Source organism: Collinsella sp. TM05-37 (genome assembly GCF_003436455.1).
Classification (GTDB): domain Bacteria; phylum Actinomycetota; class Coriobacteriia; order Coriobacteriales; family Coriobacteriaceae; genus Collinsella.
In genome coordinates this window covers 1-55,690 of record NZ_QSPN01000013.1, presented here as the reverse complement: position 1 = coordinate 55,690, position 55,690 = coordinate 1, and the positions used below count along the sequence as shown (strand labels likewise).

Sequence of the window (55,690 nt, the reverse complement as noted above, 5' to 3'; positions counted from 1 at the left end):
GCGGCCCGCGCTGCATGAGCATGCCCTTCTGGCGCGAGGACCTCTAAGTCTTTCCGTTTCCGGTGCGGTCCCCCTACAACCGCACCGGTTTCGCCCGTCAAACGGGCAACACTAATACTTACGTAATTCATTTCTTCGAAAGGAAACGAACCATGGGCGTTAACCTCTCCGGCCGTAGCTTCCTCAAGCTCCTCGACCTCACCACCGAGGAGATCGAGTACCTGCTCAAGCTCTCCAAGAACTTCAAGGACATGAAGCGCGCTGGCGTTCCGCACCGTTATCTCGAGGGCAAGAACATCGTTCTGCTCTTCCAGAAGACCTCCACTCGTACCCGCTGCGCCTTCGAGGTTGGCGGCATGGATCTGGGCATGGGCGTCACCTACCTCGATCCGGGTTCGTCGCAGATGGGCAAGAAGGAGTCCATCGAGGACACCGCCCGCGTTCTCGGCCGCATGTATGACGGCATCGAGTTCCGTGGCTTCGCTCAGGACGACGTCGAGGAGCTCTCCGCTAAGGCTGGCGTTCCCGTCTGGAACGGCCTGACCACCGAGTGGCACCCCACCCAGATGCTCGCCGACATCCTGACCGTCCAGGAGAACTTCAACTACGACATCAAGGGCAAGACCCTCGTCTTCATGGGCGACTGCAAAAACAACGTCGCTCGCTCCCTCATGGTCGTCTGCTCCAAGCTCGGCATGAACTTCGTGGCCTGCGGCCCCGAGGAGTGCATGCCCGCTGACGACGTCATCGAGGCCTGCAAGCCTATCGCTGAGGCCAACGGCTGCACCATCAAGCTGACCACCGACGTCAAGGACGGCGTCACCGGTGCTGACGTTCTCTACACCGACGTGTGGGTCTCCATGGGCGAGCCCGACGAGGTCTGGGCCGAGCGCATCGCTCAGCTCACCCCGTATCGCGTTACCTCCGAGGTCATGGCTATGGCCAACCCGGGCGCCATCTTCCTGCACTGCCTGCCCAGCTTCCACGACACCAACACCACGATTGGCGCCGAGAAGTGCGAGCAGTTCGGCATCACCGAGCAGGAGGTCACCGACGAGGTCTTCGAGAGCCCCGCTTCCAAGGTCTTCGACGAGGCCGAGAACCGCATGCACACCATCAAGGCTGTCATGTACGCTACGCTCAAGTAAGAGCATCTAGCATCTCGCTCGGGGTGCATTGCTGCGCACCCCGAGCACTTTTGTCTGGTAAAAATCTCGCACTGAGCGACATGCACGGCACGGAAGAGCCGCTTCGGGCGAGATCAGTAAATGATTTATGAAGGGGGGATGAGAACTATGACTGAGACCGCTAAGAAAAAGCGCGGTATGCCTTCATCGTTCACCATTCTTCTTGCTCTGCTGGCAATCGTCGCGGTTGTTACCGTTATCGTCTCCGGTACGTCCGGTGGCGCGGTTACCGCTGCCCGCTTGAGCGATTTCTGCACCGCCCCGGTCAAGGGCTTCGCTGACGCTCTGCCCGTCTGCCTCTTCGTTATGATCCTCGGTGGCTTCCTCGGCATGATGACCGAGACCGGCGCCCTGGACAACGGCATTGCCGTTCTGGTGCAGAAGCTTAAGGGCAATGAGATTATGCTCATTCCCGTGCTGATGTTCATCTTCTCCCTCGGTGGTACCACCTATGGTATGTGCGAGGAGACCGTTCCCTTCTACGCCCTGCTCGCCGCCACCATGATGGCTGCTGGCTTCGACCCCATGGTCGGCGCTGCTACCGTCCTGCTCGGCGCTGGTTGCGGCTGCCTCGGCTCCACGGTTAACCCGTTTGCCGTCGGTGCTGCCGTTGACGCTCTGACTGGCGTTGGCATTGAGGTCAACCAGTCCATCATCATCGGCCTCGGTGCCGTCCTGTGGATTGTTACCACTGTTATGTCCATCCTCTTCGTCATGAGCTATGCCAAGAAGGTCAAGGCTGACAAGGGTTCCACCATCCTTTCGATGCAGGAGCTCAAGGACGCCGAAGAGGCTCACGGCAAGGCTGCTTCCGAGGTTCACAAGGAGGTCAAGCTCACCGGTCGTCAGAAGGGTGTTCTGATCGCCTTTGCCTTCACCTTCGTCGTCATGATCGTCGGCTTCATCCCGCTGGCCGACCTCAACGAGGGCGTCGCCAACTTCTTCGATGCTGGCGCTGTCTATGACGCCGACGGTAACGCCATCGTCCAGGGCTGGTCTGCCCTGATCACCGGCCTGCCCATTGGCCAGTGGTACTTCGACGAGGCTTCCACCTGGTTCTTCCTCATGGCTATCCTGATCGGTATCATCGGTGGCCTCTCCGAGAAGCAGATCGTCAACACCTTCATCACCGGCGCTGCCGACATGATGTCCGTTGTCCTCGTCATTGCCCTCGCCCGTGGTATCTCCGTCCTCATGGCTAGCACCGGCCTCGACGTCTACGTCCTCGACGCTGCCGCCAATGCTCTGGCTGGCCTGTCCGGCGTGATCTTCGCTCCCATGAGCTTCCTGGTCTACTTCGGCCTGTCCTTCCTGATCCCCTCGACCTCCGGTATGGCTACTGTCTCCATGCCCATCATGGGACCGCTGGCTGTTAAGCTCGGCTTCTCGCCCGAGGTCATGGTCATGATCTTCTCCGCCGCCATCGGTGTCGTGAACCTGTTCACCCCGACCTCTGGCGCCATCATGGGCGGTCTTGCCTTGGCCAAGATCGAGTGGACGACCTGGCTCAAGTTTGCGCTTAAGCTCATCGTCGCTCTCTCCGTCGTCTGCGCCGTCATCCTGACCGTCGCTTGCGTGATGCTCTAAGTACCCCTTGGGTACCCCACGGAAACCATGACGATCCTGTAAAGGATCACCTGGTCATCGTCTGTCCGGTGGGGTAACCCCACCGGTAGACTCCTACCTTTAGCCCCCTCCCGTTCCGTGCGCGGGAGGGGGCGCTCTTGTGTTCCGGCGTTTTGCCAAACGCCGGAACCCCTCGACGCTGCAAGCCCGCCAGAGCGGCAATCTGACGTTCAATCGTCGGGCATGGCCAAAAGGCCTATGCCCCCCTCTTTCACGTCACCTTGCTCGCTCTGGTGGGCTTTCGCTGACTTATGCTCAACCTGCGGCGCTGCCATTGTTGGCGCAGGGGGCGGCTTGCTCGCTCTGGTGCCTGTTCGCTGTCCGTTCTCTGCCCGCGACGTTTCTGCTGTTGGTGCAAAGGGGTCAGGTTACTTTGCGCCAAAAGGGGAAGTTGCGGTGGAATAGTTCCCGTTTGGCCGTCTTGAGGGGTTAAACAGGAGCTATTTCACCGCAACTTATCGATGGCGTGTTTGGTTGGTGCCTGTTGATGGCCTGGGCATCGGGGAGGGCAGGCTCCGTTATAATCGCGTAGGAACTTAATTTACGAAACGGGACGGGAGCCATACATGCGCCAGGGTTTCGACAACGCGAAGTATATCGAGCTGCAGGCTGCTCACATTAAGGAGCGCATCTCGCAGTTTGGTGGCAAGCTCTATTTGGAGTTTGGCGGTAAGCTGTTCGATGACTATCATGCGAGCCGAGTGCTGCCGGGTTTTGAACCGGACAGCAAGTTCCGCATGCTCAAGAGCATCGCCGACGATGTCGAGGTTATCATCGCGATCAACGCGAACCACATCGAGAAAAACAAGGCTCGTGGTGACCTTGGCATTACCTATGACGAGGATGTGCTGCGCCTGGTTGACCTGTTCCGCGGCAACGGCTTTGCCGTCGCGGCTGTGGTTATCACCCAGTACGCCGGCCAGCCTGCTGCCGATGTGTTCCGCAACCGCTTGAACGCGCTCGGTATTCCCGCCAAGCTGCACTATCCCATCGAGGGGTATCCGCACGATGTCGATCTGATCGTGTCCGACGATGGCTACGGCAAGAACGAGTTTGTCGAGACCACGCGTCCGCTCGTTGTCGTGACGGCACCCGGCCCCGGCTCGGGCAAGCTCGCCACTTGCCTCTCGCAGCTGTATCACGAGCATAAGCACGGTACCGCCGCCGGCTATGCCAAGTTTGAGACCTTCCCGGTCTGGAATCTTCCTCTGACGCATCCGGTCAATATTGCCTACGAGGCCGCCACGGCTGACCTCGACGACGCCAATATCATCGATTCGTTCCACCTTGAGGCCTACAACAAGACCACGGTCAACTACAACCGCGACGTCGAGGCCTTCCCGGTAGTCCGTGCCCTGATGGAAAAGATCCTGGGCAAGAGCCCCTACCAGAGCCCTACGGACATGGGCGTCAATATGGTCGGCTTTGCCATCACCGATGACGATGCCTGCCGCGACGCTTCCAAGATGGAGATCGTCCGCCGCTACTTTACCGCGGTCGAAAATGTGCGCCGTACCGGCGTGGGCGATGAGCAAGTTGACCGTCTCAAGATTATTATGAAGAAAGCCGGCATCGATAAGAACTACTCACCGGCGCGCTCGGCGGCCCTCACCAGGGAGCAGCTGACGGGTGGTCCCGTGGGTGCCATGGTCATGCCCGATGGCTCCGTGGTGACCGGTAAGACCTCCACGCGCCTGGGCGCCGCAAGTTCGCTCATTATGAACGCCCTCAAGCATGTCTCGGGCGTCGACCTTGAGCTCGAGGTCATTAGCGATGAGGCGATCGAGCCCATCAGCAAGCTCAAGACGCATTTCCTGGGAAGTAAAAACCCGCGCCTCCACACCGACGAGACGCTTATGGCGCTGTCGATCACCTCGGCCACGAGTGAGACGGCCGCTCGCGTCCTTTTGGGCCTGGAGCAGTTGCGCGGTTGCGATGCCTTCTTTAGCGTGATCATCTCGCCGACGGACGAGACGGTACTGCGCAAACTGGGTATCAACGTGTGCTGCGAGCCCAAGTTTGAGCGCCGCGGTTTCTTCCATCGCTAAGTTTGAAGCACCGCGGTAATTGCATTGCATTTTGGCCGTATCGGGTTAGCGCCCGGTACGGCTTTTTGATCAATAAAGCGCCTATTTCGGCGAAAAATAGCCGTTTACCTGCCTAGAAACAATTTGAGCGGTATACAATAACCATAACTGTTTCATCCTTAGCGGGATGCCGCATGATGGATATTACCTGACATCGTGAGGTGTGTCGGTCGCGCACGGCGCGTTAGATGCTCGTGCTCGGTTTGAGGAGGCTGCTATGGCGGGCAAGGGTCGTGCGAGTGTCAACGATATGAAGCGTGTCGAGGTGCAGGTGCTGATGGAGATCGCTCAGCAATCCGAAGACAACGGCGGATTTTATGGCTTTTCGCGCAAGACGCTTGCCGAGCGTGTGGGGGTGTCTCCGTATCGCGCCCGCGCGGCAATTGAGCGCTTGGAATCCGAAGACATCATTGAGGTCGTCTCGCGCTACAGCGACGACGGCGGCCAGCTCGCAAATGGTATTTGTCTCACGGAGCGTGGCGAGTGGTATCTAGAGGGCGTCCGTGCCGGTATGCTCGTGCAGGACTTAATCAAGGACGAACTCGCCGATCGATAACAGCATGCATTCATAGCGGAAACGACGCCGCCTGGGCAACCGGGCGGCGTTTTGTTTCGAGATGGAGAAATGCGATTGCACGTAAGAAAAATTGCGTGCGGCGCGCGTCGCGAGTATTACAATGAAGACCCGTAAGATGTGTATGGACAACTTCTACGGGAAGCGCAGGTAACTCAATATGACTAAGCATGTGTTCGTGACCGGCGGCGTGGTTTCGTCTCTGGGCAAGGGTATTACCGCGGCCTCGCTGGGCCGTCTGCTCAAGTCGCGCGGCTACAAGGTAACGATGCAAAAGGCTGACCCGTATCTGAACGTCGACCCCGGCACCATGAGCCCGTTCCAGCATGGCGAGGTCTTTGTGACCGAGGACGGCTACGAGTCCGATCTGGACCTGGGCCACTACGAACGCTTTATTGACGAGAACCTGACCCGTGATTCCAACTTTACGACTGGTGCCATCTATAAGAGCCTGATCGCCCGTGAACGTCGCGGTGACTTTTTGGGCGGCACCGTGCAGGTGATTCCGCACGTCACGAACGCCATTAAGGATAAGTTCCGTCGTATTGAGGAGCAGACCGGCTCCGATGTGGTCATCACTGAGTTGGGCGGCACCATCGGCGACATTGAGTCGCAGCCGTTTGTCGAGGCCATTCGCCAGTACCGCAAGGAGGCCGGCCCCGAGAACGTCTGCTACATCCACGTGTCGCTCGTTCCCTATATCGCCGCCGCCCACGAGGTCAAGACCAAGCCGACGCAACACTCCGTCAAGGAGCTCCGCAGCTTTGGTATCCAGCCCGATATTATCGTTCTGCGTTCCGACCACCATATCGACGATGCCATCCGCGGCAAGATCGCAAGCTTCTGCGACGTCGACACCGACTGTGTCTTTACCAACGAGGACTGCGCGAGCATCTACGATGTTCCGCAGCTACTCGCCGAGCAGGACTTTGACCTGCGCATTTGCGAGCGTCTGGGTCTCGATCCGCGTGAGCGCGACATGAGTGAGTGGAACGAGTTCCTGCGCAAACAGAATCACGCCAACCATCACGCCGACAAGGTGAAGATCGCCGTCGTGGGTAAGTACACGCAGCTGCCCGATGCGTACCTGTCGGTTATCGAGGCCCTGCACCATGCGGGCGTCTTCTACGATCGCCATGTGGACGTCCAGCTAGTCGACGGCGAGAGCCTCGACGAGCAGAATGTCTCCGAGGTTCTGGGCGACGCCTCGGGCATCCTGGTCCCCGGCGGCTTTGGCAAGCGCGCCCTGGAGGGCAAGATCCTCGCGGCCGAGTTTGCCCGTGAGCACAAGATTCCGTATCTGGGCATTTGCCTGGGTATGCAGGTCGCCGTGTGCGAGTTCGCCCGCAATGTCGTTGGCCTTGCTGGTGCCAGCTCCTCCGAGTTTGATCCGGACGGTCCGTATAGCGTCATCGATCTGATGAGCTCGCAGGAGGACGTGACCGAGAAGGGCGGCACCATGCGCCTGGGCGCCTATCCGTGCAAGCTCGCCGCCGATACTCTTGCTCGTGAGGCATATGGCGAGGAACTCGTCTACGAGCGTCACCGTCACCGCTTTGAGTTCAACAACGCCTTCCGCGACCAGCTCGAGGACGCCGGTTTGGTTATCTCGGGTTTGTCGCCCGACGAGCGCCTGGTCGAGATGGTCGAGCTGCCGCGCGACGTTCATCCGTGGTATGTGGCAACCCAGGCTCACCCCGAGTTCAAGAGCCGCCCGACCAACCCGCAGCCGCTGTTCCGCGAGTTCGTGCGCGCTTCGATCGGCCAGCACGAGGGTGTCGACCGTCTGCAGGTGACGCCCATGAACCTCGCTACGGACTAAGGGTGCCGGCGAATAAGGAACATACCGAAGCTACTCCCTCGTCGCTCGCCGTGGCGGCGGGGGAGTATCTCGATTACCTCGCGGTCGAGCGGGGCTTGGCGCGCAACACGATTGTGGCCTATCGTCGTGACCTGACGACGTACTGCGCCTATCTGGAGCGGGCGGGTATTGTGTCTTTTGAAGAGGTGACCCGTCAGGTCGTGGAGGGCTTTGTTGCCGATCGCCGCGGCGGAGGCTATTCCGACGCCTCGGTGGAGCGCGCGCTTGCTGCCGTGAAGGGCCTGCATGCCTTTTTGGTGCGCGATGGGGCCGTGGCCCAAAACCCGACGGCGGCGTTGCGCCTGCCTAAAAAGGCTGAGCGTTTGCCGGAGTATCTATCGGTGGAGGATGTCTCGGCGCTGCTCGATCAAGACTTTCCCGAGGGCGAGATGGGACTGCGCGACCATGCCATCTTGGAAGTGCTCTACGGATGCGGTTTGCGTGTGAGTGAGCTGGTTGGGCTCGATGTGGGCGATATCCATATTGACGATGGCTTTGTACTCGTTCGCGGTAAGGGCTCAAAGGAACGCCTGTCCCCACTGGTGGGAAGCGCGGCGCGAGCTCTGACGCTCTATGTAACTGAGGGACGTTCTCGCTTGGCGGCCCATGCCCGCGGAACCGAGACCTCGGCGGTCTTTTTAAATAAGAACGGACGTCGCCTGTCGCGCCAGGCCGTGCATGCGATATGCGAGCGGTATGGGCGTCAGGTGGGGCTGGTGGGGCTCCATCCCCATACCTTGCGCCACTCCTTTGCCACCCACATGCTCGCGGGCGGTGCCGACCTGCGTGTGCTGCAGGAGATTTTGGGCCATGCCGATATTTCGACCACCCAGGTCTACACGCATGTCGACCGAACGCAACTGACCGAGGTCTATCTGGCGGCGCATCCGCTAGCACATCGCTAGCACCTCGCTGACCTGCATATTTATAAATACTAAAGGGGACGGGCCCCAGATTGCCGAGACGCACTTTTGCGCGCATGGGCAATCTGGGGCTCGTCCCATTTTTCGCTAGACACCGACGCGGCGGTGGGCCGTGTGTACCGTGGGTGGGGGAGTTTGGGGGCGATGTGAACGGCGTGTAAAGGGACGTAAAAATCGCCTCAAGGTCAACTTGAAGGTTGAGGTTCGCGGGCGTGGTTCTACAGGTGGCATCCCGCCTTTGCTGCAAACACAACATATTGTGTTTTCGAACATATGCTCGGGGGTGTTTTACAACATATTGGGGGTGGAATAGTGGGGAGGGGTGGGGGAAGGGGTGGGAAAAGGTGTTGAAAAATGGGGCGGTTCCCCATATTATTGATGACGTCGACAGGCGGGGTGGTTCCCCGCGTACGTGCCATCTGAGTAACCGAGGGGAGGGCGCACATGGGAATGACTGGTGCATACGAGCGCAATCTCGATGCAAAAGGTCGTCTGTCCCTGCCTGCACCCCTTCGCGAGGAGCTTGGAGAGCACGTTCGCGTGTTCAAAGCCCTGGATGTCGATGCTCTGTACGTGTTCTCTGCCGAGGCCTTCGATAAGTGGGTCGAAGGACTCTTCGCGGGTCGTGAGGGCCACGAGGGTTTTAACCCGCGTGACATTAACGACCAGAAGCTCATGAGGGCGATCAACAAGCGCACCACGTCGATGGATGTGGACAGCGCCGGTCGTATCGGTCTTTCCGAGTCTCTCCGCAAGCAGGCGAACCTCGACCGCGAGGTCACGGTTGTGGGCAACTACGACCACCTTGAGGTTTGGGATCGCGCCGCGGCCGATGAGGACGATGACGATGAGGCCCTGCTGGACCTCTTCTTCTCGTAAGGGCAAGGCACGGGTAACGGATGGAGCGTGGGATCTTGACACAAGAATATCGGCATGAACCTGTCATGCTCGGCGAAGTGCTTGAGTCGCTGCGGCTAAAGAGCGGCTCCGTTGTCTGCGATTGCACCCTTGGCGGTGCCGGCCATTCGGTAAAGATGGCCGCGCAGGTGGGGGAGACGGGCCTTTTGCTCGGCGTCGACCAGGACGACATGGCCCTCGAGGCCGCTGGCGCCCGTCTGGACCGCGAGGTTCCCGGCGTTCCGCACCAGCTGCTGAAGGGCAACTTCGGCGACTTGGACGAGCTGCTTTGCTCGGCCGAGGTGCCCGGGGTCGATGGCTTCCTGTTCGATTTGGGCGTTTCGTCGCCGCAACTCGATATCCCTGGCAGGGGCTTTTCGTATAACGAGGACGCCCCATTGGACATGCGGATGGATCCGGGTAATAACACCTTAAACGCAGCTGAGGTCATCAACACCTATAACGAACACGACCTCGCCCGGATTCTACGCGTCTACGGCGAAGAGAAGTTCGCCTCGCAGATCGCGCGCGAGATCGTGCGCCGCCGCGAGCAAGAACCGATCGAAACCACCGGCCAATTTGTCGAGATCATCAAGGCGGGTATCCCGGCTGCCGCTCGTCGGCATGGCGGACACCCGGCCAAGAAAAGTTTCCAGGCCATTCGCATCGAGGTCAATCACGAGCTCGATGTGCTCGAACGAGGGCTTGATGCCGCCACCAGGTGGCTCAACCCGGGCGGACGTATCTGCGTCATCTCGTATCACTCGCTCGAGGACCGTATCGTAAAGAACCACTTTAAGGAGATGAGCCAAGGGTGCACGTGTCCGCCGGAGATTCCGGTGTGCGTGTGCGGCAACGTGCCGATACTCAAGGTCATCACCCGCAAACCCTTGGTTGCCCAGCCTGATGAGGTTGAGCGCAACCCTCGGGCGAGATCAGCCAAAATCCGCGTGGCGCAGCGTCTGTAGGCACGACCGCGCGATATTGGACCTCCCGCTCGCACCATAAACGAAGCTTAAACACACTACCAACGTACTCGGGATGGGAGGCGGCATATCATGGGCTACAACACTTCAAGCGCAGCACTCGCCTATGATATGAACGCCATGCCCGCCTATCGTGAGACGCCGCAGGCCCCCGTTGCTCCCCGTGAGCAGCGCACGCCGCGCTTTGATGTCTACACGGGCGCGGGCCGTCAGGCAAACCAGGCGGTAAGCCCGGTTTTCATGAGCGTTCTTAAAACGTTTTGCATCATTGCGGCCATCTTCATGACGATTGGCGTCGCCCGCGTGGCGCTCGCCGGCGTTACGGCCCAGGTGCTCAACAGCAACGCCGAGCTTACCAACACGCTCGAAAAGGCGACCGATGAGAGCTCCGACCTGGAGGTCATGCATTCGGTCTATGGCGCCGACACGCGCATTCGCGACCTTGCGGGCGCTTACGGCATGGTGGAGCCCAGCGAGAGCGTTACACTTGACTTTTCGCAGGATGCAGCCGCGGGCGCCAACGCGACCGCGACCGCTCAGTAGCAAGACGGTAGCTGAGTATGACAAATGACTATCGCCGCGGTTCCGATGGGGGCCGCGGTTCTGGACGTCCCTCGTCGCGGGGGCGTTCTGGTTATCAAGGAACGGGTCGGCAATCTTACAACGCCGGGCAGTCCCGTGGCAACGACCCGGCGTCGCGACTTTGCGGCTCGGGCGGCCCCCAAGTGCATAACACCAGGTCGCGCAAGAGTTCGTCGACCGAATGGCTCACAGGCACGCCTCTGCCTCGCCGCAAAGCCGTCATGGGCTTCATTGGGCTTGGCTTGGGCTTGGGCGTCTTTCGCCTTGCCGACTATCAAATTGTCGAAGCCGATAAACTGCGCGAGCGTGCCGATGCGCGCCGACTGCTTGCGCAGACCCTCTATGCCAAACGCGGTACCATCTACGACCGCAACGGTAACGTGCTGGCGTCGTCGGTCGAATGTCGCAACATCGCCGTGAACCCGCAGCTTGTCGAGGACGTTGACAAGACGGTGTCGGCGCTGGTCAAGGCAACTGGAATCGATAAAAAGACCTGCCGCAAGCTCGTTGAGTCCGATGGAACCTGGGTGTATATCAAGCGCCAGGTGGACGAAGACGACGCTGCGGCGCTGGAGAAGAAGAACCTGCCCGGCGTGCTTTTTGAGCAGGCCATGAAGCGCGTATATCCATACGGCAATCTGGCATCGCAGGTGCTGGGTGTAGTGAATGTAGACAACGACGGCTTGACGGGTCTCGAAAAGCAATACAACAAGCTTCTGACCGGCACGAACGGTTCTCTCGTACGCGAGCGCGCGAGGGACGGCAGCTATATCGCGGGCGGTGCCTATAAAAAGGTGGCTGCGGTCGACGGCGTTGATATCGTGACGACGCTCGACGTCAATATCCAGCGTGCGGCCGAGGATGCCCTGGCAGAGGCTGTCGAGAAGACAAAGGCCAAGAACGGCTCGGCGCTGGTCACCGATCCTACGACAGGCGAGATCTTGGCAGCCTGCTCGTATCCGACCTACGACCAGACCAATTTGGAAAACGCCAAGACCGAGGATATGAACCTGCGCCTGGTCACCGACGCCTACGAGCCCGGCTCGGTCTTTAAGACGCTCGTGGCGGGCGCCGGCTTCGACTTGGGTGTCGTGCGGTCGAGTACGTCGTTTGAGGTGCCGGCGAGCATCAAGGTGGGCGACGATACCGTCACCGATGCCGACAAGCGCGACTATGCCATGACCATGGATGTGCGCGAGATGATGCGCCGTTCGTCCAACGTAGGCTTTGTCCTGGTGGGGCGCAAGATCGGTGCCGACGACTTTGCCGCCTATGTGGACAAGTGGGGCATCGGTCACAGCTCTGGTGTCGATTTTCCGGGCGAGAGCCTGGGCATCGTCAAGGAGCGTGACCAGTATGACGGCGCCACGCTGGGCTCGATGAGCTTTGGACAGGCGCTGTCTGTCTCGCCGATTGAGATCGCACGTGCCGTGGGCGGCATCGCCAACGGCGGCGTGATGATGACCCCGCACTTCTATAAGTCCAGCAAAGGTGACGAGAAGGACTGGGGCGAAGGCGAGCGCGCGATTTCGGAGGATGCCGCATCCCAGGTGACATCGTGCATGCAGACGGTCGTGTCGGAGGGAACGGGCGTTGGCGGCGCGGTTGACGGCTATGACGTGGCGGGTAAGACCGGTACGGCCGAACGTGCCGACGAGAACGGCGGCTACCTCAAGGAGAACTACATGTCGTCCTTTATGGGCTTTGCACCGGCACAATCGCCCAAGGTGCTGTGCTATATCACGCTCGACGGAACGCCGAGCGGCTCAGATGCCGCTGCGGTTCCGTTCCAGTTCATTATGGCCAACGCGCTCGACGTGCTGGGTATCCCGCACACGAAGTAGGGGGTTACAATCTTTGGGGCGTGGTTTGTTGTCCCATATGAGGGGTGTTCACATGCCCTGCACCACGCATACGCGGCGCTGGGATACAATACGCCGATAGCATTATTAGGTTTACAGGGGAGCTGCAATGATAGAGATCGCCGTCAACAACCTCGCGGCCGCAACAGGGGCCCGAACCGTGACGGGAGAAGCCGATCGGGTATGCCGCGGGTGCGTTATCGACTCGCGCCAGGTCGAGGAAGGGACGATTTTCGTCGCCTTTCCCGGTGAAAACGTCGACGGCAATGATTTTGCTTCCCGTGCCGTCCAGTCGGGTGCCGGCGCCGTCGTGATGACGCGTGAGCCCGAGGCCGAGCTGGTCTCGCTGGCGCAGGACAAGGGCTGTGCCATCTTGCTGACCGATGATCCCGAGGAGTTTCTGCTGCGTTTGGCGCATGCGTATCGCCTGGAGCTTGGCTGCCTGGTCGTTGGCATTACCGGTTCCATCGGCAAGACGACGACCAAGGACGTGCTCGCCGCTGTGCTCGCCAAGCGCTATCGTGTCTGGGCCACCAAGGGCAATTTCAATAACCTGATCGGCATGCCGCTCACGGTGCTTTCCGCTCCGGCCGATACCGAGGTCCTGGTGCTCGAGATGGGCATGAACCATTTCCACGAGATCGAGCGCCTGTCTCAGTCTGCCAATCCCAACCTTGCCATCGTGAGCAAGATCGGCACCTCTCATATCGGCATTTTGGGCAGCCGCGAGAACATCGCCCGCGCTAAGGCCGAGATCGTTCAGGGCATGTGCGCCGCTGGCGACTATTTGCCGCTGCTGGTTTTGGGCGGTGAGGACGACTTTACGCCGTTCATTCGCGACACGTTCGCCCAACCTGCTGGTATCGACGTGATGCTGGCCGGCGTCTCGGACGATGATGAGGTCCGTGCCCGCGACGTTCGCGTTGATGACGAAGGCCGTCCGGTCTTTACGCTCGATTTTGGCCAGGGTGAGACGATCGATACCATGCTTGCCATCCCCGGCGTGCAGTCCGTTCCTAATGCCGTTAAGGCCGCCGCGGTTGCCTATCGCCTGGGCGTGACGCCCGAGCAGATCGATGCTGCCTTTAGGGGTCTTACGATCACCGGGCACCGCCAGGAGATCAAGCGCGCCAAGAGTGGTGCACGCATCATCGACGATTCCTATAACGCCAGCGCCGAATCGATGGCAGCCGGTCTCGATCTGCTGTGCTCGCTTTCGTGCACGGGGTCTCGCATGGCGATCCTGGGCGAGATGGGCGAGATGGGCGATGAGGCTCCTCGCATGCATGAGCTCGTGGGCGCCTATGCCGCCGCCAAGAAGCTCGACATGCTGGCGTGCGTGGGCGGTGAGCTGGCCCAGCTTATGGCCGATGCCGCACGCATGATGGGCATGGACGAGGACCGCATCCAGGTGTTCTCCGATTATCAGCAGGTGCTCGACCGCATGGGCGGCGCGCTTGAAAAACATGATGTTGTGCTGGTCAAGGGTTCCCGCTTTGTTGAGCTCGACCGCTTTGTGGAAGGTGTGTGCTAGCCCATGTTCGGCAATCCCTCGTATCCAACGTATCAGGCTTTTTTGGGGCTTGGCATCGCCGCCGCCATTGCGCTGCTGCTCATGCCGTGGTGGATCAAGCTGCTCAAGGTCGAGGGTATCGGCCAGCAGGTTCGTGCCGACGGCCCCAAGCGTCATTTGGTTAAGCAGGGAACGCCCACCATGGGTGGCGTTGTCATCCTCGTCGCGATCTCGCTGACCTGCCTGCTGATGGGCAAGCTCACCACCGAGCTCGTGCTCGTGCTGCTCGCCACGCTGGCGACCGGCGTGCTGGGTCTGATCGACGACCTGACCTCCGTTACGCATGGGCGCTCGCTCGGTCTGACGCCTCATGCCAAAATGATCGGCCTTACCATCATCTGCGTTACCTTTACGGTACTTGCCGTCAACTGGTGCGGCGTCGCCCCCGAGATTCGTTTTCCCGGTGGGTTGACGATCGACCTTGGCGTGCTTTCGACCACCATCTGCGGCCTTTCGTTCCCGTGGCTCTACATTGTCTTTTGCTGGCTGATGATCGCCGGTCTTTCTAATGCCGTGAACCTGACCGATGGCCTTGACGGTCTTGCTGGCGGCACCTCCATGATCGCCATGCTCGCCATGGCTGCGATGGCGTTTTTGCACGGAGACGTGAACCTGTCCATCTTCTGCACCGCGTGTGCCGGTGCCTGCTTGGGCTTTCTGTGGTTCAACTGCTATCCGGCGAGCATCTTTATGGGCGATACCGGCTCGCTTGCCCTGGGCGCCGCGTTTGCCTGCACGTCCATCATGACCAACACCGAGGTCGTCTCCCTCATCATCGGCGGCCTGTTTATCGTTGAGACCCTTTCGGTCATGATTCAGGTTGTCTACTTCCACTTTACGCACAAGCGCGTCTTCCTTATGGCGCCCATCCATCATCATTTCGAAAAGAAGGGCTGGGCCGAGACCAAGGTCGTCATCCGTTTTTGGATTATCGCTGCGGCCTTTGGTGCCGTTGGCCTTGCCTTGTTCTTCCAGTTGGGATAGTGGTCTTTCATGCCTCTTGCTGATGTCTTTAGCCTGCTCGTTTTGGGTCAGGGCAAATCCGGTCTCGATGTCGCCCGCTGGGCGCTGGCACATCCCGAGCGCGTAAGTGCCGTTACCGTGTATGGCGGCGGCACCTCTGAGCCCAATGACGCCACGCGTGCGCTCGAGGCTGCTGGTGCGTCGTTTGTCTATGGGACCGAACAGGTCGAGGGCGCCTATGACGTATGCGTGACGTGCCCGGGCATCTCGGAGTTCTCGGGCTTCTTTAAGGCCGGGCGCGAGCATGCCGCCCAGATTATGGGTGAGCCCGAGTTTGCCTATCGCCTGTCGCCCGATAACTGGATCGCCATCACGGGCACCAACGGCAAAACGACCACCACGTCGCTGACTGATTATCTGCTCAAGGCTGCCGGCGAGGCCAGTGTAGCTGTCGGCAACATCGGCGAGCCGCCGGTCAACGAGATTGACGGCCGAGCCCACAACGAGTGGTTTGTGGCTGAGCTCTCGAGCTATCAGATTGCTACGACCACCGAGCTCCACCCTCGCGTGGCGGTGCTGCTCAACATCACTCCCGACCACCTGGGCTGGCACAAGAGCCATAAGAACTATGCGCTTGCCAAGATCAAACTGTTTGACAATATGGTCGATGACGATCTGGTGGTTGTCGACGTTGAGGATGCCGGCATCCATGAGTTCGATGAGTACATCTATACGCCGGGTCGCCGCATCTGCAAGGTCGCTTTTGACGAGCCCGAGGGTGCAGACGCCGCCTTTGTGCGCGACGGCAAGATGGTCGTCCGCCTGAAGGGCGTCGAGACTCAGCTTGTCGCCACGTCCGAGCTCAAGATCTCGGGCCATCACAATGTTATCAATGCCCTGTGCGCTGCCACGGCTGTCCTGGCCGTCGGTGCCAATCCCGAGGGCATTTGCCGCGGTCTGGCCTCGTTCCAGCCGCTCGAGCACCGCGTGGAGCCGTGCGGCGAGATTGACGGAGTGCGCTACGTCAACGATTCCAAGGCGACCAACACCGACGCGGTCGAGAAGGCGCTGACGGCATTTCCCGATGACAACGTGATCTTGCTGCTCGGCGGCCACGATAAGGGCACGCCGCTCACGGACTTCGCGCGCGTCGTTATGGATAACGTGCGCTCGGTCGTCTGCTTTGGCGATGCGCGCGAGCGCTTTACCGCCGCTATGGACGAGGCCGATGTCGATGGCGATGTGGATATCGCCCAAGCGGATGACCTACGCGATGCCGTGGACGTTGCCCGTTCGCTGTCGAGCCGTGGCGACGTGATCTTACTTTCTCCTGCCTGCTCTTCGTTCGATGAGTTCTCGGGCTATGAGGAGCGCGGCCGCGTGTTTAAGGACTACGTGGCTCAGCTTGCCGCTGCAGCGAAATCGCAAATGGAATAGGGGTTGCCGGTGAGAGAGGAGAGCCCCCGACAAGGTATGAGGAGGCCCGACTCGGACCGTGCTTCCTCGCGGCGTAGCACACCGCGTTCCGGTCGCGGCGGGCAGTCGTTTAGCGAACGCTATATTGCCGGCGTTCCCGCCCGCATCATGCGCCCCCGTCTGATATTTATGGCCTGCCTGTTTACTTTGGTGTGCTTTGGTCTGCTGATGGTGTACTCGGCGTCTTCGGTCGAGGCGCTGCACGAGAATGGCTCGGCGACGTTTTTCCTGGGTCGACAGGCCGCGTTTGCCGTGGTTGGTGTTCTGGCGCTGATTGCCATCGTGCGCGTTTTGCCGGACAGCTGGTTTGGGGAGGATGTGCTTAGGATCTTCCTTATCGGCATGATAGGGCTACTGTTTCTGGTGTTCTTGGTGGGCAGCGGCAGCCGTGGCGCCACGCGCTGGCTCAACATCGCCGGTATTCAGTTCCAGCCTTCCGAGTTTTTAAAGCCATTTGCCATTGCGTATTCGGCCATCATGCTTGATCGCTTCTTTTCGCCCGGTGGCAACATCAACGAATTCCTTCGCAAGATGGGCATCTACCTGGGTATTTCGCTCTTTCTGATCTTTATCCAGCCCGATTTCGGTACTGTCCTGATCATCCTGTTGACCCTCATGTGCATGGCGTTGTTTGCGGGTCTCGACCCGAGATTTATCATCGGCGTGCTAATCTTCGGCATTCTCGTGATCGTGATTGCACTTGTCGCAGAGCCGTACCGTATGGTGCGTATTCAGGTTGCCTTGAACCCTTGGGCTGACGAGTATGGTGACGGCTATCAGGCCACGCTTGCCATCATGGCCTTTGCCTCGGGCGGTCTGTTCGGCCGTGGCATCGGCAACTCAACCATGAAGTACTCGTATCTGCCCGAGGCGCACAATGACTACATCCTGGCCATCATTGGCGAGGAAGTCGGTTTTGTCGGAACCGTGCTGTTCTTCTTGGTGTTTGCGATGCTGATCTACTCGGCGTTTCGCATTGCCGAGCAGGCGACCGATCGTCGGGGCGCGGTCATGGCGTCTGGCTCCGCGGTCATTCTCGCGGTGCAGTTTTTGATCAATGCGCTGGGCATCCTCAACGTGTTTCCCATGACGGGCAAACCGTTGCCGTTTATTAGCTACGGCGGTTCGTCGATTATTGTGTCGCTTATGCTTGCCGGTCTGATCCTGCGCGTTTCGTACGAGAGCGCCCGTCGCGATGAGTACGACCGTCGCCGCGAGAGCTTTGCCGTTATGGATGAGAGTACCGCCGGCGTGCCCCACGTACGCGGCGAGCGATCTTCGCGTAACGGCTTTACCGTTCTGGATGGCTCTGCGACCGAGCCGGCAGCTCGTCCACGTCCGCGGACGGCGCCGCAAGGTCGTCCGCAGCGCCCCAGCCCTCGCAGCGCGGGCGGCGGATATAATCGAATCGATTTGAACTCGGACCCGTCGGCGCGTTTGCGCACCGACGACCAGGGACCGCGTGTACGAAGGGACTACCATGACCGATAAGATGACCGTTGCTATTGCAGCCGGCGGCACGGCAGGACACATTAACCCCGCGCTCGCTTTGGCCGAGGAGCTGCATGACCGTGGCCACCACGTTGTGTTCGTGGGCCAGTCGCGCAAGCTCGAGGGTCGTCTGGTCCCCGAGGCTGGGTTTGATTTTGTGCCCATTACGGTCACGGGCTTCGACCGCTCCCGTCCCTGGACGGCGCTGACCTCGCTGTGGCGTGTCAACAAGGCCAAGCGTGCGCTCGCCAGCCATTTCTCAAAGGTCGGCAAGCCCGATGCTGCCATCGGTTTTGGTGCCTATGTCGAGGTTCCGCTGCTGGGGTGGTGCAAGGGCGCAGGCGTTCCGTATCTGCTACATGAGCAGAACTCTGTTCCGGGCCTGGCCAACAAGATGATGAACTCCCACGCCGCTCGCGTGTGCATCTCGGTGCCGGCAGCGCGCTCGGTCTTTGAGCGCGAAGGTGACCCTGACCACGTGCTCATGACCGGCAACCCCGTACGTCGCTCGGTGATCGAGGGCGATCGCGCTTGCGGCCGCAAGGCACTTGGCGTTCCCAAGGACGCTACGCTGCTGCTCGTCTTTGGCGGTTCACTTGGCGCCCAGCACCTCAACGAGCGCGCGGTTTCGCTCAAAAACGAGCTGCTTTCGCGCAAGAACCTCTATGTGTTGCATTCGACGGGTGCCGACGGCTTTGAGGAGACCGAGCGCGCTTTGGCGCTGACGCCCGAGGAGGCGAAGCGTTACCGCGTCCAGCCTTACATCGACAACATGGGCGATATGCTGGCTGCTGCCGATTTGGTGCTCTCGCGTTCGGGTGCATCGAGCGTGGCCGAGATCGCTGCGCTCGCCGTGCCCTCGATACTCGTGCCGTATCCGCATGCGACGGCCGACCACCAAACCACCAATGCCCGTTATCTGGTCGACGCCGGGGCCGGCGTGCTCTGTGCCGATGCCGATATCGACGGTTCTGCCTTTGCCGATGAGCTGCTGCACCTGGTCGATGACGCGGCAGAGCGCGACGTCATGCGTCAGGCGGCGCGTGGTCTGGCTCAGGATAGGGCCGCCGCTCTTCTGGCCGATGCGGTAGAGGGTTTGCGTTAGTTAGACGGGATATCGTCGGTCGCCCTCGCGCTGATGCGGTAGGTGCGGTACAGTTAACGGGTTACAGGCAGTGTTTACGCAAGGAGTACACGAGCACATGGCTGATTCCCAGACTGCAACCTCCGCGCCCGAGTTTAAGAGCGCCCACTTTATCGGTATCGGCGGCGCCGGCATGAGCGGCATCGCCCTCGTTCTGCACGAGCGCGGTTATGCCGTTACCGGCTCCGACCTTAAGACATCACGTTATATCCGCCAGCTTACACGCGCTGGTGTGAAGGTGCATGTGGGCCATGAGGCAGCCACGATCGACGAGGTCAAGCCCGACGTGGTTGTTGTCTCCACCGCTATTCCGGAGTCCAACCCTGAGCTCGTGCGCGCTCGCGAGCTGGGCATTCCCGTGTGGCCCCGTGCCAAGATGCTCTCTGCTTTGGGCCACGGCTACACTACCGTCGCTGTTGCCGGCACGCATGGCAAGACCACCACGTCTTCGATGTGCGCCACCATGCTCGACCGCATGGGTCTGGATCCGAGCTTCTTGATCGGCGGCATCGTCGAGGGCTATGACACGAACGGCAAGAACGGCTCGGGCGACTACTTTGTCGCCGAGGCCGACGAGTCCGACAGCTCCTTCCTGTTCCTGAACCCCAACGTAGTCATTGTGACCAACGTCGAGGCCGACCACCTCGATCACTACTCGGGTATCGAGGAGATCGAGGCAACTTTCGCCAAATTCATGAGCCTGGTGGGCGAGGACGGCACCGTCATCATCTGTGGTGAGGACCCGCATCTGGTCGAGCTCGCCAAGTCGACGGGCCGTCACGTGCTTTCCTACGGCTTTGCCGAGAGCAACGACATCGTCTGCGTGCACCCGGATGTCAAGGGCATCCAGAGTGACTTTATCGTTCGCTTTGAGGACGGCACTGAGCACGCTGTGGAGATCAAGAGCAACCCCGGTCGCCACAACATGCTCAACGCCACGGCGGTGCTCACCGTCGCCCATGTCCTGGGCCTTGACATCGACGCCGCCGCCAAGGCGCTCTCGAGCTTTGAGGGCGTCCGCCGTCGCTTTACCCACGTGGGCGATATCGATGGCATCACCGTGGTCGATGATTACGGCCATCACCCCACCGAGATCAAGGCGACGCTTGCTGCCGCTTCCTCGCTGGGCTACAAGCACGTCGATGTCGTGTTCCAGCCGCACCGCTATTCGCGCCTGCAGGCCCTGTGCGACGACTTTGCCGATGCATTTGCCAATGCCGATAAACTGCTGCTGATTGATGTGTTCTCGGCTGGCGAGATGCCCATTCCGGGTGTCACCTCTAAGATGCTTGCCGATACCGTGCGCGCCAAGCATCCTGGCAAGGAGGTCGTGTACTGCTCCAGCCGTCTTGAGCTCAATCAGGAGCTCGAGCAGATGGTGGGCGAGGGCGACCTGCTGCTCACCATGGGTGCCGGCGACGTTACGACCGTCGGTCCCGAGTTCATTGAGTATCTGACTGCCAAGAAAGACGCTTAAGTCTAATGGGTCTGTTTAACGCCGTCATGGCGCTCTCGGGCATGATCGACACGGATGTGATCGAGGACGAGCGCCTTGCGCGTCATACGAGCTATCGTATCGGCGGCAAGGCCGACCTCTTTGTGACGTGCCATAGCTATCATGCCCTCCGCCGCGCCGTGGCGGTGCTCGATCGCGAGCAGGTGCCGTGGGTCATCATCGGCAAGGGCTCCAATCTGCTGGTTGCCGATGGCGGTTATCGCGGTGCCGTCATTTCGCTCGGACGTGAGTTTCAGCGCACGGTTGTTGCCGATGACGGTTGTACGCTGACGGTCGGTGCGGGCGTGATGTTTGCGCGCCTGGTCAACGATGCCCTGTCGCGTAGCCTCTCGGGCCTTGAGTTTGCCGTTGGCATTCCTGGTTCGGTCGGCGGTGCGATATCCATGAATGCCGGCACACGGACCGAGTGGATTGGCTCGCTGGTTGAGGATGTCGTAACGTTTGACCCGGCATCCGGTATCAAGCATTATGCGGGGTCCGAGATCACTTGGGGCTACCGCGAATGTAGCCTTCCCCGCAATGAGATCATCCTCGAGTGCGTGTTCAAGCTTAAACCGGCGCCCAAGGCCGACATTCGCGAGCGCATGGAGCGGTACCTTACAAGGCGCAAGCGTACGCAGCCCATGGGTCGCGCATCCTGCGGGTCTGTCTTTCGCAACCCGCCCGATGCGAGTGTGGGCAAGCTTATCGAGGATTGTGGATTAAAGGGTTTTTCGATTGGCGGCGCGGAAGTTTCGCCCGTTCACGCTAATTTTATCGTTAATAACGGAACTGCCTCGGCCGATGACGTTGCCGCGGTTATTAGACATGTGCACGGAAAGGTGAGGGAGGCGTATGGCATCGAGCTCAGACCGGAAGTTAAATTCCTCGGCTTCTAGAGCATCGAAACCCACCTTCCGCCGCGCCGGAGGGCGTTCCGGCGCGCCTGCCAAACCTCAACGCAATACCGTCGCGCGCTCTAAGTCTGTCGGGCATGCTCGACAGACCAGTCTTCCGGTCGTCGGCTCGCAGCTCGGTAATCGTCCGGCCGCAAAAAAGTCCTCGCGTCCCTCGGTGACGTCAAAGCCTGTTATGGGCGCCAAGCCTGCCCGTCCCATGGCAGCTCCCAAGCCCTCGACGGGAACTAAAGCGGCGCGTCCAGGTCGCACGCTGGGCGCATCGAAACCGCGCTCGCTGACATCGGTGCCGGCTACCGCCAAGAAGCCTTCGAGTAAAAAAGGTTTCAACCCGTTATCTTCACTTGGAGCGATGGCAAATAAAACATCAGACGCCGCTTCTGTCGTTACAGGCAAAGGCAAAATCGTGGGCGGCGTTCTGGCCGTCTTGGCCGTGCTCGTCGTCGTTGCCATCGTGGTGATCAACTCTGGACTGTTTACTGCCACTGATATTCAGATTCAAGGCAGCGAGCATGTGACGAAGCACGATGCTATCCAGCTGATCGACTTGCCCGAGGGAACGTCGCTTTTTAACGTCGATCCCGACCAGATTACCGAGGATCTCAAGCAGAACCCGTGGGTTTCGGGCGTGGATGTCCAGCGCCAGTTTCCCCATACGCTTATCATCACGCCGACGGAGCGTAAAGTTATCGCCATTGCGTATATCAGCTCCGACGACCTTGCCTGGGCTATCGGAGACGATGACACCTGGATCGCCCCGCTGTCGACGTCGGTCGAAGTGGACGACCAGGGCAACGTCATCACGACAGGGCAGGGCTCAAATACCTTGACCGGAATCGATGCCGCGCTGGCGCTCGCCAAGCATTATGGCGCGGTGTTGTTGACTGATGTCTCGGCGGATGTCGCTCCGGTTTCCGGCCAGGCGGTTAACTCCAAAGCCGTTAAGGCCGGCCTGGATTATGTGCGTGGTTTTTCGAGCGAGTTCTTGGGACAAGTCAAGGATATTTCCACGCCTTCGGTCGAAGCCATCTCGGCAAACCTCAATAACGGCATTGAGGTGTCGCTGGGCGATTCGGACGATATCGCCAAGAAGGAACGCGTAGTCACCAAGTTGCTTTCGCAGGTAGAGGGCGTAACGTATATCAATGTGCGCTCTCCGGGCAACTACACATTTAGGAATGCTCCGACCTCGTAGCGCTGGTTGATGCTTTGTTGAGGGGCCATACCACGCCGTTTATCTGGTTTGTTTGGTTTTCACGGTCAATTATTTGACTGATACGTTCATAATGTGCAAACATAATACGGTTTACCTTTGCATTTACTTTCAACCTGAAGGTTAATGTGCGCAGGGGTCGACCCATGCTATGGCTATAACCTTTGTTCGGAGGACCGACATGCACGAGACAGAGATCAACAACTACCTTGCCGTCATTAAGGTGGTCGGCGTCGGCGGCGGCGGTACCAACGCGGTCAATCGAATGATCGAAGAGGGTATCCGCGGCGTCGAGTTTGTTGCCATCAACACCGATGCTCAGGCACTCGCGATCTCTGATGCCGATATCAAGGTGCACATCGGCACCGACCTTACCCGCGGCCTGGGCGCCGGCGCCAATCCCGAGGTTGGCCGCAAGGCTGCCGATGAGTCCCGCGACGACATTGCCGAGGCGCTTGCTGGCGCCGACATGGTGTTTATCACCTGCGGTGAGGGCGGTGGCACCGGTACCGGCGCTGCTCCCATCGTTGCCGATATCGCGATGAACGAGGTCGGCGCACTGACCGTCGCCGTCGTGACCAAGCCCTTCACCTTCGAGGGCCGCAAGCGCAAGAAGAGCGCCGAGGAGGGCATCAAGACCCTCTCCGATTGCGTCGACACCATGATCGTCATCCCTAACGATAAGCTGCTCGACATCGCCGAGAAGAAGACCACCATGCTCGAGGCCTTCGCGATTGCCGATGGCGTCCTTTCCCAGGGCACCCAGGGCATCACCGACCTCATCACCGTCCCCGGTATCATCAACCTGGACTTCGCCGATGTTAAGACCATCATGAAGCAGGCCGGTACCGCCATGATGGGTATCGGTACCTCTTCTGGGGATACTCGTGCCGTCGACGCTGCCCAGCAGGCCATCTCCAGCCCGCTGCTCGAGAGCTCCATCGATGGTGCCACGCGCGTGCTGCTCTCCATCGCCGGTTCCAAGGACCTGGGCATCCAGGAGATCAGCGATGCCGCCGACGTTGTCGCCAACGCCGTCGACCCCGAGGCCAACATCATCTTCGGTACCGTTGTCGACGAGTCCCTGGGCGATCAGGTGCGTATCACCGTCATCGCTACGGGCTTCTCCGACTCTAACGTCAACCGTCAGGATGAGCTCTTTGCTGCTCAGCAGTCTCAGAGCAAGGCCGCTGCCTCCGCTGAGCCGCAGCGCACCGCTCCGGCTGCCAGCCCGGCTCAGGCCGCTCCGACCCGCAACGTCGGTGGTACCGAGCTGCCCAACTTTGGCAACGACCAGTTCGAGCTTCCCGACTTCCTGAAGCGCGGTAGCTTCTAGTTCGTTTTTCTCAACGACCTGCACGGGGTGTGTCCATTTGGATGCACCCCGTTTTGTTTCTCGTTTGTAAACGAAAGCCTCCAATCTCCTTACGTTCCCTTTACGTTTGGTCCCTACCGCTGCGGGTATCCTTTTAAGGAAGTATGACAGCCGTATAAACGCGGACTGCGCGGCGACGCCGCGGTACTTGTGTTATTAGGAGGCTTTAGTATGGCAGCACGTGCGGACAACGTTTCGCGTGTCGACCATGATGGAGTTACGTTGGTGGAGGGCGCGACATCCGATGTCCGCTTTGCCTTTACCGAGCGCACCGGTGGCGTTTCTGAAGATGCGTACTCCTCGCTCAACCTGGGCTCGCATGTAGGCGATGACCCCTTTGCTGTTCAAGAAAATCGTCGTCGAGCGCTCGAAGCTATGGGCGCCACTGAGTGCGAGCATAATCTGCTCGTGCCCAATCAGGTACATGGTGACCATATCGTTACGGTGACTTCGAACGGCGCCGATGATCTTGAGGCTGTTCGCGAGCAGATTGCCGAGGGCTGCGATGCCATCGTCTGTACGGCGTATAACGTGCCCGTGCTGCTCTGCTTTGCCGACTGCGTACCCGTGGTGCTGGTGGCCCCCGGCGGATTTGCCGTGGTGCACTCCGGTTGGAAGGGCACGATTGCACGTATTTCTGCCAAGGCGTGCCAGGCGCTTTGCGATGCTGCCGGCTGCGATGCGAGCGACGTTTCCGCCTATATCGGGCCCCATATCCTGGGTGACGAGTACGAGGTTTCCCAAGAGCTCATGGATCGCTTTGCCGCCGAGTTTTCGTGCATCGATGCGGGCGCTTCTCGCATGCTCGATCTATCTGCCGCCATTCGTGAGGCGTTGGTAGATATCGGTGTGGACGCGGATAATATCGTGGATACCCAGCTTTCGACTGTGCGTCAGAACGACCGCTTTTATTCCTACCGTAACGAGGACGGCACCTGTGGGCGCCATGCCGCGATTGGCGTGATGCTATGAGAAAGATCGTATCGGTCCTGAGCGCCGCTGTGCTTACGCTTACGCTGTGCGCCTGTTCTTCGGGATCTTCTACCTCTTCCATTACCGTGGCCGGCTCCACGACCTGCCTTCCTATCGCCGAGATTGCGGCAGAGGGCTTTAAGGAGGAGACCGGCATCGACGTGCTCGTTTCCGGTTTGGGCTCTTCCGCTGGCATCGAAGCCGTCAGCGCTGGCACGGCCGATATCGCCAGCTCCTCCCGTGGACTCAATGCCGACGAACAGGATCTGGGCCTGACTCCCATCGTCATTGCCCACGACGGTATCGCGGTCATCGTGAACGACGATAACCCGGTCGATAACCTCTCGACCGAGCAGCTCCGCGATATCTATGCCGGCAAGATTACTAATTGGAAAGAGGTCGGTGGCGAGGACCTGAAGATTCAGGTCATCAACCGAGACGAGGCATCCGGCACGCGTGAAGCATTCCGCACCATCGTGATGGACGGCACCCCGTTCGATCGCCGCTCGGCCGTTCTTTCGGGCACGGGCCAGGTGCGCGACGTGGTATCTCGTTCGCACGGTGCCATTGGCTACATTTCGCTGGGCTTCGTCGATAGCCTCAACGCCAAGACCTCGGTCAAGGCCGTCTCGGTCAATCATGTTGAGGCGTCCGAGAAGACGGTCGCGAGCGGCGGCTATCCCATCTCACGCGACCTTTACTTCTTTGTGAAGGGTGCGCCTTCGCAGCAGGCGCAGGATTACATCGACTATGTGACGTCCGAAAAGATGGACAAGCAGATTCGCGAGGCGGGCTTTATCCCCGTCACCAACGACGAGAAGGGGAGTGAGTAGCATGGAAGCACAGGAAAACTCCCAGACTGAGCAGAATGGTCAGGCGCCCAAGAAGCGCGAGCTGGCGCTCGTATCGCGCAGCACCTATATCAAGGAGAAGGCGCTGCAGTGGATCTTCTTTGCCTGCGCGTTCTTGGCGGTTGTTACCGTCATCCTGATTTTTGTCTTTACCACGTACTCGGCGCTGCCCGTCTTTACCGACATCGGTCTGGCGGACTTCTTTAGCTTTACGTGGGCGCCCTCTGAGGGTCACTACGGCATCGTGTCGCTGCTTGCCGGCTCGGGTCTGGTGACCGTCGGCGCGCTCGCCATGGGTGTGCCCCTAGGCGTGGGCACGGCCGTGTATCTGGTCGAGATCGCCAGCAAGCGCGTGCGCAAGCTCATCAGCCCTGCCGTTGACCTGTTGGCCGGCATCCCTTCTATCATCTATGGCTTCTTTGGCATGATCATCATCCGCCCGTTTATCGCACAACTGACCGGCGGTCTTGGTTTTGGCGCGCTGACGGCGTGGTTCGTGCTCGCCATTATGATCGTGCCCACCATCACGACGCTTACCATCGATGCTCTCAATTCCATTCCCATGGGCATTCGCGAGGCATCGTATGCCATGGGCGCCACCAAGTGGCAGACTATCTATAAGGTCGTGTTACCTGCCGCCAAGCTGGGTATCGTGGATGCCATCGTGCTGGGTATGGGCCGTGCCATCGGCGAGACCATGGCCGTGCTCATGGTCGTGGGTAACGCCCCGGTTATTCCCGACAGCATTGCGAGCCCCATCTCGACGCTCACGAGCCAGATTGCGCTCGACATGAGCTATTCCTCGGGTCTGCATCGCTCGGCGCTGTTCGGCATGGGCGTGGTCCTGTTTATCATTTCCGCCACGCTGGTGGGCATCGTCCGCCTGGTTTCCAAGAAGAAGAGGGGGTAGGCTATGTCCGATTCCGTTGACACGACGGTCGATACGACCTCGTCGCGCGAGCGCATCAAGCGTGCCCTTTCCCACGGCAAGAAGGGCCGCATCAACAAGGACCTGTCCAACAAGATCATGCTTGGCGTGTTCCGTGCCGCGGCATACATCACCACGCTGGTGCTGGTCGCTATCATCGCCTACGTGGTCATCAACGGCCTGCCACACATCTCGCTCGACTTTATCTTCGGTTGGCCCCAGGGCGTCAACGCCGAGGGCGGTATTTGGCCCACGATCGTCTCGACCGTCTATGTGACGGCGCTCGCCATGCTTATCTGCACGCCGATCGCTGTGCTGGCAGCCGTCTATCTGGCCGAGTACGCCAAGCAGGGCAAGATCGTCGAGCTCATTCGCTACGCTGCTGACGCTTTGGCCTCGGTGCCCTCCATCGTTATGGGCCTGTTTGGCTACGCCTTGTTTGTCGAGGCTATGGGTCTGGGCCTTTCGATGGTCTCGGCCGCTCTGGCGCTTGCGCTCTTGATGCTTCCCATCGTCATGCGCACCACCGAAGAGGCCATTCGCGCCGTTCCGCGCTATATCCGGTGGGGTGCGTACGGCCTGGGCGCCACCAAGTGGCAGGTCGTCTCCAAGATCGTGCTTCCTTCTGCCTTTGGCCGTATTGCCACGGGTATCGTCCTCGCCATCGGCCGTGCCATTGGCGAGACCGCGGTGGTGCTCTACACCATGGGCCAGGCCATCAATCTACCTATTTCGCCGCTCGATTCCGGCCGCCCCATGACGGTTCACCTGTACCTGCTTGCCAACGACGGCATCAACATGAACGCAGCCTATGGCACCGCGCTCTTGCTGATGGTGATCATTCTGGCCTTCAACCTGTTTGCGCGCTTCCTGTCGCGCAAGCGTCGCTAGTTAAGGAGTCCCATGTCCGTTTATCAGTCCGCTCCCACGCTGGAGCAAGCGGCCATTACGGCCAAGGATTTCAACTTTTGGTACGGTGACTTTCATGCGCTGACGGGGCTTGACCTCAACATCGCCAAAAACGCCATCACCTCCTTCATTGGCCCTTCGGGCTGCGGCAAGTCGACGTTTTTGCGCTGCATCAACCGCATGAATGATCTGATCGAGGGTACGCGCGTCGCGGGCACCATGACGCTCGACGGCAATGATATCTATGCCGAGGGTGTCGACCCGGTCGACCTCCGTCGTCGTGTGGGCATGATCTTTCAGCAGCCCAACCCGTTTCCCAAATCCATCTACGAGAATGTCGCCTTTGGCCCTCGTCTGCAGGGCGTGACTAGCAAAAGCGACCTCGATGACATCGTGGAAGAATCGCTCAAGCGCGCCAACCTCTGGAAAGAGGTATCCAATCAGCTCAACAAGGATGGTTTGGCGCTCTCGGGCGGTCAGCAGCAGCGTCTGTGCATCGCGCGCGTGCTTGCGGTGCAACCCGATGTTCTCCTGATGGACGAGCCCTGCTCCGCCATCGATCCCACGTCCGTCTCTAAGGTCGAGGATCTGATGGCCGAGCTGGCGCCCGAGATGACGATCATCATCGTCACGCATTCAATGCAGCAGGCAGCTCGTATCAGCGACTACACCGCATTCTTCTTGCAGGAAGTTGCCGGCGAGCCCGCCACGCTCATCGAGTATGGTCAAACCGACGCGATCTTCACCAGCCCGGTGGACTCGCGGACGGAAGACTATATCACCGGCCGCTTTGGCTGATCGGTGCGACTAGTCCCAAGCCGATCGGACCTAGTCCGGTGCGTATTCACTGTGCGGGCGGCATGACCGCACCCAACTGATTGGAGTGAACCATGCGCAAACTGTTTTCCCGTCAGCTCGTCGAGGCCCGTCACGAGATGCTGAGCATCTATGAGGCCGTCGATCTGGCCCTCCACGATGCCGTGAAGGCCTATGTGACCGACGACCGCAAGCTCGCCACCAAGACCAAGAAGCGCACGCTTTCGATTGACGCGCGCTGCGCCAACCTGGAGGCCGTCTGCTACAACCTGATCGCCACGCAGTCACCGGTCGCCTCCGACTTCCGCTTGCTGCAGACGATTATCTACGTCGACTTTAACCTGCAGCGCATGACCGATAAGGTCCGTCAGATCTGCCGTGCCACGCGTCATATGATCAAGGCCGACATCTCGCTGCCCCAGGAGCTTGTCGGCACGGTCGAGGCCGAGGCTGAGGCCGTGTACCAGGTGCTAGGCTCGTCGCTTTCTGCGCTCGTCACCAACGACATGTCCATCATTTGCAACCTGGCCGTCGAGGACGAGCCGGTGCATGCGGCATACGAGAAGTTCTTCCGCACCTTTAACCGTATGGATACGGGCGACTTTATGGACGATGACAGCAACTACGACGACCTGCGCCGCGCCATCATGGTTTCGCGCTACTTGGATCGCATTGCCTCGATCTCTATCGATGCCGCCTGCCGTCTGACCTTCCTTTTGACCGGACAGCGCATGACTGCCGGCGATATCGCCCGTGTGGACGAGGATGAGCTCGAGAGCATGCGCGTGCCTTCGGGCGAGGGTGTTATCATGAGGCCCGCCGTCGACGCGCGCTACGTTGCCAAGGTGCCCGCCAACGAGGTCAGCGAGGGTCTTCGCTACCTGCTCGATCATCTTGAGGACGAGGACGATGGCGAGGACGACGAGGAGTAAGTGACCCCGTTCGTCGAAAGATTGTAAATACCTAAGTGAGCGCGGCCTTGCACATGCGGGACCGCGCTCTTGCGTTAGCATGGGACTACTTGTTTGGCTGTCAGCGGAGGCGATTGGCAATGGATAACTATTTGGACTTGATGCGCGCTCGCCGCGAGCAGATTCTGGAACGTTTTTATGCGGCGCTCGATCGCGCGGGCCGCCCCCACGACGCCGCGCGCCTCATTGCCGTGTCCAAGACCGTTGGTGTCGATGAGACCGTTGCCGCCATCCAGGCGGGGTATCGCCATTTTGCCGAGAACCGCCCGCAGGAGCTGGTTCGCAAGCTCACGGGTCTGGCGGAGCATCCGGAGCTGCCCGAGGTGCGCTTCGATATGATCGGCAACCTGCAGACCAATAAGATCAATGCGGTGCTGGGCTCAGCCGAGCTGATTCACTCGGTGGGTTCGCTGCATCTGGCGCAGGCGATCTCGAGCCGTGCTGTCCGCAAGATTGAGGCAGGCGAGCTCGCCGGCCTCCAGCGTGTGCTCATTGAGGTCAATGTGAGTGGTGAGGAGTCGAAGGGAGGCTTTTCGCCCGATGAGATTCGCGCCGCCGCGGGTGAGCTTGCGGAGCTTGAGGGAATTTGCGTGCAGGGGCTTATGACTATGGCGCCCCGGGGGAATAAGGATTTGGCACGCCGCACCTTTGCGGGGCTTCGTGAGCTGAGGGATGAGCTGGAGGCGGCGCATCCCGATTTGAACCTGCCTGAGCTTTCCTGCGGCATGAGCGAGGACTTTGAGCCTGCCCTTGAGGAGGGCTCTACGCTCGTTCGCCTGGGCAGGGTAGTATTTAGCCCGGAGTTTGCAGTAAAATAAGGCTCTGAAGTGCGCACTGATTATCGGGGCGCCTGCACTAAACCGCGAGAGGACACAACCATGGGCTTCCTTGACGAGATTAAAAATAAGATGCACCTGGGCGGCCAGCAGGGTTACGACCAGGGTTATGGCCAGGACGACGACTACGGCTACGATGACGGCTATGACGATGGTTATCAGGGCAACGGCTACAGCGGTGCTTCGGGCGAGGGCTTCTACACCCAAGACGAGCCGAGCAACGGCCTGCTTGGTCAGACGCGCCGCGGTGAAGCTGAGTCGGTTGCCGTGTATACGCGCTCCGGTCAGCTGGTCGGCGATGACTCCCGCCATGCCACGACGTATAACCCGCCTTCGCGCTCGCAGGACAGCGTTGCGAGCGGTTATCGTCCTGGTGCCTATGACACGCCGTCGAGCTACGCCGAGAACACCCGCGCCCGTGCCGCCGCTGCGCCCGCGCCTGCGCCGAGCGATGCCTCGGCCTATGCGAGCAATATCATCAACGCCACGCCGCAGCTGCCGGCCTATGTCCTGCGCCCCGAGAGCTATGACGACGTGGAGACCGTGGTGCGCCGCGTTCGCACCAAGCAGCCTGTTGCACTGATTTTTGTGGGCGTACGCACCGAAGTTGCCAAGCGCGTCTTGGACTTCTCTTACGGCTTTGCCTGCGGTCTGGGCGCCACGGTCAAGGAGGTAGGCGACCGCGTGTTCATGGTGCTGCCCGCCGGTTGCGAGGTCAAAGATTCCGATCTCAAGAAGCTTCGTGCCGACGGCTACCTTAAGTAAAGACAAGACGAGGAGATTCCCATCAACATCTACACTATCGTCCAGCTGGTCAACACGCTGTTCAACTTCTATTCCACGCTCATTGTCGTCTACTGCTTTATGACGTGGATTCCCATGAAGCAGGGTGGTTTACTTCAGGATATTGCTGCGGTGCTCGATAGCGTGTGCGGTCCGTGGCTCAACCTGTTCCGTCGTTTCATTCCGCCGATGGGCGGTATCGATTTTTCGCCGGTCGTTGCGATTATTGCGTTGCAGTTGGTGCAGAGGCTGGTTCTGCAGCTTCTTATAGGTATACTTGTGTAGAACTGACTTAGTAACTTACGTCGGGCGTGTAGCGCCGAGGCGATGAAAAAGGAGACTTGTTATGGCTATTACCCCTGCAGACATCCAGGCTCAGACTTTCTCTGAGGCCAAGCGTGGCTACGATCCTGCCGAGGTCGACGTCTTCTTGGAGACACTGTCCTCCGAGGTTGACGCTATGCTCGCTAAGATCGTCGACCTTAAGGGTCGTCTGACTGCTACCGAGCAGCAGCTTGCCGATGCGCAGGCTCAGCTTGCCCAGGCTCAGGATGCCACCGCCCAAGCCGTTCCTGCCGCCCCCGTGGCTGCTCCCGCCCCTGACTTCTCCGCTCAGGAGCGCCAGATTTCCGCTGCCCTGATCGCTGCCCAGCAGACCGCTGAGACCATCGTCAACGATGCCAACGAGAATGCTGAGCGTATCCGCAACGAGGCTGACGCCAAGGCCCGCGAGGTTATCCGCCAGGCTCTGACCGAAAAGCAGGCCGAGCTCGAGGAAATCGATCGTCTCAAGGCTTCCCGTGAGGAGTTCAAGGCCGAGTATCTCAAGCTCATCCAGCACTTCATGGACGATGCCCAGAACTCCTTCCCGGCCGACCTCATGGCCTCCACGCCGGTCGGTTCTGCCGCTTCTCCTGCGGTGACTGTTCCCGCCGAGCCGCTGCCCGTCGCTGACCCGGTTGTCCCCGTGGCCGATCCCTTTGCCCCGATCGACAACTTTGCTGCCGACGACCTGGACTAGCATCAGAGCTACAATCTAGTGTCCTTAAGAGGAGCTCGCACCTGCGGGCTCCTTTTTTGTGGCTGTATACGGGTTGGGAAACAAAACGCCGAGCTCTGCATGCGATAGGACAGAACTCGGCGAAGGGCGCGTGGTAAAAGGTAGATTTTAAGGTATGTCTAAAAACTACTTGAGGAGGAAGTTGGAGAGGGGAATAGTGCGGGCCTCGCGATGCTCGGGATCGGCGATGTGGTCGGCGGGATAGCCACAGACGAGCATGTGATAGGGATAGACGCCCTTGGGCAGATTGAACTGCTCCTGTGCCACCTCAGGCTTAAAATGGCATACCCAGCACGTTCCCAGGCCCTGCTCGGTGGCCTCCATCATCATCTGGTCGCACACGATGGACGTATCGATTTCACTGGAATTCATCTGGTCATACGGGCGCACCCAAGCATCATCGGTAACGCTGCAAATAAGGAAGACAAGCGGAGCTCCAAAGATAGACCCATCACGAGCAAACCGAGGCTGACAAGCAGCAGCCTTCTCCAACAGCTCAGGCGTATCCAGCACCATCACACGGGCTGGATGATTATTACAAGCAGAAGGAGCAATACGCCCAGCCTCAACAATGGCATCCACCACAGCCTGCTCAACAGAACGGTCCTCAAAAGAACGACAAGAATACCGACCACGAGCCAGATCCAAATAAGACATACAAGCCCTCCTAAAATTAAAAATCAAACAAACCAAAAGTAACCCAAAGAGTACCCAAAGCAGCAATCAGCCAAACGCTCATCAAGGGCCAAAGTGTCCGAACGGATACCAAAGGTCCCTTCAGCCAAACCCCCGTCGCGCTAAATCTATCAGCCAAAGTTCCCAATGGTGGTGCATAAGGGAGCGGGCCCGGCCACTAATAACCTTTTGAACGACTCTGCTTGCAGCCGGAGTGAAAAAGGTTATTAGTGGCCGGGCCCGCGACCGGTGGGACATGTGCCCCCAATTAACTGTTCTTCATGACAATCGAATCCACGACATCGGCCACATTCTCGCAGCAGTCGGCGCAGTACTCCAGGAAGGCGTACACGTCACGCCAAGCGATGACCTCGAGCGGGTCCTTGCCGTTAACGTGCAGGTTACGCATGGCGTTGATATAGAGCTCGTCGGCCTCGGACTCGATGGTGTTGATCTGGATGACGAGCTCGCGCAGCGTTTTGGACTTGCGGTAGTTAGGCAGCTCGACCATCAGGTCCTTCATGGCGCGGCAGGCGTCGGTCACCTTGTGGGCGATGACGATGGCGTCGGGATGGATGCTCTGGATGTTGGTGAAGTAGACGCGCTGCACGACGCCCTCGATACGGTCGAGCACGGTGTCGAGCGAGCAGCTCATCAGATCCAGGTCCTCGCGCTCAAGCGGGGTGATAAAGGCCGTGAGCAGGGCGTCCTCAAGCTCATGGTGCTTCTTGTCGGCCGCATGCTCGATCGCGTGCATCTTGTCGAGCATATCGTGAATCTTCGCGGGATCGAAGTTCTCGAAAATCTTGGTAAGCAGCTCGGCGGCCTGGACGGCAAGGTCGGCGCAGGCGACGTAGTTGTCAAAGTAGAACGAATCGGGTTTCTTTGCCATGAGTGGGTCCTTTCGAGGCGAAGACGGGTGGGCGAAGTTTTGCGGTCCGGATGGACGCTCGTTTTGACTAGATGAACATCATGAACAGCTTGGCCATGACAAAGCTGATGAGTCCGCAGGCGGGGAAGGTGAAGAACCAGGTGAACATCATGTCCTTGACGACGCCGAAGTTGATGGCCGAAAGGCGCTTGACGGCGCCGACGCCCATGATGGCGCAGGTCTTGATGTGCGTGGAGGACACGGGGATGCCGGTAAGGGTGGCAAGCAGCAGGTTCGCGGCGCCCGCCAGGTCGGCGGAGAAGCCCTGGTACTTTTCGAGCTTGACCATGCTCTGGCCAACGGACTTGATGATGCGCTCGCCGCCCACGCTGGTGCCGATGCCCATGGTGGCCGAGCATAGCAGCATAATCCAGATGGGGATGCCGGCATCGCCGACGCTCGTCTGGCCGCTGGCAAAGGCCACGCCTAAAAAGAGCACGCCGATGAACTTCTGTCCATCCTGCGCGCCGTGCATAAAGCTCATGGCCGCAGCGCTCGCAATCTGAGCGTATTTAAAGAAGACGTTGGCACGTCGCCTATTGGCGACGGCAAACAGAATAGAGACGAGTTTGCACAGGACCCAGCCCATGACAAAGCCCAGACCGATGGAGAGCGCCAGGCCGTAGATGACCTTCATCCACTCGTGGACGTTGACGCTGCTCGCGCCGCCGAGGGCGATGGCGGCACCGGTCAGGCCGGCGATAAGGCTGTGGCTTTGCGAGGTGGGGATGCCAAAACGCGACGCTGTGGCGCCGTAGACGACGATGGAGAACAGCGCCGCGCACAGGCAGGCGAGCGCCATGGTGCTGTTTCCGCCAAAGTCGACGATATGTGAGATGGTGTTGGCGACGCTCGCGTTAAAGTGCGTCATGATGAGCACGCCGAGGAAGTTGAATGCGGCACTCATGAGGATGGCGGCGCGGGCGGGCATGCAGCGCGTGGTGACGCAGGTCGCGATGGCGTTGGGCGCGTCGGTCCATCCATTGACGAAGATGGCGCCCAACGCGAGGATCACGGTGACGGCAAGGACTGGGTTCGACACAATTTGGCCGAGGAAGGTTGAGAACGTTACGTCCATATATGGGCTTTCTCGAAGTTTGCAGGCACGTTACAGAAACATGATAAATCGTATCACCTCCTGCGGGTTTCTTTGCCGAGTTCTGATGGGAGAAGTAATTTTTTGGCACTAAAATTGAATATTAGCCCTGTTGACCGTGGGTGTTCTTTTTGCTATCACGCCATGCGGACACGCGCGTTCGCTCCGACATTCCAAAACCACAGTCTGTTCGCTTTACAATATGCAAACATGCGTTCGATAATGGGAAGCATGGAATATCGACAGACAGATGGCAAAACTCGGCGCGTGCACAAGCAGTATGTGGACGTCGTGGCTCGCATCCTCGCGGGCGGACAGGTCGTGCCGGTCACCGTCTGCTGGGTCGACGGTCGTTGCTTTACGATTGACGAGATTGTCTCGACCACTGGGTTTGGCCTGACGGTTCACGGCATTCGTACGGCAACCTATAAGGTGCGTTTTGGCGGACATGCGACCGAGTTGTATCTGGAGGACCAAACGCGTGAGCGGGCGGATGGCTCGCAGACGCATGTGATGCGTTGGTGGGTATGGGCGTTTGACCGCACGCTTGAGGGCGAGCGCCGCAGGTAAGAGCGCACGGCATTCGGGTACAATGGCAGGGATCTTGTCACCTACGGCGCTGTCGTGGCGCTTTTTGAAAGGACGAAGTATGAACGATATCCAGGGCTATCAGAACGGCCCCGTCGAGACCGGCGCAAGCCGCGCCAAGGAGATGTCGCCGCGCGCGTACAATCTCGCCATGTCCGCCCTGATCTTCTTGGGCTTTTGCGCCATGGGTGCCGGCGCCTACTTTACGAGCACCATGTCGTTTGCGCGCATGATGATGAGCGGCGCCGCCCTACCGCTGGTCTTTGGCTCGTTTATTTTAACCATCGTCGGCATGGTCATGATGTCGGCTGCTGCGGGCAAGCAGTCCGTGGGCCTGTCCCTTGTGGGCTACGTAATCTTTGCGAGTACCTTTGGCCTGACCGCGTCGTTTGGCCTTGCCAACTACGACCTGCCTACCATCAACACTGCCTTTATCGCCACGGCCGCCATCACCTTTGTCTTTGGTGCGCTGGGCGTGACGTTCCCCAAGTTTTTCCAGCGCGTATATGGCATCGGTTTTGGCATTCTGCTCGCCACTATCCTGGTTGAAATCGTGCTGATGTTCATGGGCGTTTCGCAGTCCATCACCGACCTGATCGTGATCGTGGTGTTTGCCGGCTTCATCGGCTACGACACCTATGTGGCAACGACGGTGCCGCCCACGCTGCCCAACGCCGTGCTCATGGCATCCAGCCTGTTCGTGGACATCATCAACGTGTTCCTGCGCATCCTGAACATCCTCGGTCGTCGCGACTAGCGCGGGGGATTGCAGCGTTTCTTGTCGGACGCGGTAAAACGATGTGAAAGGCGGTCCTTCGGGGCCGTCTTTTTTGTACGCGGCGGGGTATCATGGATGGGAAAAGCCGATAGCGGCAGCGACAGGAAAGGTGGCCACGTATGGCAGACGTCGACAACAGGAACCGTAACCGCAGGTCCAACCGAGCGGGTCAGCCCAATCCCAAGCGCGAGGCCCGTGCCAAGGCCGCCGAGCGTCACGTGGCAACTGTGTCCGAAGCGTGCGCCAAGGATATCGAGCGTTCGCTCGCCGGTGTTCGCGAGTTTGACGGTATGCCTGCCGGCTTTGTCGCGGCGATGAAGGCCAAGGTTCAGAGTGCTGTGGCCGCCGAAGAGCAGGTCGCCGAGGACGTCGAGAACGCGGAGACTACCGAGGTCGAGGCGGCGCCCGAGACCGAGGCGGCGCCCGAGCCCGTCGAGGAGCCTGCCGAGGAAATCGCCGAAGCTGAGTCCGCGCCTGCTGAGGAGCCCGCTCCGGTCCTGCCCGAGGTCACTGTGCTTGATGCCTCCGCCACGCAGGCAATCCTCGATAACGGTCGCGGCTATGCGCAGTTCTGCGACATGGCCGTGCTCGCCTTTGCCTCGTTTACCAATCCGGGCGGTGGATATATTCAGGGTTATCTGGGCCAGGAGGCCACGCTGTGCGCCGATTCGTATCTGTACAACGTTCTCGATAGGCAGCGTAAGTGGTACGGCGAGAACCGTCGCCGCAACATCAACTGCGAGCTCTATCGTAACCGCGCCCTGGTGGTGCCTGCGGTGCGCTTCGACCGCAACCACGTGCATGCATACGCCGACGTGATCGTGGCCGCCGCGCCCAACGTTAGGCGCGCCCGCCAGGAGTATCGCGTGAGCGACGATGCTCTGCTGGATGCCCTGCGCGACCGCATTCGCTTTGTGCTCGCCATCTGCGATGAGCTTGGTCGCGAGAAGCTCGTGCTGGGTGCTTGGGGCTGCGACAACAACGGCTTTGATGCCGAGGCCGTGGCCGAGCTCTTCCGCAAGGAGCTCGCGTCGGGCGACTTCAAGGTCAAGCAGGTCTTCTTTGCCGTGCCCTCTACGCGCTGGGACGAGGACTTCGCCAAGTTCGAGCACGTGCTGGCAAACTTCCCCGAGCGCAACGAGGAGTCCTATGCTCAGGTTGCCGCCCGCACCGCAGCCGCCCGTGCCGCCGAGCAGGCTCAGGCCGCTGCCGAGGATGACGAGGATGACGACGACTGGCGCAAGTACCTGTAAACGGTGCGCGTGATGCGATATACCGAGCCGACGGGGGCTGCTCCCGTCGGCTTTTTATTGAGTGGGGAGCTTACGATGAAAAACGTTCTATGCTTTGGTGACAGCAACACCTATGGTTACGATCCGGCGGGCATGCGCGACGGTACCGCGGTGCGCTATGCGCAGGATGTGCGCTGGTGTGGCGTGGTCCAACGTGACTTAGGCGAGGGCTGGCATGTAATTGAAGAAGGCCTCAACGGCCGCACGACGGTACGCGACGACATGTGCCATCTGGACACTAACCTCAACGGTATTCGCGCGCTTCCGATGCTGCTCGAGGCCCATAAGCCGCTGGACGCCATTGTGATCATGCTGGGCACCAACGACTGTAAGACGGTCTTTAACGTGACAGCTTCCGATATCGCCCGTGGCGCCATGGCGCTGATTCGCGCCGTCCGCGCGTTTCCGTGGACCGACGCTGCGCCTTGCCCGCGCATCCTGCTGATGGCTCCTATCAAGATCAAGCCGCAGATCGCCGATGTGTATATGACCGACTTTGACGAGCATTCCGTTGAGGCATCTGAGCATTTTGGCGAGTACTATGCGCACGTGGCCGAGCAGTTTGGCTGCGACTTTTTGAATGCCGCCGAGTTTGCCGAGCCGGGCGATATCGACTATCTGCATATGATGCCCGAAAGCCACGAGAGCCTGGGTCACGCCGTGGCAGCCAAGCTCAAAGAGATGCTCGGTGAGTAGCACGGCCCCAAGCCACCGCAAAGGGGACAGGCACCTTTGTGGTGGTTTTGCCCGGGTAAACGAACGGATTGGCTGCCATATGGGCATGGACGAGCTCATCGACCTCTTTGCCGAGGGCGATGAGCTCGTCTCCAATACCGCTTTCGAAGATTTGGATCTTGCCTATGACGTTGCGAACGGCGCGACCTTCGATGGCGTCGTGTTCCGGTCTTGCGAGTTCGATGGTGTTGACTGGAGCGGCTCGACGTTTCGTGACGTGGTGTTTCGCGGTTGCCGCTTTATCCGCTGCAACATGGAAGGCTGTTGGCTCAATCGCTGCGACTTCGTCGATTGCTCGGCACCGGGACTCAACTTGCTCAGGGCGCGTCTGTCGAGTGTGTCGTTTACATTGTGCGATTTGAGCTATGCGAACCTTTCGGAGGGAAACATTGGCCCCATGGCTGCGCGTGACACGCGTTTGACCGAGGCCGCACTCCAGGGGGCAAAGCTGGGGCAATTGCGCTTGGACGGCTGCGACCTGACGCGAATCGATGTGTTCAAGACGCCGCTTTCCGGCGTGGATGTATCGTGTTGTACGTTCGCGGCCCCTGTCGTCTCGGGCGACTACCATGAGCTGTGTGGCCTGACGGTTAATGCCGAGCAGGCGTTGGCACTCTCGGGCCTGCTCGGCATCCAGCTCGCCGACGAATAGGCGCCCCGGTCCTTTGCTCGACCGCTATCTAAAATCAAACCGTCGCAACATCCGATGATTTTTCGCGTTTGCACGATTTTCATCGAATGTTGCGACGGTTTTTGGCGCAAGGTAGCCTGTCTTTTTTTGGCAGGTTACTGGCTATTTAGTACTGCCACATGTGGTTGACGGGGCCGGAGCCTTTGCCCATGTCAAAGCCGGCGGCCAGAGCGCCCGTTAAGTAGGCCTTGCCGGCGTTGACGGCATCGGCAAGATCCATGCCCTGGGCCAATGCGCAGGCGATGGCGGATGAAAGCGTGCAGCCGGTGCCATGCGTGTTGCCGGTCTCGATGCGCTTGTGGCGGAACCACGTGGTGAGCGGATCGCCCATATGGTTGCCTTCGTTATCGAGTGGCGCGGGTTCGGCCAATACATCGTTGGCCTCGTTGACAAGATGCCCACCCTTAACGAGGGATGCGCAACCAAAGCGGCGGGTGAGGAGCATGGCGGCATTTTGCTGCGTGCGCTCGGAATCGATCTCGTAATCGAGCAGCGCCATGGCCTCGGGAATATTGGGCGTGATAACGGTCGCCAGTGGGAACAGGCAACGAGTAAGCGCCTCGGTGGCATCCTCGGCAATGAGACGGGCGCCCGAGGTGGCGACCATGACGGGGTCGACAACGATGTTTTGCGCATCCCATGCGCTCAAGCGGTCGGCGATAACCTCGATAATCTCGGCAGAGGAAACCATGCCGATTTTGACTGCGTTGGGGCGGATATCGTCAAAAACGGCATCGATCTGCGCCGCGACAATATCCGGGGAGATGTTCTGCACGGCGGTGACGCCCAGTGTGTTTTGCGCTGTGATGGCGGTGATGGCCGTCTCGGCATACAGGCGGTGCGCTGTGATGGTCTTGATGTCGGCCTGAATGCCGGCGCCGCCGCTGGAATCGGATCCTGCGATGGACAGGACGGCGGGTACCTTACTGCGATCCATGTTCGCTCCCTTGTCCGGTCGGAATCAAATGGGTCTTTAAGCCTGCATTATAAAGATGCCCGGGCCGGCTGTATGCCGATCCCGGGCGGGTGATGCAATCTTTACGCAAATGTAAGCAAATGTTCACATGTCAACAATTGACGAGCACCTTGTTGCCGATTGTGGCTCCAGTGACGCGTTAATCCTCCATGCCAAGATCGATCGTCGTGCCCTCGAACACCTTGTTGACGGTACGGACGGCGCACATCTTGCCACACATGGTGCAGGTGCCCTCGGTGGCGGCGGGGGATTCCTCGTAGCGCTTCTTACCGGTGACCGGATCGAGAGCACACTTCCACATGGCATCCCAGTCGAGCTTGCGGCGTGCCTGGCCCATCTTGTCGTCCATGTCGCGGGCGTGCGGCACCTTCTTGGCGATATCGGCGGCGTGCGCGGCAATCTTGGTGGCCATGAGGCCATCGAGCACGTCCTGGGCGTTGGGCAGGCACAGGTGCTCAGCCGGCGTCACGTAGCACAGGAAGTCGGCACCGGAGCTGGCGGAGATGGCGCCGCCGATGGCAGCGGTGATGTGGTCGTAACCCACGCCGATATCGGTCACCAGCGGCCCGAGCACATAGAACGGGGCGTTGTGGCACAGACGCTTCTGCAGTTTCATGTTGGCGGCGATCTCGTCGAGCGCCATGTGGCCCGGGCCCTCGACCATGACCTGGACGCCGGCGGCCCAGGCGCGCTTGCACAGCTTGCCCAGCTCGATCATCTCGGCGGTCTCGGTGGCGTCGTTGGAGTCGTAGAGACAGCCCGGGCGGCAGGAGTCGCCGAGCGAGATCGTCACATCGTACTCGTGGCAGATCTCGAGCACCTCGTCGTAAAACTCGTAGAAGGGGTTCTCGTTGCCGGTGACCTCCATCCAGCCAAACAGCAGCGAGCCGCCGCGGCTGACGATGTTCATCAGGCGGCCGGTCTCCTTAAAGGTCTTGATGACCGATTTGTTGATGCCGCAGTGGATGGTCATAAAGTCCACGCCGTCCTCGGCGTGTGCGCGCACGACCTCGAGCAGGTCGTCCTTGGTAAGCTTGACCAGCGGCTTTTCCATGTAGCCGATGGCGTCGTACATGGGCACCGTGCCCACCATGAGCGGCGTCTCGTCGATGAGCTGCTGGCGGAACTGGCGCGTCTTGCCCGAGTTGGAGAGGTCCATGATGGCGTCGGCGCCAAAGTCCTCGGCGATCTTGACCTTCTTCCACTCCTCGGCGGCATCGGCCTTGTCGCCCGAGATGCCCAGGTTGACGTTGACCTTGGTGGCCAGGCCCTCGCCGACACCAAAGGCGCGCATGCCCTTTTTGATATGCACGATGTTGGCGGGAATGGCGATGCGGCCGTCGGCCACGCGCTCGCGGATGTACTCGGGGTCGCGATGCTCGCGCTCGGCGACCTCCTTCATCTGCGGTGTGATCTGCCCGGCGCGGGCGAAGTCGATTTGCGTGACGAGCTTGGGCTCGGTCTGTGTGCTCATTGGCACGGCTCCCTTCGTTGGCATTACCCATATCAGGTTTGCGGGTCAGGGCGGGCGCGCCCAATCTCAGCCTGTCGTCTTGTCCTGCAAGCTCCCCGTTATGTCATGGGCTCAAGTATAGCCTGAATGGGTACGATTGGGCCAACGAGCGTGCCTGTGGGGAGGCGAACATGGAAGACAAGCATCTATATCGAGAGACGCAATGGGATGTATCGGCCGAGGAAAGCCGTGCGCACCATGGCCTTGTCGCGATTGGCTTTGCGGTGCTTGCCGTGCTGGTGATTGCCTTTTGTATCTGGACGTATGGTGGTCGCGGCGGCGCTGCCTGGGAGTTTGAGGCCGACGATGCCCTGCCGATCATGACGGTGAAGGTCGCTGGTGGTAACACGGTGGCCGCGCCGGGCGACTATTGGTATCCGCGCGACGAGTTTGTGCAGCTGCAGCTGAGCGGTGGCTCCATTCCTGGTGAAGAGATCGAGCGCGTGACCTTCGATGCGTCGCTTAAGACGCTGTCGGTCGAGCTCAAAGATCAGGGGGACGTTCCCACGACCATGGACATTGCGCTGACGGAATGGCGCCTGGAGCCTCCGACGGGTGTTGCGGTGTCCGAGGTTGAGCATGTCAAGATTACCTATCAGGACGGCTCGACAAATGAAATTGCCAAAGCCGACGGCTTGGCGGAATAGACGCCGTGCCTAGGCGGCACATTCAAAAGTAGCGGTGATCCTACAAGGCCTGTTCGTTCAGGAAGACCAAAGTGTTTTTATTTGAAAGCTCGGGAAAGTGGCGATAACCAACGTCGAACGCGGTGAGCCCGCTTACATCCTCGAGCTTGTTTTCTGCCATCCAGCGCACCATGGAGCCGCGTGCCTTTTTGCTGGCGGTCGAGCGCTGGATGGGCTTGCCGTTGCGGATGCCTTCGCCAAAGAGGCATGTGACGACCGTGGCATCGGTGGTGAGGCGGGGCAGAACGGCTTTGGCGTATTCCGCGCTGGCGAGGTTGACGATCGTAGCGTTGGAGCCTGCCGGAGCGATGGCCCGTGCGAGCTTGTCGCCCCAAAACGCATAGAGGTCTCGGGCATCGTCGACGGCAAGCTTCGCGCCCATCTCCAGCCGATACGGTTCAACGGCATGAAAGGGGCGTACGCATCCGTAAAGGCCCGATAGGATCCACAGATGGTCTTGCAGCCATGCGAGCTGCGCGGAATCCATCACCTCGGGTGCCATGCTCTGGTATTGAATGCCGTGATAGGACATGACGGCAGGGGAGAGGTGACGGGCGAGTGCGGGATTGTCGAGATCGCCGTTTTTCAGGATGGGCCCAAACTCATGCAGGGTGTTGAGGCAAGGCCCCAGCAGTTTGTCACTCACGTTCCAGAGCGCCTGCAGACCTCCGCTGCCTTCATTCCGCTCGATATCTAGCAGTGCGCGGTGGAGGCGAGCCGTCTCGTGCGCAAAAGGTGGAATGCCCAGGACTTCAAAAGCATCTTGGGCCGCACGCATCTGCTTGGCGGGCGAAATGATGACCTGCAGCATGGACTCTCCTCTGCCAAAAAGGAAGTTGCGGTGGAATACGGTCTGTTTTGGCCGTTTATGGGCCAGTTTAGTCCGTATTTCACCGCAACTGATGAAGGGTTGGTTAGGCGCGCTCGATGAAGGCCTTGTAGCCGCGATAGGCCTCGTAGATATCGGCCTTGTTGGCGACCTCCCACAGGGCGTGCATGGACAGGACGGCAACGCCGGAGTCGATGACGTTCATGCCATACTCGGCCATGATGTAGGCGATGGTGCCGCCGCCACCCGCGTTGACGCGGCCGAGCTCGCAGGTCTGGAAGTCCACGCCTGCCTCGTCCATGATGTCGCGGATGAGAGCGACGTACTCGGCGTCGGCGTCGTTGGAGCCGCCCTTGCCACGGCTGCCCGTGTATTTGTTAAAGCACAGGCCGCGACCCATAAAGGCGGCGTTCTTGGTCTCGAACTTGCCGGCGTAGCCCGGGTCAAAGCCGGCGGACACGTCAGAGGAGAGCATGCGGCTGCGGGCGAGTGCGCGGCGCAGGGCCAGCGGGCTGCTCTCGCCGGCGAGCGTCATGATCTCGGCGACGGTGTTCTCGAAGAAACGGCTCGTCATGCCGGTGGCGCCCACGGAGCCGATCTCCTCCTTGTCGACGATGAGCGTGATACTCGTACGCTCGACGTCTGCCACGTTGATCTGGGCGAGCATGGAGGGGTAAGCGCAGACGCGGTCGTCGTGGCCATAGCCCAAAATCATGGAGCGGTCGAGACCCATGTCGCGGGCGGGGCCGGCGGGCACGACCTCGATCTCGGCGGAGAGGAAGTCCTCCTCCTCGACATCGTACTGTTCCTTGAGGATATCCAAGAACATCTGCTTGACGGGCTCCTTGGGGGCGTCCTTGTCGTCCTCGTCAAACTTGACGGGGCGGCCGCCCACGATCACGTCGAGGATCTCGGCGTCGACGGCGTCCTTGGCCGGCTTGGACATCTGCTCGCTCGAGAGGTGGATCAGCAGGTCGGAGATGGTAAAGACCGGGTCGTCAGCCTTGTCGCCGATGTTGATGTCGACGGTGGTGCCGTCCTTTTTGCAGATGACGCCCACAAGCGCGAGCGGGGAGGCCACCCAGTGGTAGCTCTTGACGCCGCCGTAGTAGTGCGTGTCGAGGTAGGCCATGTCGCCGGCCTCGAAGGCGGGATTTTGCTTGAGGTCCAGGCGAGGCGAGTCCACGTGGGCGCCCAGGATGTTAAAGCCCTGCTCGAGCGGGGCGGTTCCAAGGTTGACGAGCATAAGGTCCTTGCCGTGGTTGGCGGCGTACACCTTGTCGCCTGCCTTGAGCTCGCGGCCTTCGGCGATCACGGTCTCCAGGTCGACGTAGCCCGCCTCCTCGGCCATCTTGATGCCGGCCTTGACACACAGGCGCTCGGTCTTGTTCTCACTCAAAAACTGCTTATAGCCGCGGCAAAGCTCCTCGAGCTCCTCGATCTGCTGTGGCGTGTACTTTTTCCATGCGCAGGGACGCTCCATGACGCAGGCTCCTTTCGGATCGATCGTGCTGGTTAATGTACCGTGAGCCATCGTATCACGCGCGGGCGCGCGGTGGCGGAGGAGCTTGATGTGCGGTGGCCGCGAGGCGGGGAGCGTGTAAACTGGTGGGAGCAAATCGTGCCCAGCCCAAAGCGAGGTATTCAATATGTCTGATAAGCGCCGCACCTTTGCCGTTATCGACGGCAACTCGCTCATGCACCGCGCCTTCCACGCCGTGCCGCCCACCATGAACGCGCCGGACGGTCGCCCCACCAACGCGATCTTTGGCTTTTTAAACATGTTTCTCAAGATGATCGACGCCTTTAACCCCGACGGTGTGGTCGTGGCGTTTGATAAGGGCAAGCCGCGCGTGCGCATGGAGATGCTGCCGCAGTATAAGGCGCAGCGCCCGCCCATGGACCCCGACCTGCACGCGCAGTTTCCCATGATTAAGGAGCTGCTCGCTGCGCTCAACGTGCCGATTTTGCAGTCCGAGGGCTGGGAAGGTGACGATATCCTGGGCACCATGGCGCGCCTGGGCGAGGAAGCCGGCTGCGACATGCTGCTGGTGACCGGCGACCGCGACATGTATCAGCTCGTGACCGAGCACGTCAACGTGGTCTCGACCCGCAAAGGCCTGTCCGACGTGGCGATTATGACGCCCGAGAGCGTGGACGACCTCTATCACGGCATTACACCGGCGCTCGTGCCCGATTTTTACGGCCTGAAGGGCGATACTTCCGACAACATTCCCGGCGTGCCGGGCATCGGCCCCAAAAAGGCGAGCGCGCTCATCGCGCAGTACGGCAGCTTGGACGAGGTTATCGCGCATGCCGACGAGGTCAAGGGCAAGATGGGCGAGAACCTGCGCGCGCATATCGACGACGCGCTACTGAGCCGCAAGGTCGCAACCATTCGTACCGATGCGCCTGTCGAGCTCGACTTTGATGCGACGTCCTTCCCGGCGTTTTCTGCCGACGAGGTGTCTGCGGCGCTGGGTACGCTTGGTATCACCGCCATGCAGAACCGTTTCTTGGCGCTGATCGGCGGCGAGGGTGGCGCTGCTGCCACTGCCAGCACGTTTGAGATGCCCGCCGTTTTGCGCGCAGCCGCCGGCGATACTGACGCGCTTGGTGCCGTTGCAGATGAGGTCTCCCGCGCGATTGATGCCGGCGAGTGGGTCGCCGCCGTGGTGGACGACGACAAGGAAGAGGGCGCGCTCTTTGGACTGACGCGCACGCTGTGGTTGGCGACGTCCAAGGGCCTGTTCTCGCTCGAGGAGGGCGACGGCGGTGCGGCGGCTGAGGTTGAGGGCTTCAACCTCGTCCACGGCGTGATTGCCGGCGTGCTCGCACGTCTGTTTATGGAGGGCCGCGTGGCGAGCCCGGATATGAAGGCACTCCTGCATGAGCTTTCGCCCATCGATTCCTCTGAGCCCGAGCTCATGGATCCGCTCGCTGTCGATTCCACGCGTATCTTCGATACCGTGGTCGCTGCCTATCTGCTGGATTCCGATCGCTCCGAGTTCGATGAGGCATATCTTGCCGATACGTATCTGCAGATGGCGCTGCCTGCGGCGCGCGGCGCAGAGGGTGCTGGTGAGGACGCTCCGGCGTCTGCCGCCCGTACTGCGGCCCTGACGTTGGCGCTCGTGGCGCCGTTGCGCGAGTGCATGGCCCGCGAGAACGCCGCCAACGTGTTCGATGGCATCGAGATGCCGCTCGTGCCGGTGCTTGCCAAGATGGAGCGCGCGGGCATGCTCGTGGACCCCGACCGCCTGCATAGTCTGTCCGAGGGCCTGGCGACCCAGATTGCCGAGGTCGAGCGGAGCATTCGCGATCTGGCCGGCGACGAGACCTTTAACATCGGCAGTCCCATGCAGCTCTCGCACGTGCTGTTTGATGTTATGGGGCTTCCGACCAAGGGCCTCAAAAAGACCAAGCGCGGCTATTATTCGACCAACGCCAAGGTGCTGAGCGACCTTGCCCGTGACCACGAAATCGTGCGTCTGATTTTGGACTGGCGCGAGAAGTCCAAGATTAAGTCGACCTATCTGGACACGCTGGGCCCGTTGCGTCGTGGTGACGGTCGCGTGCACACCACGTACAACCAGGCCATCACGGCGACGGGTCGTCTGTCCTCGAGTGACCCGAACCTTCAGAACATCCCGACGCGCTCGGAGTTGGGCCGTACTGTCAAGACGGCGTTTTCGGCAGGCGAGGGAAGCGTCTTTTTGGCGGTGGACTACTCGCAGATCGAGCTGCGCCTGCTCGCGCATCTTTCGGGTGATGAACATCTGGTACGTGCCTTTAACGAGGGCGAGGACTTCCATGCCGAGACGGCCGCGCGCGTATTTGGCGTGCCGGTGTCCGAGGTGACGCCCGACCTGCGCAGCCGCGCCAAGGCCGTGAACTTTGGCATTGTGTACGGCCAGCAGGCCTATGGCCTGTCGCAGTCGCTGCACATCTCGATGGCCGAGGCGCGCGACATGATCGATCGCTACTACGAGGCCTACCCGGGCGTGCGCACGTTCCTCGACAACGTGGTGGCACGTGCCAAGCAGACGGGCTATGCCGAGACCATGTATGGCCGCAGACGCCATATTCCCGAGCTCAAGGCCAAAAACCCGCAACTCCGCGGCTTTGGCGAGCGCACGGCCATGAACCACCCCATGCAGGGCACTGCGGCCGACATCATCAAGATCGCGATGGCCCGCGTGAGCCGCCGTCTGGAAGAAGAGGGCTTTGCCGCCCACATGATTCTGCAGGTACACGACGAACTGGACTTTGAGTGCCCCGTCAACGAAGTCGAGCGCCTAACCACCATGGTCCGCGACGTCATGGAACACGTAGTAGACCTCCGCGTACCGTTGATCGCCGAAGCCTCAACCGGAGTAACCTGGGCCGACGCCAAGTAAAGACGCCCCCACAACCCCAAAGTAACCAAACAAGAAGGGAGCCCCTCATCAGCAAGGAGCTCCCTTCATCCAATTTAATTCAGCCAAGTATCTAGACACTCAAGACGACATCTTGGCGGCAGGTAGGTAAACCTAGGGCCTGGCCGGGCGGCACGGGTTAACTTTCCGTAGATTCCGCACGCAAAGAAAGCCACTTAATGTGGCTTTCGTCTTGTGCAGGACCTGACCGAGCGAAAAGTTAACCCGTGCCGCCCGGCCAGGTCCGACGAGCAACGTTAACGAGCCGCCAGGATGGCGTCGATGAGCGTCAGTACGCCCCCGTCGTTGTTGCTCGGAATGCGCCACTTGGCGTGCGCGTTCATGTGCTCCTCGGCATTGTTAACGATAAAGCTGTGGCCGACGCGCTCCAGCATGGGGATATCGTTGTAGGTATCGCCCACGGCGGCGGCATCGGCGATATCAATGCCCAGGTGTTCGCACAGGTGCGCGACGCCGGCGCCCTTGTCGACGCCCAGGTTCATAAAGTCGATCCACTCGCGCCCGGCGTTGGTGACGTAGAGCTTGTCCGAGAACTCGGGGCCATAGGTCTCGCGGAATGCAGGCTCGGCATCATAGGCGGGGAAGAAGATCGAGATCTTATTGGACTCGATATCGATGCCCTCAAAGGTGTCGACGTAGTTGATCGTGTTGTAGTAGACGCTGATCTCGTCGTGGTATTGATGGTCGCGGGCGAGCACATAGAACTCGTCGTAGCAGCACAGGACGGGAACGGCGCGCGGGTCCTCCGAGGCACGAGCGAGCACCTGCTGATACAGCGCCACATCGATGTTGCTCTTATAGATATAGCTGCCGCGATAGATGACGCAGGCTCCGTTGTCGGGACAAAAAGCAAGGCGGTTCTTGATGCCCTCGAACATCTCCTCGAGCTTGGGAGCGGGACGTCCGCTGGCGGGGCAGAATACGATGCCGGCGTCGGCGAGCTTGTCCAGACGCTCATCAAGACCCTGCGGCAACACGCGCTCGTCGGTGAGCAGCGTCTTGTCCATGTCTACGGCGATGAGTTTAATGTTGCCGATGTTGGCGTCTGATTCATAAGTCTGCATAAATGCGCCTTTCCGTTTCCAGATTGTTTCGGGCGTAATGACCCTCTGCTATGTAATCGAGCGTATTTTCGCAGGAATGGTGCGTACTTGCACTGCAATTCACAAACTAATGAAAAAACTTTTCAGAAATTTGAATTTGTCGCTTGTACAGCAGGCACTTTAGCGTAATATAGCGACCATCGAAAACGGAGACGGCAAAAGCGCCGCTTACCGAGGAAAAGGTACCGTTTGCGATATTAGAATTGCGCCCGGCGATAGGTGAAAGGAGAGGCAGATGCAGTTCGTAAAGATCATCACTACTGCAGACAATGCCATCCGACGCCAGCGCGCAATTTCCCGACGACGATAACAATCGTCTCTGTCCGTATGGGGCGAATTGCCTCAACAGAGTCATTTTGAGGTCGTTGGGTTTTAGCACGACATTGCTGCATGTTTCTAGGGCATGTTGTGCTGCTTTTTGCTATTTAACCTGATATTGCACGGTTTTTGACCTCGAAATGACTTGCAACTGACCGATGTTCTAACTAGCTACCAAGGGCGAAAGGAAACAGCCATGAGCAAGGAAAAAGTCGTTCTCGCATATTCCGGTGGTCTTGATACATCCGTATGTGTTAAGTGGCTCCAGGACGAGAAGAATCTCGATGTTGTTTGTGTCTGCGGCAACGTGGGCCAGGAGGAGACCGGTCTGGACGCCAAGAAGCAGAAGGCCCTCGACCTGGGCGTTCTGGATTGCCAGGTGCTCGATCTGCGCGACGAGTTCTCCGATGAGTTCCTGACTAAGGCTATCGCCGCAAACTCTATGTACGAGAACAAGTATCCGCTGCTCTCCGCCCTGTCCCGCCCGTTGCTCGCCAAGAAGCTTGTCGAGGTCGCTCACGAGTTTGGCGCGACCTACGTCGCTCACGGCTGCACCGGCAAGGGTAACGACCAGGTTCGTTTTGAGGCTGCCGTCAAGGCCCTCGACCCCGAGCTTAAGGTTATCGCCCCGGTTCGCGAGTGGGATCTTAAGTGCCGTCCCGACGAGGTCGCCTATGCTCACGCCCACAACGTGCCGGTTCCCGAGGGTGCCAACGACAACCCCTATTCCATCGACGACAACCTGTGGGGTCGTGCCATTGAGTGCGGCCACCTGGAGGATCCCTGGAACGAGCCGCTCGACGACGCCTGGGTTATGACCAAGAATCCCGAGGACACGCCCGACACCCCGACGTATACCGAGATTGAGTTTGAGGCCGGCAAGCCCGTCGCCGTCGACGGCAAGAAGATGAAGCTCTCCGAGATCATCATCGCACTCAACAAGATCTCGGGCGACAACGGCTTTGGCCGTCTCGACCTGGTCGAAGACCGTCTGGTGGGCCTTAAGAGCCGCGAGTGCTATGAGGTTCCCGGCGCCCTGACGCTCATCACCGCCCACAAGGCACTCGAGGATATCTGCGTCGAGGGCGACCTGCTCAAGACCAAGATTAAGCTCGAGCAGGATTGGGCCACTGCCGTGTACAACGGCCAGTGGTACAGCCCGCTCAAGAACGCGCTCGACGCCTTTATGGCCGACACCCAGAAGTTCGTGACCGGTACCGTCCGTCTGAAGTTCTTTAAGGGCAACTGTCATGTCGTCGGCCGCAAGAGCCCCTTCAGCCTCTACGACTACGGTCTGGCTACATACGACCGCGACACCACGTTTGACGAGAAGGCCAGCGCCGGCTTTATCGAGATCGATACGCTGTCGCTCAAGACGTGGGCAAAGGTCCAGGGTCCCAGCTCCGCTGCCGCCCAGGCTTAAGGGCCCTTTCCTTGGTATCCGCGCGGCCCATCCGCGTGATACAAAACGGGCGCACGGGGTCCCTACCTTTCGTTATGCTTGCTGACACTTCTTAACATCGGTGGCCCCTACGTTCCGCCCGCATATATGACGCCGCGCCTGCGGCTGAGTCCGAGCCCCGCCGGGGTTGTCCGGCGGGGCTCCTTCTATCAATTTGGCAGCTCTGTGCCTATATATATGAGGAGTATCCATTATGTTCAACGCTATCGCGCATGCCTTACTTGCCCTCGCGCCCGAGTTCGATGCTGCAAAGGTCGAGGACGTTCCTGTGAGCCTGAAGGCCTGGATCGATGGTTCGCAAGGCAACATCCGGAGGGAGACGTTGGGCGCCAAGTGCCTGGTGCGTCACTTCTTTGCAAATTAGCAACATGGTCCCGCGCACGGTGGGGATTGTGTAAAACTGGCGGTTGAAAAATCGCTTTAGCGACATGGCGCATTGCTTTGGGCGCTTGTTTTGGTATTTGGAGAAAGGGGACAGTTCCATGGCTCTTTGGGGCGGTCGTTTTGAGGCGGGAGTGGCCGAGGTCACGCAGGAGTTTGGCGCGTCGCTGCCGGTCGACAAACATCTCTATAAGCAGGATATCGCCGGTTCTAAGGCGCATGCCAAGATGCTGGCGGCCCAGGGCATCATCAGTGCCGAGGATGAGCAGGCGATTGCCGAGGGCCTGACCGGAATCGAACAGGATATCGACGCCGGTAACTTCACCTTCGATATCAACGACGAGGACATCCATATGTCCATCGAGAGCGAGCTGACGCGTCGCATCGGCGAGGCCGGCAAGCGCTTGCATACCGGACGTTCGCGCAACGACCAGGTGGCGACCGATACGCGCCTGGGCGTCAAGGCGTTGGCCAAGGAGCTCATGGAGGCCAACCTGCAGTTGCGCCACGTGCTGGTGGATGCGGCCAAGAAGTACGACAAGGTGATTCTGCCGGGTTACACGCACATGCAGCATGCTCAGCCCGTGCTGCTGTCACATCATCTGCTGGCGTATTCCTGGATGTTCGCGCGCGACTTTACACGTCTGAAGGCCGCCTTTGATGCCGCCGACAACTGCCCGCTGGGTGCTGCCGCGCTTGCCGGTACGAGCTATCCGCTCGATCGCCAGATGACGGCTGCCGAACTTGGCTTTGCGGGCGTGATTCCTAACTCACTCGATGCTGTTTCCGACCGTGATTTCCTGCTCGACCTGCATTATGCCGGCTCCGTCATGGCCATGCACCTGTCGCGTCTTTCCGAGGAGATCGTGCTGTGGTCGAGCTCCGAATTTGGCTTTATCACGCTTTCCGACTCGTACTCCACCGGCTCGTCCATCATGCCTCAGAAGAAAAACCCCGACTTTGCCGAGCTTATTCGCGGCAAGAGCGGTCGCGTGTACGGCAACCTGGTCCAGCTGCTCGTGACCATGAAGGGTCTGCCGTTGGCCTATAACAAGGACCTGCAGGAGGACAAGGAGGGCGCGCTCGATACCGCCCACACGCTCATGCAGTGCCTGTCGGTTATGGCCGGTATGATTTCGACTTGGACCGTCAACGAGGGCGCCATGGCACGCGAGTGCGGCGTGGGTCACCTTGCCGCCACCGACGTTGCCGACTACCTGGCTAAGCGTGGTCTGCCGTTCCGCGAGGCGCACGCCGTGGTGGGGCATTTGGTCCTGATGTGTGAGAAGCGCGGCTGCAATCTTGAGGATCTGCCGTTTGAGGTGTTCCAGGAGGCAAGCCCGCTCTTTGAGCGCGATATTACCGAGGCGCTCGACATCCCGTCGATTGTCGCTGCGCGCACGACCGAGGGCGGTACCGCCCCTGCCGCCGTTGCCGTGCAGTTGGGGCGCGCCGAAGCGCAGCTTGCGGCCGATGAGGGTGTGTTTGGCTCGTTGACTAAGGTCGTCGAGATGGGCCACGGAGCTAATTAGCTTATTGGATGCGTCTGTCTGGTGCGTTCATCATATCTTGCCTTTACGGGTGCCCGCTACGGTAGGCGCCCGTTTTGTTATAGAGAAGGAAGGAGCTTGTCGAGAACTTTTGTAGGACATTTGCGCAGGTTGTGAAGGGGGTGCGTTCACGGGCGGCAATCGACCGTCTGTTCTGTTCGGTGCAGTTGGAAGTGGGGCGGATGGTACTCTAGTCGGGCTTCGGAACAGAAGTGACACATATGGAGCGCTTCAATAAATAATAACGCTTCAATAAACGGCTTTTTGTTTAACTGCAGCTAGAACTCTGTTACGATGCAGTCCAGGCGGGTGCCGGAATGGGACTTGGGCACGCGCGAACCTACTTGAAAGGCTACCTTATGGCTATCGAGAAGACCTTCATCATGATTAAGCCCGACGCCGTGCGCGATCGCAAGATCGGCGAGATCGTTGCTCGTATCGAGCGCAGCGGCCTTGTTATCGAGCGCATGGAGATGACCACGCTTGAGCGCGCCACCGTCGAGGAGCACTATGCTCATCTGGCCGATAAGCCCTTCTTTGGCGGTCTGTGTGACTTTATGACGAGCGGTCCGGTCGTCAAGATGGTCGTTTCCGGTCTCTCCGCTGTCTCCAAGATGCGCACCCTTATGGGCGCCACCAACCCGCTTGATGCCGCTCCCGGCACCATTCGCGGCGACTTTGCCGTCGATGTCAACGCCAACGTGATCCATGGCTCCGACTGCCTGGAGAACGCCGAGATCGAGATCAAGCGCTTTTTTGGCTAAACCAGCTTTGACTCCTTAAAGCTGTTAGCGTGTGGTTTGGGCGCCGCGGAACTCCATCCGCGGCGCCCTTTTTATTCCAGTAGATTTTGGTAAACGCCCACAAATCTACTAAAGAGCCCCCGTCCGGATGTTTCTTCCGGGCGGGGGCTGGCGTTAGCGTATGGCTTTGTGAATCTTTAGGCTTCGTCGACGATCTTAAGGCCGCGCGTCTGGTCGATCTCGTTGAGGAGATTGACGCGACGCTCGTGACGACCGCCCTCAAACTCGGCGTCGAGCCACTCGTCGACAATCATCTTGGCGAGCTCGGAGCCCACGACGCGGGCGCCAAAGGCGAGCACGTTGGTATTGTTGTGCATGCGCGAGAGCTTGGCGCTGAAGGGCTCGGAGCACACGACGGCGCGAACGCCCTCCACCTTGTTGGCAGCCAGGCTGATGCCGACGCCGGTGCCGCAGATCAGGATGCCCAGGTCGACGTCGCCGTTGGCAACGGCCTTACCCACCTTGTAGCCGGCGATGGGGTAATCAAAGCTCTCGGAGGTGTCGGTTCCAAAGTTCACGACCTCACAGCCGCGCTCCTTCAGGTGCTCGGAAATGATGTTCTTGAGCTCGACGGCGGCGTGGTCGTTACCGATACCAATCTTCATGAGTGGTTCCTCTCTGGTCCGTGCGGCGGAATTGCTAAAGGTTTTACCGCGTTCGACTGCATGATAGCGCGACTTTTGTGTAAACGCTCGGGCGTTTTTTGGTCAAACGCTTTAGCATGCAACAAGACCGGCTTTTCATGAATGAATGCCGTCGGATTGCGCTTGAACGCCGTCCGTCGGAACCATGGTTGCGGTTTTTGATGCATTGTTATCAAATAAAAGAGCTAACTATTATCGAGAGTCCAGTCCGTTATGTAAGCAGGAGATACCTATGCCTACCGATTCCATTCGCGATGCCGCTTTTTGCGATGTCTTGAACCGCGAGCTTGTCTGTGCGCTCGGCTGCACCGAGCCTATTGCCGTTGCCTATGCAGCGGCGCTGGCGAGCCAGACACTCGGTTGCGAACCCGATCATATGGACGTTGCCTGCTCGGGCAACATCATCAAGAACGTTAAGAGCGTGACCGTGCCCAACTCGGGCGGCATGCACGGTATTGAAGCAGCGGCCGTACTGGGTGCCGTGGGCGGTGACGCCAAGAGCGCGCTCGAGGTGCTCGAGTGCGTTAACGACGAAGATCGTGCTCGCGTGGCCGAGCTCCTCGCCGATGCTGATTACTGCGATGTGTCGCTTGTCGAGGGTGTACCCAACCTCTACATCAAGGTGACTGCCACAGCCGGGGGCCATACCGCGGTCGTCGAGATTACCGACCACCACACCAATGTCACGTGCCATACGCTCGACGGTATTCCGGTGTGCGGCAAGTCGGCGGGGGAGTGCGCCGCCTGCGCCGAGCGCGTCGTGGCCGAGCGCGCGGCAGATAACGCCGACACGCCCATGTCGATCGAGTCCATCATCGACTTTATCGAGGGCGGCGACATCGAGAGCGCCCGCGCGGCCGTTGAGCGCCAGATTGAGCTGAACGGTGCGATCAGTGCCGAGGGCCTCGCGCACGCTTGGGGCGCCGAGGTAGGCCGTACGTTGCTGGGTGCTCGTGCCGATGACGTCGCCTGCCGTGCCCGTGCCCGTGCGGCCGCCGGGTCCGACGCCCGCATGAACGGTTGCGCGCTGCCGGTCGCCATTGTGTGCGGCTCGGGCAATCAGGGCATTACCTGCGCATTGCCCGTCATGGAGTATGCCGAGTACCTGCGCTGCGACCACGATCGCCTGGTGCGCGCCGTAATTCTGTCCGATCTTATCGCCGTGCATATCAAAAGTTATATTGGTGCGCTCTCGGCGTTTTGCGGTGCTATTTGCGCCGCATGCGGTGCCGGTGCCGCGATTACCTGGCTGTGTGGTGGCACGCGCGAGCAGATTGGCGCGACGGTCTCGAACACGCTCGGCAACGTTGGCGGCATCGTGTGCGATGGCGCCAAGGCAAGCTGCGCCGCCAAGATTTCCGCTGCCGTTGATGCGGCGATTCTGGGTCACGATATGGCCATGCAGGGTCGCGGCTTCCGCGCCGGCGAGGGCCTCATCCAGGATACCGTCGAGCAGACAATCGCCAGCATGGGCTACGTGGGCCGTGTGGGCATGAAGGACACCGACGTCGAGATCCTCAACATTATGATCGGCAAAACACGGGTTTGCTAGCTACGCGGTTTTACCAAACCGCGTAGCTAGCCGACGCTGCAAACGCCCCTAAGCGGCAATCTGACGTTCAATCGTCGGTCGCGTACCAAAGTACGCTTCCCTCCTCTTTCACGTCACCTTGCTCGCTTAGGGGCGTTTTCGCTGACTGATGCTCAACCTACGGCGCTTTTTTGTTTGGGGCACTCATTGGGGACAGACTTGAATGAGTAGTCGTTGGGGACGTTCTTGTTTGACTAGTTGTTTAGAACGTCCATTACAGTCGAAATTGTCAGCCCGGGCCCGTCTCGGGC

50 protein-coding genes and 1 riboswitch are annotated in these 55,690 nt (G+C 59.8%); of the genes, 41 read left to right on the top strand and 9 right to left on the bottom strand.

What is annotated here, in order from left to right:
* Window positions 1-152 precede the first annotated feature (152 nt).
* From argF to DXD48_RS07465, 29 genes are all read left to right on the top strand, one after another.
* Complete coding sequence (gene argF, locus DXD48_RS07605; RefSeq protein WP_117564674.1) at window positions 153-1,148, top strand: ornithine carbamoyltransferase; 996 nt, start codon at window positions 153-155, stop codon at window positions 1,146-1,148.
* 138 nt (window positions 1,149-1,286) lie between these two features.
* Window positions 1,287-2,774 carry a YfcC family protein gene (locus tag DXD48_RS07600; protein ID WP_370446252.1) on the top strand — a complete coding sequence of 496 codons (1,488 nt, stop codon included), beginning with the start codon at window positions 1,287-1,289 and terminating at the stop codon, window positions 2,772-2,774.
* A 605-nt stretch (window positions 2,775-3,379) separates the two neighbouring features.
* Entirely contained in the window at window positions 3,380-4,861 is a 1,482-nt protein-coding gene (locus DXD48_RS07595; protein ID WP_117564670.1) for a DUF1846 domain-containing protein, read from the top strand.
* Window positions 4,862-5,117: 256 nt separating this feature from the next.
* Window positions 5,118-5,456 carry a hypothetical protein gene (locus DXD48_RS07590; RefSeq protein WP_117564669.1) on the top strand — a complete coding sequence of 113 codons (339 nt, stop codon included), beginning with the start codon at window positions 5,118-5,120 and terminating at the stop codon, window positions 5,454-5,456.
* Window positions 5,457-5,634: 178 nt separating this feature from the next.
* Complete coding sequence (locus DXD48_RS07585; RefSeq protein WP_006234274.1) at window positions 5,635-7,296, top strand: CTP synthase; 1,662 nt, start codon at window positions 5,635-5,637, stop codon at window positions 7,294-7,296.
* A 2-nt stretch (window positions 7,297-7,298) separates the two neighbouring features.
* Complete coding sequence (xerD, locus tag DXD48_RS07580; RefSeq protein ID WP_199407928.1) at window positions 7,299-8,240, top strand: site-specific tyrosine recombinase XerD; 942 nt, start codon at window positions 7,299-7,301, stop codon at window positions 8,238-8,240.
* A 462-nt stretch (window positions 8,241-8,702) separates the two neighbouring features.
* A complete protein-coding gene (locus tag DXD48_RS07575) occupies window positions 8,703-9,137 on the top strand; it encodes a division/cell wall cluster transcriptional repressor MraZ (protein ID WP_006234269.1) in 435 nt (144 codons plus the stop codon).
* A 20-nt stretch (window positions 9,138-9,157) separates the two neighbouring features.
* Window positions 9,158-10,123: a 16S rRNA (cytosine(1402)-N(4))-methyltransferase RsmH gene (rsmH, locus tag DXD48_RS07570; protein ID WP_006234266.1), complete on the top strand. Its 966-nt coding sequence runs from the start codon at window positions 9,158-9,160 to the stop codon at window positions 10,121-10,123.
* A 90-nt stretch (window positions 10,124-10,213) separates the two neighbouring features.
* Window positions 10,214-10,684 (top strand): hypothetical protein, encoded by a 471-nt coding sequence (locus DXD48_RS07565; protein ID WP_022094483.1) that lies wholly within the window; start codon window positions 10,214-10,216, stop codon window positions 10,682-10,684.
* Between the two features lie 182 nt (window positions 10,685-10,866).
* A complete protein-coding gene (locus DXD48_RS07560; protein WP_369832001.1) occupies window positions 10,867-12,567 on the top strand; it encodes a peptidoglycan D,D-transpeptidase FtsI family protein in 1,701 nt (566 codons plus the stop codon).
* A 127-nt stretch (window positions 12,568-12,694) separates the two neighbouring features.
* Window positions 12,695-14,119, top strand: a complete 1,425-nt coding sequence (gene murF / locus DXD48_RS07555) for a UDP-N-acetylmuramoyl-tripeptide--D-alanyl-D-alanine ligase (RefSeq protein WP_117564664.1) — start codon at window positions 12,695-12,697, stop codon at window positions 14,117-14,119.
* A 3-nt stretch (window positions 14,120-14,122) separates the two neighbouring features.
* A complete protein-coding gene (gene mraY, locus DXD48_RS07550; protein ID WP_006234262.1) occupies window positions 14,123-15,142 on the top strand; it encodes a phospho-N-acetylmuramoyl-pentapeptide-transferase in 1,020 nt (339 codons plus the stop codon).
* Window positions 15,143-15,151: 9 nt separating this feature from the next.
* Window positions 15,152-16,558 carry a UDP-N-acetylmuramoyl-L-alanine--D-glutamate ligase gene (gene murD / locus DXD48_RS07545; protein ID WP_117564663.1) on the top strand — a complete coding sequence of 469 codons (1,407 nt, stop codon included), beginning with the start codon at window positions 15,152-15,154 and terminating at the stop codon, window positions 16,556-16,558.
* A 36-nt stretch (window positions 16,559-16,594) separates the two neighbouring features.
* A complete protein-coding gene (ftsW, locus tag DXD48_RS07540) occupies window positions 16,595-18,088 on the top strand; it encodes a putative lipid II flippase FtsW (protein WP_117564661.1) in 1,494 nt (497 codons plus the stop codon).
* Window positions 18,078-19,193: an undecaprenyldiphospho-muramoylpentapeptide beta-N-acetylglucosaminyltransferase gene (murG, locus tag DXD48_RS07535; RefSeq protein WP_117564659.1), complete on the top strand. Its 1,116-nt coding sequence runs from the start codon at window positions 18,078-18,080 to the stop codon at window positions 19,191-19,193. The genes ftsW and murG overlap by 11 nt, the downstream gene beginning before the upstream one ends.
* 97 nt (window positions 19,194-19,290) lie before the next feature.
* Complete coding sequence (gene murC / locus DXD48_RS07530) at window positions 19,291-20,709, top strand: UDP-N-acetylmuramate--L-alanine ligase (RefSeq protein WP_117564657.1); 1,419 nt, start codon at window positions 19,291-19,293, stop codon at window positions 20,707-20,709.
* 5 nt (window positions 20,710-20,714) lie between these two features.
* A complete protein-coding gene (murB, locus tag DXD48_RS07525) occupies window positions 20,715-21,626 on the top strand; it encodes a UDP-N-acetylmuramate dehydrogenase (protein ID WP_117564655.1) in 912 nt (303 codons plus the stop codon).
* A gap of 424 nt (window positions 21,627-22,050) precedes the next feature.
* Window positions 22,051-22,839, top strand: coding sequence for a cell division protein FtsQ/DivIB (locus DXD48_RS07520; RefSeq protein WP_231501570.1), 789 nt, complete (start codon window positions 22,051-22,053; stop codon window positions 22,837-22,839).
* Between the two features lie 199 nt (window positions 22,840-23,038).
* Window positions 23,039-24,193, top strand: a complete 1,155-nt coding sequence (gene ftsZ, locus DXD48_RS07515) for a cell division protein FtsZ (RefSeq protein WP_055251674.1) — start codon at window positions 23,039-23,041, stop codon at window positions 24,191-24,193.
* Window positions 24,194-24,403: 210 nt separating this feature from the next.
* Window positions 24,404-25,204 carry a polyphenol oxidase family protein gene (locus tag DXD48_RS07510; RefSeq protein ID WP_117564653.1) on the top strand — a complete coding sequence of 267 codons (801 nt, stop codon included), beginning with the start codon at window positions 24,404-24,406 and terminating at the stop codon, window positions 25,202-25,204.
* Window positions 25,201-26,037, top strand: coding sequence for a phosphate ABC transporter substrate-binding protein (locus DXD48_RS07505; RefSeq protein ID WP_117564651.1), 837 nt, complete (start codon window positions 25,201-25,203; stop codon window positions 26,035-26,037). The genes DXD48_RS07510 and DXD48_RS07505 overlap by 4 nt, the downstream gene beginning before the upstream one ends.
* Window position 26,038: 1 nt before the next feature.
* Window positions 26,039-26,965, top strand: a complete 927-nt coding sequence (gene pstC / locus DXD48_RS07500; protein ID WP_117564650.1) for a phosphate ABC transporter permease subunit PstC — start codon at window positions 26,039-26,041, stop codon at window positions 26,963-26,965.
* Between the two features lie 3 nt (window positions 26,966-26,968).
* A complete protein-coding gene (gene pstA / locus DXD48_RS07495; RefSeq protein ID WP_055251684.1) occupies window positions 26,969-27,874 on the top strand; it encodes a phosphate ABC transporter permease PstA in 906 nt (301 codons plus the stop codon).
* 12 nt (window positions 27,875-27,886) lie between these two features.
* Window positions 27,887-28,690 carry a phosphate ABC transporter ATP-binding protein PstB gene (gene pstB / locus DXD48_RS07490; RefSeq protein ID WP_117564648.1) on the top strand — a complete coding sequence of 268 codons (804 nt, stop codon included), beginning with the start codon at window positions 27,887-27,889 and terminating at the stop codon, window positions 28,688-28,690.
* 92 nt (window positions 28,691-28,782) lie between these two features.
* Window positions 28,783-29,640, top strand: coding sequence for a PhoU domain-containing protein (locus DXD48_RS07485; protein WP_117564647.1), 858 nt, complete (start codon window positions 28,783-28,785; stop codon window positions 29,638-29,640).
* A gap of 119 nt (window positions 29,641-29,759) precedes the next feature.
* Complete coding sequence (locus DXD48_RS07480) at window positions 29,760-30,497, top strand: YggS family pyridoxal phosphate-dependent enzyme (protein WP_117564645.1); 738 nt, start codon at window positions 29,760-29,762, stop codon at window positions 30,495-30,497.
* Between the two features lie 60 nt (window positions 30,498-30,557).
* Window positions 30,558-31,280: a cell division protein SepF gene (locus tag DXD48_RS07475; protein WP_022094497.1), complete on the top strand. Its 723-nt coding sequence runs from the start codon at window positions 30,558-30,560 to the stop codon at window positions 31,278-31,280.
* A 15-nt stretch (window positions 31,281-31,295) separates the two neighbouring features.
* Window positions 31,296-31,583, top strand: a complete 288-nt coding sequence (locus tag DXD48_RS07470; RefSeq protein WP_040358293.1) for a YggT family protein — start codon at window positions 31,296-31,298, stop codon at window positions 31,581-31,583.
* A gap of 61 nt (window positions 31,584-31,644) precedes the next feature.
* Window positions 31,645-32,319: a DivIVA domain-containing protein gene (locus DXD48_RS07465; protein ID WP_006234242.1), complete on the top strand. Its 675-nt coding sequence runs from the start codon at window positions 31,645-31,647 to the stop codon at window positions 32,317-32,319.
* Between the two features lie 165 nt (window positions 32,320-32,484).
* Here DXD48_RS07465 and DXD48_RS07460 read toward each other — a convergent pair whose 3' ends face one another.
* The 3 genes from DXD48_RS07460 to DXD48_RS07450 all read right to left on the bottom strand — a co-directional run bounded on the left by DXD48_RS07460 (window position 32,485) and on the right by DXD48_RS07450 (window position 35,042).
* Window positions 32,485-33,015 (bottom strand): nitroreductase family protein, encoded by a 531-nt coding sequence (locus DXD48_RS07460; protein WP_117564643.1) that lies wholly within the window; start codon window positions 33,013-33,015, stop codon window positions 32,485-32,487.
* A 286-nt stretch (window positions 33,016-33,301) separates the two neighbouring features.
* Window positions 33,302-33,925, bottom strand: coding sequence for a DUF47 domain-containing protein (locus DXD48_RS07455; protein ID WP_055251695.1), 624 nt, complete (start codon window positions 33,923-33,925; stop codon window positions 33,302-33,304).
* A 67-nt stretch (window positions 33,926-33,992) separates the two neighbouring features.
* A complete protein-coding gene (locus DXD48_RS07450; protein ID WP_117564642.1) occupies window positions 33,993-35,042 on the bottom strand; it encodes an inorganic phosphate transporter in 1,050 nt (349 codons plus the stop codon).
* A 249-nt stretch (window positions 35,043-35,291) separates the two neighbouring features.
* Between DXD48_RS07450 and DXD48_RS07445 the strand changes: the two genes are divergently transcribed.
* From DXD48_RS07445 to DXD48_RS07425, 5 genes are all read left to right on the top strand, one after another.
* Window positions 35,292-35,630: a hypothetical protein gene (locus DXD48_RS07445; RefSeq protein ID WP_099431539.1), complete on the top strand. Its 339-nt coding sequence runs from the start codon at window positions 35,292-35,294 to the stop codon at window positions 35,628-35,630.
* 79 nt (window positions 35,631-35,709) lie between these two features.
* A complete protein-coding gene (locus tag DXD48_RS07440; protein WP_158548958.1) occupies window positions 35,710-36,405 on the top strand; it encodes a Bax inhibitor-1 family protein in 696 nt (231 codons plus the stop codon).
* Window positions 36,406-36,545: 140 nt separating this feature from the next.
* Window positions 36,546-37,679 carry a TIGR02452 family protein gene (locus tag DXD48_RS07435; RefSeq protein ID WP_117564637.1) on the top strand — a complete coding sequence of 378 codons (1,134 nt, stop codon included), beginning with the start codon at window positions 36,546-36,548 and terminating at the stop codon, window positions 37,677-37,679.
* Between the two features lie 75 nt (window positions 37,680-37,754).
* Entirely contained in the window at window positions 37,755-38,414 is a 660-nt protein-coding gene (locus DXD48_RS07430; RefSeq protein WP_158548957.1) for an SGNH/GDSL hydrolase family protein, read from the top strand.
* 79 nt (window positions 38,415-38,493) lie between these two features.
* On the top strand, window positions 38,494-39,105 hold the full coding sequence (locus DXD48_RS07425; protein ID WP_117564634.1) for a pentapeptide repeat-containing protein: 612 nt from the start codon (window positions 38,494-38,496) through the stop codon (window positions 39,103-39,105).
* A gap of 145 nt (window positions 39,106-39,250) precedes the next feature.
* Here the strand turns inward: DXD48_RS07425 and thiD are convergent, their stop codons facing one another.
* Window positions 39,251-40,081, bottom strand: a complete 831-nt coding sequence (gene thiD, locus DXD48_RS07420) for a bifunctional hydroxymethylpyrimidine kinase/phosphomethylpyrimidine kinase (RefSeq protein WP_117564632.1) — start codon at window positions 40,079-40,081, stop codon at window positions 39,251-39,253.
* 178 nt (window positions 40,082-40,259) lie between these two features.
* Entirely contained in the window at window positions 40,260-41,594 is a 1,335-nt protein-coding gene (gene thiC, locus DXD48_RS07415) for a phosphomethylpyrimidine synthase ThiC (RefSeq protein WP_117564630.1), read from the bottom strand.
* Window positions 41,586-41,702, bottom strand: a riboswitch (TPP riboswitch). Its footprint overlaps the gene before it by 9 nt.
* Before the next feature lie 62 nt (window positions 41,703-41,764).
* Here thiC and DXD48_RS07410 point away from each other — a divergent pair.
* Window positions 41,765-42,280: a hypothetical protein gene (locus DXD48_RS07410; RefSeq protein ID WP_055251712.1), complete on the top strand. Its 516-nt coding sequence runs from the start codon at window positions 41,765-41,767 to the stop codon at window positions 42,278-42,280.
* Between the two features lie 40 nt (window positions 42,281-42,320).
* On the opposite strand, the gene DXD48_RS07405 is transcribed toward DXD48_RS07410, so the two are convergent.
* Window positions 42,321-43,130 carry a YaaA family protein gene (locus DXD48_RS07405; protein ID WP_117564628.1) on the bottom strand — a complete coding sequence of 270 codons (810 nt, stop codon included), beginning with the start codon at window positions 43,128-43,130 and terminating at the stop codon, window positions 42,321-42,323.
* Window positions 43,131-43,233: 103 nt separating this feature from the next.
* Complete coding sequence (locus tag DXD48_RS07400) at window positions 43,234-44,631, bottom strand: aminopeptidase (protein WP_117564626.1); 1,398 nt, start codon at window positions 44,629-44,631, stop codon at window positions 43,234-43,236.
* Between the two features lie 166 nt (window positions 44,632-44,797).
* Between DXD48_RS07400 and polA the strand changes: the two genes are divergently transcribed.
* Window positions 44,798-47,548: a DNA polymerase I gene (polA, locus tag DXD48_RS07395; RefSeq protein WP_117564625.1), complete on the top strand. Its 2,751-nt coding sequence runs from the start codon at window positions 44,798-44,800 to the stop codon at window positions 47,546-47,548.
* 275 nt (window positions 47,549-47,823) lie between these two features.
* Here polA and DXD48_RS07390 read toward each other — a convergent pair whose 3' ends face one another.
* Window positions 47,824-48,651: a Cof-type HAD-IIB family hydrolase gene (locus DXD48_RS07390; RefSeq protein WP_117564623.1), complete on the bottom strand. Its 828-nt coding sequence runs from the start codon at window positions 48,649-48,651 to the stop codon at window positions 47,824-47,826.
* A 553-nt stretch (window positions 48,652-49,204) separates the two neighbouring features.
* Here DXD48_RS07390 and DXD48_RS07385 point away from each other — a divergent pair.
* The 4 genes from DXD48_RS07385 (at window position 49,205) to ndk (ending at window position 53,165) form a co-directional block, all read left to right on the top strand.
* Window positions 49,205-50,431: an argininosuccinate synthase gene (locus tag DXD48_RS07385; protein WP_117564621.1), complete on the top strand. Its 1,227-nt coding sequence runs from the start codon at window positions 49,205-49,207 to the stop codon at window positions 50,429-50,431.
* A 232-nt stretch (window positions 50,432-50,663) separates the two neighbouring features.
* Window positions 50,664-50,834, top strand: a complete 171-nt coding sequence (locus DXD48_RS10115) for a hypothetical protein (RefSeq protein ID WP_158548956.1) — start codon at window positions 50,664-50,666, stop codon at window positions 50,832-50,834.
* Window positions 50,835-50,952: 118 nt separating this feature from the next.
* Window positions 50,953-52,383, top strand: coding sequence for an argininosuccinate lyase (argH, locus tag DXD48_RS07380; protein WP_117564620.1), 1,431 nt, complete (start codon window positions 50,953-50,955; stop codon window positions 52,381-52,383).
* Window positions 52,384-52,760: 377 nt separating this feature from the next.
* On the top strand, window positions 52,761-53,165 hold the full coding sequence (ndk, locus tag DXD48_RS07375) for a nucleoside-diphosphate kinase (protein ID WP_055251725.1): 405 nt from the start codon (window positions 52,761-52,763) through the stop codon (window positions 53,163-53,165).
* Between the two features lie 176 nt (window positions 53,166-53,341).
* Here ndk and rpiB read toward each other — a convergent pair whose 3' ends face one another.
* Window positions 53,342-53,809: a ribose 5-phosphate isomerase B gene (rpiB, locus tag DXD48_RS07370; protein ID WP_117564619.1), complete on the bottom strand. Its 468-nt coding sequence runs from the start codon at window positions 53,807-53,809 to the stop codon at window positions 53,342-53,344.
* Between the two features lie 271 nt (window positions 53,810-54,080).
* Here rpiB and DXD48_RS07365 point away from each other — a divergent pair, with 271 nt between their 5' ends.
* A complete protein-coding gene (locus DXD48_RS07365) occupies window positions 54,081-55,400 on the top strand; it encodes a serine dehydratase subunit alpha family protein (RefSeq protein ID WP_117564617.1) in 1,320 nt (439 codons plus the stop codon).
* The last annotated feature ends 290 nt before the right edge of the window (window positions 55,401-55,690 follow it).

Coding starts and splice junctions, on each gene's coding strand:
- DXD48_RS07445 (WP_099431539.1), top strand. CDS start 35,292: ATGGAATATCGACAGACAGATGGCAAAACTCGGCGCGTGCACAAGCAG.
- DXD48_RS07385 (WP_117564621.1), top strand. CDS start 49,205: ATGAGCAAGGAAAAAGTCGTTCTCGCATATTCCGGTGGTCTTGATACA.
- DXD48_RS07440 (WP_158548958.1), top strand. CDS start 35,710: ATGAACGATATCCAGGGCTATCAGAACGGCCCCGTCGAGACCGGCGCA.
- murD (WP_117564663.1), top strand. CDS start 15,152: ATGCCTCTTGCTGATGTCTTTAGCCTGCTCGTTTTGGGTCAGGGCAAA.
- murC (WP_117564657.1), top strand. CDS start 19,291: ATGGCTGATTCCCAGACTGCAACCTCCGCGCCCGAGTTTAAGAGCGCC.
- DXD48_RS07460 (WP_117564643.1), bottom strand. CDS start 33,015: ATGTCTTATTTGGATCTGGCTCGTGGTCGGTATTCTTGTCGTTCTTTT.
- DXD48_RS07425 (WP_117564634.1), top strand. CDS start 38,494: ATGGGCATGGACGAGCTCATCGACCTCTTTGCCGAGGGCGATGAGCTC.
- DXD48_RS07600 (WP_370446252.1), top strand. CDS start 1,287: ATGAGAACTATGACTGAGACCGCTAAGAAAAAGCGCGGTATGCCTTCA.
- DXD48_RS07390 (WP_117564623.1), bottom strand. CDS start 48,651: ATGCAGACTTATGAATCAGACGCCAACATCGGCAACATTAAACTCATC.
- polA (WP_117564625.1), top strand. CDS start 44,798: ATGTCTGATAAGCGCCGCACCTTTGCCGTTATCGACGGCAACTCGCTC.
- DXD48_RS07510 (WP_117564653.1), top strand. CDS start 24,404: ATGGCAGCACGTGCGGACAACGTTTCGCGTGTCGACCATGATGGAGTT.
- DXD48_RS07505 (WP_117564651.1), top strand. CDS start 25,201: ATGAGAAAGATCGTATCGGTCCTGAGCGCCGCTGTGCTTACGCTTACG.
- DXD48_RS07465 (WP_006234242.1), top strand. CDS start 31,645: ATGGCTATTACCCCTGCAGACATCCAGGCTCAGACTTTCTCTGAGGCC.
- ndk (WP_055251725.1), top strand. CDS start 52,761: ATGGCTATCGAGAAGACCTTCATCATGATTAAGCCCGACGCCGTGCGC.
- rsmH (WP_006234266.1), top strand. CDS start 9,158: ATGGAGCGTGGGATCTTGACACAAGAATATCGGCATGAACCTGTCATG.
- mraY (WP_006234262.1), top strand. CDS start 14,123: ATGTTCGGCAATCCCTCGTATCCAACGTATCAGGCTTTTTTGGGGCTT.
- DXD48_RS07565 (WP_022094483.1), top strand. CDS start 10,214: ATGGGCTACAACACTTCAAGCGCAGCACTCGCCTATGATATGAACGCC.
- DXD48_RS07455 (WP_055251695.1), bottom strand. CDS start 33,925: ATGGCAAAGAAACCCGATTCGTTCTACTTTGACAACTACGTCGCCTGC.
- DXD48_RS07485 (WP_117564647.1), top strand. CDS start 28,783: ATGCGCAAACTGTTTTCCCGTCAGCTCGTCGAGGCCCGTCACGAGATG.
- thiD (WP_117564632.1), bottom strand. CDS start 40,081: ATGGATCGCAGTAAGGTACCCGCCGTCCTGTCCATCGCAGGATCCGAT.
- DXD48_RS07410 (WP_055251712.1), top strand. CDS start 41,765: ATGGAAGACAAGCATCTATATCGAGAGACGCAATGGGATGTATCGGCC.
- DXD48_RS07400 (WP_117564626.1), bottom strand. CDS start 44,631: ATGGAGCGTCCCTGCGCATGGAAAAAGTACACGCCACAGCAGATCGAG.
- DXD48_RS07480 (WP_117564645.1), top strand. CDS start 29,760: ATGGATAACTATTTGGACTTGATGCGCGCTCGCCGCGAGCAGATTCTG.
- ftsZ (WP_055251674.1), top strand. CDS start 23,039: ATGCACGAGACAGAGATCAACAACTACCTTGCCGTCATTAAGGTGGTC.
- thiC (WP_117564630.1), bottom strand. CDS start 41,594: ATGAGCACACAGACCGAGCCCAAGCTCGTCACGCAAATCGACTTCGCC.
- murB (WP_117564655.1), top strand. CDS start 20,715: ATGGGTCTGTTTAACGCCGTCATGGCGCTCTCGGGCATGATCGACACG.
- DXD48_RS07405 (WP_117564628.1), bottom strand. CDS start 43,130: ATGCTGCAGGTCATCATTTCGCCCGCCAAGCAGATGCGTGCGGCCCAA.
- DXD48_RS07595 (WP_117564670.1), top strand. CDS start 3,380: ATGCGCCAGGGTTTCGACAACGCGAAGTATATCGAGCTGCAGGCTGCT.
- DXD48_RS07575 (WP_006234269.1), top strand. CDS start 8,703: ATGGGAATGACTGGTGCATACGAGCGCAATCTCGATGCAAAAGGTCGT.
- DXD48_RS07435 (WP_117564637.1), top strand. CDS start 36,546: ATGGCAGACGTCGACAACAGGAACCGTAACCGCAGGTCCAACCGAGCG.
- DXD48_RS07475 (WP_022094497.1), top strand. CDS start 30,558: ATGGGCTTCCTTGACGAGATTAAAAATAAGATGCACCTGGGCGGCCAG.
- rpiB (WP_117564619.1), bottom strand. CDS start 53,809: ATGAAGATTGGTATCGGTAACGACCACGCCGCCGTCGAGCTCAAGAAC.
- DXD48_RS07365 (WP_117564617.1), top strand. CDS start 54,081: ATGCCTACCGATTCCATTCGCGATGCCGCTTTTTGCGATGTCTTGAAC.
- DXD48_RS07585 (WP_006234274.1), top strand. CDS start 5,635: ATGACTAAGCATGTGTTCGTGACCGGCGGCGTGGTTTCGTCTCTGGGC.
- murG (WP_117564659.1), top strand. CDS start 18,078: ATGACCGATAAGATGACCGTTGCTATTGCAGCCGGCGGCACGGCAGGA.
- pstA (WP_055251684.1), top strand. CDS start 26,969: ATGTCCGATTCCGTTGACACGACGGTCGATACGACCTCGTCGCGCGAG.
- pstB (WP_117564648.1), top strand. CDS start 27,887: ATGTCCGTTTATCAGTCCGCTCCCACGCTGGAGCAAGCGGCCATTACG.
- DXD48_RS07450 (WP_117564642.1), bottom strand. CDS start 35,042: ATGGACGTAACGTTCTCAACCTTCCTCGGCCAAATTGTGTCGAACCCA.
- murF (WP_117564664.1), top strand. CDS start 12,695: ATGATAGAGATCGCCGTCAACAACCTCGCGGCCGCAACAGGGGCCCGA.
- ftsW (WP_117564661.1), top strand. CDS start 16,595: ATGAGGAGGCCCGACTCGGACCGTGCTTCCTCGCGGCGTAGCACACCG.
- DXD48_RS10115 (WP_158548956.1), top strand. CDS start 50,664: ATGTTCAACGCTATCGCGCATGCCTTACTTGCCCTCGCGCCCGAGTTC.
- argF (WP_117564674.1), top strand. CDS start 153: ATGGGCGTTAACCTCTCCGGCCGTAGCTTCCTCAAGCTCCTCGACCTC.
- DXD48_RS07590 (WP_117564669.1), top strand. CDS start 5,118: ATGGCGGGCAAGGGTCGTGCGAGTGTCAACGATATGAAGCGTGTCGAG.
- argH (WP_117564620.1), top strand. CDS start 50,953: ATGGCTCTTTGGGGCGGTCGTTTTGAGGCGGGAGTGGCCGAGGTCACG.
- pstC (WP_117564650.1), top strand. CDS start 26,039: ATGGAAGCACAGGAAAACTCCCAGACTGAGCAGAATGGTCAGGCGCCC.
- DXD48_RS07430 (WP_158548957.1), top strand. CDS start 37,755: ATGAAAAACGTTCTATGCTTTGGTGACAGCAACACCTATGGTTACGAT.